Raw genomic sequence first — 52,195 nt, 5'->3', positions numbered from 1 at the left:
GATCCGTCTAAATACGCGGTCAACCAAAAGGCCCCAGTGCCTAACCGGAAACCCCCGGATCATGCCAAACGACACAATCCGCCGCCCGCGTATCCCTTCCAAATCTACAATGTCAAACAGCAGGCTCGTATCAAAACCGCGCAAGGCGATTTGCCGAGCAATTTGCCCGCCTCACCACTTAAGAAGAAGCAGAAATCAGGGCAAGCACTATACTGATTAGGAACCGGGCTTTCAACGCCTTAGGCTGTGGAAAACCGGTTCTTTGGAAACCGCCGCCTGGCCGAGGTTTGGAGCCCCCGGTTTCTGCGTCGGCGAGGGGGTATATAGGGGGTCTCCGCAGGGCTGTAAACACCGAAAGTCACGCAGTGCACAAATTTTTCGGTCTTTTTCGGCTTTACTTTCAAAGTATCCCCAGAGACCGCAATTCAGCCTGCATTTCCGCGGGCAGCCCCTCCCCTCCGGCGCCGCTCTCGTCCAGGTCGGCGGGGGCGTCGGCGGCCTCCAGATAGCGCCAACCCTGGAAGGGCCGATGCCCCCTGGGCACCACCCGAACCAGTTCCGGAGCGAGGTGCAAGCGGGCAAAGCCGCGCCCCTCCGCGTCGACCTCGGGGGTAATGTCGACGATCCCTTGGCGCACCTGGATGAGCCCTTTGATGACCCAATAGAGGGAACCGCCGTCCAGGATCTCGTCCCGGCGCTTGGGCATCATGCGGGTGTCGTGGCGCAGCTTCTCGCCCCGCCTCCGGCGGCGCGCCTGAGACTGCTCCAACTGCTCGACACTCTCCACTCCCACACAGAGTTTGCGCAGATGCAGCGCCATGAGATCTCTCTTCTTCCGCTCTTGCCGATCGGCGATAAGGCCTAGGCTGCCCGCCCGGCCAGCGCAAGGGCCACCTTGGAAGACGGCGGCCGGTCCAGCGCCCGGCAGATGAAAGCCCCGGCCGCGGCCAGGCGCTCCAGATCGATGCCCGTCTCGATGCCCAGCCCGTTCAGCAGGTAGACCACATCCTCGCTGGCCACGTTGCCCGAGGCGCCCTTGGCGTAGGGGCAGCCGCCCAGCCCGGCGACGGCGGTGTCGACCGTCGCCACACCCAGCTCCAGGCAGGCCAGGATGTTGGCCAGAGCCTGACCGTAGGTGTCGTGGAAATGCACGGCCAGCCGTTCCAGGGGCACCGCCGCGGCCACCGCCTCGACCATGGCGCGGGCCTTCAACGGCGTGCCGATGCCGATGGTGTCGCCCAGCGAGACTTCGGCACAGCCCATCGCATCCAGCGCCGCAGCCACCTCCACCACCTGTGCCAGGGGCACCTCGCCCTCGTAGGGACAGCCGAGCACGCAGGAGACATAGCCGCGGACGCGCAGCCCCGCGGCCCTGGCCTCAGCGCAGACCGGCCGGAAGCGTTCCAGGCTCTCGGCGATGGAGCAGTTGATATTGCGCTGGGTGAAGGTTTCGGAAGCCGCACCGAAGACCGCGATCTCTTCCACGCCCGCCGCCAGCGCCCGCTCCAGTCCCTTCAGGTTGGGCACCAGCACCGGATAGCGCACGCCGGGACGGCGCTTCAAGGCGGCCAGCACCTCAGCGGTGTCGGCCATCTGCGGCACCCACCTGGGCGACACGAAGGCACCAGCCTCGACCACCTTGCAGCCGGCCCCGGTGAGCCGCTCGATGAGTTCCACCTTCACCGCCGCCGGCAGGCTGCGCGGCTCGTTCTGCAGGCCGTCGCGCGGCCCCACCTCTACCAGTTCGACAGACTTCGGCAGTGCCATTGTGACCGGCAGCCCCTTCTCTCATTCGCTTCGCTCGCCTGGGCCCTAGGCTAGGACCTGGACCGCTCCGCCTCAAGAGCGGCGCCGCCGCGCGGGCGCCTCAGGCCTTCCCCACCACCGCCAGTTCGACGCCTTCCTCGACCAGATCTCCGGCCGCACAGTTCAGTGCCTCGACCGGGCCATCGTGGGGCGCGGTCAGGGTGTGCTCCATCTTCATGGCTTCCAGACGCAGCAGCGGCGCGCCCTCGCTGACGGTGTCGCCGGCCTGGACCAGCACCGCCGTCACCTTCCCGGGCATGGGGGCCACCACACGGCCGCTGGCCCCGGCCTCCCCGCCCAGCCCCTGTATGTCGTCCTGCAGCGTCAGCACGAAGCTCTGCCCCTCCAGAAGGACCCAGCGCCGCAGGCCGCGGCGCAGCACCCGGGCGACAAAGCTGCCGTCGCCGAGGCGCAGAGCGAGGGCCCCGTCCTCCGTCTCGGCGACCGCCGCCGAGACCTCGCCGCCGGGCAGACCCAGGCGCAACCCCTCCCAGCCGAAGATCACACGCACCGCCAGACTCTGCTCCCCGTAGTGAAACGTGAAGTCGCGGTGAGTTTCGGAATTGAGGCGCCAGCCGTTGGTCAACTGCCAGGGCGAATGAGGATCGCCGGAGTCGGCGGCAGCCGCCTGGGCGACGCGGCGCCGCCAGGTCATCTCGGCCAAAGCCGCGGCCGCCAGCGCGCTCTCCGGCAAGGCGGCGCCGTCCGGCAGCAGAGCCTCGCGCTGCTGATCGATAAAAGCGGTATCGACCACGCCGGCGGCGAAGCGGGTATGGCCGAGGATGGCCTGCAGAAAGCCGGCGTTGGTGACCACTCCGGCGATCTCCGTCCGCGCCAGGGCACGCCGCAGGCGCCGCAGGGCCACCGCGCGCTCCTCGCCCCAGGCAATGACCTTGGCGATCATGGGATCGTAGTGCACCGTCACCTTGTCGCCGGCGCGCACGCCGCTGTCGACGCGGATGCCCTCCTCCCCTTCAGGGAAGGCCAGATGCAGCAACTCGCCGGTCGACGGCAGAAAGCCGCTGGCCGGGTCTTCCGCGTAGAGCCGGGCCTCTATGGCATGTCCGTTCGCTGAAATATCGGCCTGCGTCGCCGGCAGCGGTTCGCCCGCGGCAACGCGCAGCTGCCACTCCACCAGGTCGTAGCCGGTGATCATCTCGGTCACCGGGTGTTCGACTTGGAGGCGGGTGTTCATTTCCATGAAGTAAAAGTCGTCACCGTCGACCAGGAACTCGACGGTACCGGCGCCGCGGTAATCGATGGCCACCGCCGCTCTCAGGGCCGCCTCTCCCATAGCTGCGCGCAGGCCCTCGCTCAGACCCGGCGCCGGCGCTTCCTCGACCACCTTCTGGTGCCGGCGTTGCGAGGAGCAGTCGCGCTCGAAGAGATGCACCGCATTGCCATGGTCGTCACGAAAGACCTGCAATTCGATATGGCGCGGTGACGGCAGGTAGCGTTCCAGCAGCACATGTTCATCGCCGAAGGACGCCATGGCCTCGCGCCGTGCAGCCTGCAGGGCCTCGGCGAATTCGCCGGCCTGCCGCACCACGCGCATGCCCTTGCCGCCGCCGCCGGCGGAAGCTTTGATCATCAAGGGGTAGCCGACCTTGCGGGCCTCGGCGGCCAGCACTTCGGGCTCCTGGGCGCTGCCGTGATATCCGGGCACCAGCGGCACGCCCGCCGCTTCCATCAAGGCTTTGGCCTCGCTCTTGGAGCCCATAGCCCGAATCGCCGCGGCAGGCGGCCCGACAAAGACGATGCCAGCCCCCGCGCAGGCCTCGGCAAAGGCCGCGTTCTCCGAAAGAAAGCCGTAGCCGGGATGAACCGCGGCGGCGCCGGCGGCCCGTGCGGCCTCGAGGATCGCCTCCGCGCGCAGGTAGCTTTCGGCGGCCGGCGCCGGGCCGATACAGAAAGCGGCGTCGGCCTCGGCAACGTGAGCGGCGGCGCTATCGGCCTCGGAATAGACCGCCACGCAGCGCAGTCCGAGGCGCCTTGCCGTGCGGATCACACGGCGGGCGATTTCCCCGCGGTTGGCGATCAGAACCGTATCGAACAAAGACGCCCTCCTACTTCTTCGCTTCACCAGCCGTCGAGGTCTCGTTCACGGCTTCCAGCCGGGCATAGTTGTCGTCGCGGAATTCGTTCATGACGCGGGTAATATCGTCTGTACTGACCCCGACCGCCGACAAGAGAATTCCACCGATCTGCAGGCTGGCCTCTACGGTTTCCGGCACCACCGCCGCGGCCCCGCCACGCTCCAATTCGTGGGCATGACTCATATCGTGCGAGCGCACGAAAATCGGCAGGCCTGGCATGCGCTGATGCAGCGCCGCCACCGCCTTGCTGGCCTCCCGGGCGCGGTCGATGGTGATCACGGCGGCCTTGGCCCGCTCGATCCCCGCGGCTTCGAGAACGTCGACGCGGCTCGCATCGCCATAGTAGAGCGGCAATCCGTCGGCGCGCCCCCGGGCAACCCGGGCATGGTCGAGATCGAGGGCGACATAGGGGACGCCACAGGCCGCCAGCACCCGGGCCACCGTTTGGCCGACCCGCCCGAAGCCGGCAATGATAACATGCTCTTCAATCTCCCCCGCCTCTTCCTGCAGGGCTTCGACGCGATGGGTCGGCTTCGGCGCCGCAAGGCGCGACAGCCGGCCGCCGAACCAATCCATTGCCGGTGTCGCGGCCATGGAAAGTGCGATCAGCGCCAAGAGAAGCTGCCCCACTTCCGCTTCCATCATGCCGATCAACATGGCACCGCCGATCAGCACGAAACCGAACTCACCGCCCTGCGACAACAACGGGCCGACGCGCAGCGCCACGTCGCCGGGCAGGCGGAACAGCAGGCAAAGGCCGGCGATAAGCAGGCTCTTGGCAAGCAGGAGCGCCAGCAGACCGGCCACCAGGACCGGCGCTTCGCGCGCCACCAGAGGCAGATCGATCACCATGCCGATGGCCATGAAGAACAAGCCGAGCAAGAGCCCCTTGAAGGGCCGAATATCGGCCTCGACCTGGTGCCGATACTCCGTCTCCGCGAGCAGCAGCCCCGCGAGGAAGGCCCCCAGCGCCATGGAGATGCCGGCCTGGGACATCAGCCAGCCGGCGCCCAGCACCACCAGCAGGGTGACAGCGACGAAAAGCTCCTGCAGCCGCGCCGCGGCGATGATGCGATAGAGCGGACGCAGGACGCGCCGGCCGATGAGCACCGCCGCGGCCACGACCGCCACCGCCTTGACCGCCGCGATGGCGACCGCCTCCAGGAGCGACGAATCCGGCGCGCCGAGCAGCGGCAGCAGCGCCAGAAGCGGCACGATGGCGAGGTCCTGGAACAGCAGCACCGAGAAAGAAACACGGCCATAGCGCGTGATCATCTCGCCGCGCTCCACCAGCATTTGGATGACGAAAGCCGTCGACGACAGAGCCAGGCCGCTGCCGATAACAAGTGCAACCTCCACCGGTTGCCCCAGGGCCACGGCCACAGCCCCAATCAGCGTCGCCGTCACCACGACCTGCAGAGCGCCCAGACCGAAAACGTAGCGCCGCATCAGCTTCAGCCGCTCTATGGAGAGCTCCAAACCGATTGTGAACAGCAGGAAGATGACGCCTAAGTCGGCGAGCAGCAGGACGCTGTCGGCATCCTGAATCAGGCCGAGCGCATGCGGGCCGACCAACACGCCGGCAGCCAAGTAACCCAATACCGAGCTGGACTTGAACCAGCGGAATAACGGCACGATACAGACCGCCGCGATAAGAAAGACGAGCACCTCTTCCAGGTGAGCAGGTCCGTGCATGCCGCGCCTCCCTAGTGCCGGCCATGCCGGCGCTGATCGCGCCAGTCGCGTTCGCGCGCGTAGCGCAGAACTTCCGAGAAGCCGAAGATGATCAGCCACACGCCGATCACGATCTGCAGCGACGCCACCGCCCGCACCAATTGGCTGGCCGGCACCAGATCGCCATAGCCGACGGTACTGAGAGTGATGATCGAGAAATACATGCTCTCGAGAAAGGTGATTTCGCGCACCACCCCGACGACCATGAAATGTGGGCCGGGAATCACCGAGTCGATGATCCTGTAGAAACACCCGAAGACGACGACTACGAAAGTATAGTAGGTGAAGAACGCGAGCGTCGGCGCCAGCAGGGCCACCGCCTGATCGAAGAATTCCTCGAACAGCAGCCCGGTTTCCAGCAGGAAGGCCGTGACGTCGCGGCTGACCACGGCAACCAGCACGGCGATGAGCCCCATGCTCAACAGCAGGAAGGCGCTGATCGTGGCCGGCTGATAGTCCCGGTGCGGCAGTATAAAGGTCGCCAGGCCGACGGCGAAGACCGGCAGCAGCCAGAGAAAAAGCCGCGGCTCGTAGCGCACGCGGCTGTCGGCTTCGTGCCGCACGAGACGATTGATCTCCTGGCGCCGCAGGGACACGGCGGCGATGTAGGATGCGACCGGCAACACGAAGGATATCCGTATCGCCCAGTCGCTTGCCGTGTCGAAGTTGGTCTCCACAAAGAAGGTGAAGAGGCAGGCGTAGATGGAAAGGAAATTCGCCAGGGCAATCGTGGTAAAATGGCTGCCTGGAAAGAGCCAGTAGAACAAGGTTACGCTAAAAGCCAAGGCCGCCAGCATGACGAAGAAGAAAAGCCCGTAGGTGTCGGTAACTGCAACCGACACCAGGACATAGACCCCCAACGTCAGCATGAGGCCGCGCAGCCAGTAGCGGTCGGGCCTCGCCATGGTGCGTTAGTCTCCCTGCCAGTGGGGCCTGCGCTTCTCCAGAAAGGCGGCGATACCTTCGCGGCCTTCGTCCGAAGCACGCAGGTCGGCGATGCGTTTGGCGGTTTCCTCGATCAGGGTTTCGTCCACCGCCTTTCCGGCGACCGCAAAGACCAGGTCCTTCGCGGCCCGCTGGGCCGCCGGGCCGCCACCCAACAAGGCATCGACGATCTGCCGTCCCTTCGCCTCAAGACCGTTCCGGTCGACGACCTCGTGGACCAAGCCCAGGCGCTCGGCCTGCCAGGCGGAAAAGGTTTCCGCACCGAGAAAATAGCGGCGCGCGGCACTCTCGCCGATCTTCGCCGCGACATAGGGGCTGATGACGGCAGGGATGAGCCCGAGCTTGACCTCTGAAAGACAGAATTTCGCTTCCTCCACCGCAACGGCGATATCGCAGCAGGCGACCAGCCCGATCCCGCCGCCGTAAGCCGCGCCCTGCACCAAGGCGACCGTCGGCTTCGGCAATGCGTTGAGGGTGCGCATCAGACGGGCGAGGCGGCGCGCATCTTCCATGTTCTCGGCCCGCGAGTAGCCGGCCATGGCCTTCATCCAGTTGAGGTCCGCTCCGGCGGAGAAACTACGCCCCTGGGCGGCCAAGACCACCACCCGCACCCGCGGGTCTTGGCCCACACCGTCCAGAGCCGCGGTCAGCTCGGCGATCAACACCTCGTTGAAGGCGTTGTGCACCTCGGCGCGGGTCAAGGTGATGCGGGCGACGCCGCGCTTGTCGATCTCCTGCACGAACAGCGGATAGGTCATACGCTACATCCGGAAAATTCCAAAACGGGTCGGCTCCAGCGGTGCGTTCAGGGCCGCGGAGAGTCCCAGGCCGAGGGTCATGCGCGTGTCCAGAGGATCGATGATACCATCGTCCCACAGCCGCGCCGTCGCATAGTAGGGGTGCCCCTGCGCCTCGTACTGCTCGCGGATCGGCGCCTTGAACCGCTCCTCCTCCGCTTCGGGCCAGTCCTCCCCCTTTGCTGCCAGGCTGTCGCGCCGGATCGTCGCCAGCACGTTCGCCGCCTGCTCTCCCCCCATCACAGAAATGCGCGCATTGGGCCACATCCACAGGAAGCGTGGACTGTAGGCGCGCCCGCACATGCCGTAGTTGCCGGCGCCGAAACTGCCGCCCAGGATCACCGTAAACTTCGGCACGCGGGCGCAGGCCACCGCCGTGACCAGCTTGGCGCCGTCCTTGGCGATGCCGCCGGCCTCGTACTTGCGGCCCACCATGAAGCCGGTGATGTTCTGCAGGAAGACCAGGGGAATGCCGCGCTGGGCGCAAAGTTCGATGAAGTGCGCACCTTTCAACGCGGACTCGGAGAAGAGAATGCCGTTGTTGGCGAGGATGCCGACCGGATAGCCCCAGATCCGCGCGAAACCGCAGACCAGGGTCTGCCCGTAGAGCGCCTTGAATTCGTCCATCTCGCTGCCGTCGACAAGGCGTGCGATCACCTCGCGCACGTCGTAGGGCTTGCGCAGGTCGCGCGGGACGAGACCGTAAAGCTCGGCCGGATCGTAGTGCGGCTCACAGGGTACAGCGGCGTCCAGGCCCGCAGGCTTGCGATGGTTCAGGTTGGCGACGATGCGCCGCGCGATGGCCAGGGCGTGGGTGTCGTTCTCGGCGTAATGGTCGGCGACGCCGGAGATGCGGGTGTGAACCTCTGCCCCGCCCAGATCCTCGGCGCTGACCACCTCGCCCGTCGCCGCCTTCACCAGCGGCGGACCGCCCAGGAAGATGGTGCCCTGCTCCTTGACGATGATGCTCTCGTCGGCCATGGCCGGCACATAGGCGCCGCCGGCGGTGCAAGACCCCATCACCACCGCGATCTGCGGGATGCCCTTGGCCGAGAGGTTGGCCTGGTTGAAGAAGATGCGCCCGAAGTGGTCGCGGTCCGGAAAGACTTCGTCCTGGTTCGGCAAGTTAGCGCCGCCGGAATCCACCAGATAGATGCAAGGCAGGTGGTTCTGCTCGGCGATTTCCTGGGCGCGCAGGTGCTTCTTCACAGTGATGGGATAGTATGTTCCGCCCTTTACCGTCGCATCGTTGACGACGATGACGCATTCCCTTCCGGAGACCCGCCCAATGCCGGTGATCAGGCCGGCCGCCGGCACCTCGCCGCCGTAGAGCCCGTCGGCCGCCAGTTGGGAAAGCTCCAGAAAGGGGGAGCCGCTGTCGAGCAGACTGCGGATTCTCTCGCGCGGCAGCAGCTTGCCCCGCCCCACATGGCGGTCGCGGGCCGCCGGCCCGCCCCCCTCCTTCACCTTGGCGACCTTGGAACGCAGATCGTCGACCAGCGCCTGGTTAACCCGCCGGTTTTCGGCGAATTCCGGATCGCGGGGACTGGCTTTGCTGGAAATCAGCGGCATAAAATCGGCGAATCGGCAGCGGAGAGGACATAGCTAGTTTGGACAGGCAGACGATGGCAGCAAGCAAAATCCACCATGCCGCCGGAACGGCGCCGTTGCGCCTCAAAAGGCGTAGAGTCCCAATTGCTTACCCAAATTTAACCACTGGCACCTAGCTTGAGCCCTCTAGGGCCAATCCCTAGAAAGGAGCGAAGCTATGCCCTATGTGGCCAGAGACGATCAAGGACACATCATCGATGTCCAGGAACGCGAGACCGAAGCGGCCTACGAGCAGGTCGCGCTCGACGATCCCGAACTGGTGTCCTATCTCCACAACGGCCTCGGGGAAGAGGAAATCCAGGCGGAGCTCGAAGCCTCGGATCTCGAGTTCATCCGCGTTATCGAGGACGTCATCACCGTCCTGATCGACAAACGGGTGTTCATGCTGACGGACCTGCCGGCAGCCGCCCAGGAGAAGCTGGCCCGGCGCTATAACCTGCGCAGCAAGCTCTCCGACCTCGGCAGCATCATCGCCGATCACGAGGACATCATGCTGCCCTGAGCAGCGCGTGCTACAGCCGGTCGCCGCAGGGTCCTTGCGAGAAAGCCAATAATTATGTATGAGTAGCCTCTTCGCCCCCGCGCGCCGAGAGAACTGCCGCCATGCAAGTCGCAGCGCCCCCCGCTCTACTCAATCAGGCACCTAAGCCGCGGATTGTCCAGTACCGCAACAAGCGCTACTCGGTGCGGCTGGAGCCGATCTATTGGCAAACGCTGGAAGTCCTGGCCGACCGCAAGCGCATGCGGCTGGGCCACTTCGTGGCCGAACTGGCGGAGAACTACGAAGGGCCGAACTTTTCCTCCTACCTGCGCGTCTTTTGCATGCTGGAAGGCGAGCAGGCCCTGGCGCGCGAGATCCTGGGGCCGACCCACCACGGCCTGCTGGACGTGGTCACCAACTGCCCCAACCCGGGCCTGATCCTGTCGCGCTACCGCACGGTCATCGCCTACAACAATTCCTTCGGCGAATGGCTGGGCCCGGCTGACGTCGCCGTGGTCGGGGCCGAGCTGACGACCCTGGTCCAGGTCCGGACCCGGCGCTCCCTGAGCGATGTCTGGCAGGATCTGGTGGAAGGCCGTGAGAGCAAGGCCGACGCCAAGCTGCTCTACGTTGCCCCCGGACGCGTCAATGCCGCCCAGGCCACCATTCTGGCCCTACGATCCCAGGCCTACCAGGAGTTCTATGCGGTGATGTGGCTGTCTCCCCAGGCCCGGCGCGCCGGCCCCAGCGGCAGCAACTTGCCGCCGCCGCCGCTTCCCGGCTGACCAGCGCAAGTCCGGACCGCAAGGGTCCAGGGACCCGCGGCCGCACGACAGAGAGGGCGTTCAGGCCGCGTTGGGATCGTTGATGATCAGGATGTCGCTTGCGCTGTAGACGGTCAGGCCGCCTTCGAAGCTGTAGAAATGCAGCCCCGTCACGTCCACCCCCGACGCGGTGACGTGCGGGTCGGCGATGCCGAAGCCGGTGATGGTCTCGTGGGTGAGGATATTCACCGAGACGTCCTCGCCCATGAACAGCACCACCTCGCCGGAGGAATCCGGCAGGAGATCGCCAAGCTCCAGAACGACGGAATCGGCGCTCAGGTCGTCGGCCGGCGACGGCGCGCCAGGCTCGACGATGATCAGCGGCAGTTTTTCCATATCGACATGCAGATTCAGGCTCTCCTCGCTCGGCGCGTCCGCGCTGACCGGAGCCTGGGGCAAATCGATAACCGTCTTATCGTCGTTCATGTCGAAACTCGGCCAATCTAAATGGCCACAAAGGTAACACTCTTGGAATCAAGATAGAACGTCGCCCGGAAAAGAACAACTGTTCTGGGACGGAGGCTCTCAAATTATCCGCTTTTTTTCCTAAAACCACGGAAATCGCCACGACAAGGCGTCTTCTCTCCGCCGCAGGCGCTTGCCGCCTCCCTGTCCCGCTCACGCCGAAAGTGATGCGGCCAGAAAGGAAAACGGCGCCCCCCGTCTCCGGGAAGCGCCGCTTTTAACGCTCGGGAACCGCCCTAGCGGCCCCTCAGGTCTCAGTCGGCCAGACCGTCGATCCACGACTTGTGCTCGACGACTGCCTGCTCCGGCGCGCTGACGCCCAGGGTCTCCAGCAGCACGCCGCCGACCCCGAGAATGCGGTAGGAGGCAAGCTGCTCATTGGTCTGAGCCGTGATCAGCTGACCCTCGGAGGTGAAGAGTTCGTTCTCCGCGTCGAGGACGTCCAGCAGGGTCCGCTGTGCGACTTCGAACTGCTGCTCATAAGCGCCCAGGGTTGACCGGTTGAAGTCTCGGGCATCTTCCAGCGCTTCAATACTGTCGCGAGCCGCCTCGAGCTCGAACCAGGACCGGCGCATTTCCTGCTGGGACTCCAGCACGGAGCGATAACGCCGGTTCTTGCTCTCCGTCAGGCGGAACAGCGCTTCCTGACGCGCCGCGCGATCGATGCCGCCGCGGAAGATGTTCCACCGCACCCGCACCATGAGCTGATTATTGAACTCATAGGTGTCGAGCGCCGAGGTCCCGTCGTTGTACTCGGACTGGGCTTCCAGGGTGATCGCCGGATAAAGCGGCACCTCCGCCAGTTCAATCTCGGCCTCCGCCGTACGGACGTCGGCTTCGAAGATCTTGGTGGTCGGATTGTTGCGCACGGCCAACTGCACGGCGCCATCCAGATCAGACGGCAGCGAGCCGGCCGGGAACTCCGGATAGCTCAGGTCGTTGCCCGGGAAGGAACCGACGATGCGGGTGTAGACGGCCTCGGAAACCCGCAGGTCCTGCAAGGTGGTGACCAGGGTGTTCTTGGCACGCGAGAAGCGGGCCTCCGTCTGGTCGACGTCGGCCTGACTGCCGCCGCCGCCCTGCAGGCGTGCGCGCTGCGCATCCAGCACCTGCTGATGATAGGCCACGTTGTCTTCCGCCAGACGAACCAGGTCGCGCTGACGCAGTACTTCCAGGTAGGCGCCGATGGCATCCAGCGCCAGAACTTCGGAATTCTCGAGAACACGGCTGGCAGCCGACTCAACGCGCGCCATTTCACGCTCGACCGTCGCCCCCGCCTCGAAACCGTCGAACAAACGCTGCTGCAGCGTGATCGAGGACTCACGGCGATTGGTGGTCTCCGTGCCGCCGTTGTTGTTGGCGCGAGACGTAGAGTCGTTGAAATTTTCGATACCGATACCGGCCGCCACGTCGATCTGCGGCAAGTAAAGGCCGCGGGCCTGACGCAGTTCCTGGTCAACCGCTTCACGGTTGCTGGCCACGATACCGATGTCCGGGTTGGTGGCGATCGCCTGTTGGACCGCCTCTTGCAGCGTCATCGCATTTGCCGACACCGCCAGTGGAAATACCAAGGCGCCCCCAAGAAGAGCCGCCTTAAAGTTGTTCAAACTCGTCCTGCGAGACCAGCGCATGCTAGCTTCCCCCGACATAAAACCTTGCATCCAATACCTCTCCCCCGTGTCGGACCTGTAGCGTCCCTGATGACCGGACGATAAGGCAAACAAATCTAGAAATATGCGTGACTTGTAACCCGTTTCTAGTTTGGCTGTCAACGCGGCCCCCAAAGGCAAAACAGAGTTAATTTGGGGTAGCGCAAACTGACATGTCACACCGTGATAAATTAGTCACAACTACCCGTGTTTAGAATGCCCATGGGTTGAAATCGACCCATCTCAACTACTTTGGCTACTTCTTTGCGGACCAAAGCCCGCCGGAAACCGAACCAGATCGCGAAACCGTCGCGCACACCGCCTGCCTAGGCTCCTCTGCCGATTCTGTCAACCGGCCTTGAGCGGCGGGCCTAGACGGCCAGGTAGCTCCGACGGGTTCCACTTGGTTAATTCGATACAGACAAATCCGGCCGCCAGTCCGGCGATAGGTCCGGCGATAGGGAAGGAATCCCCTCCCGCCTTGAACTCCACCGCACCGGCGCGGCCATGTTCATTTCGCCTCATGCCCTCCCCGGAAAGATGTGATAAATCACACAGCCATAGGCGCTTACGCCCCCTAGCTTGGCCTGAACCAAGGCGTCCGACGGGAGCTTGTCCGGCGGACATTGCCGAGTGGGGATCGAAGCCCGGACCCCAGCTCCGGCGGGGCCGGAAAGGCCCCCGGAGATGCTGGCCCCGGCGCCGCGCAAGCCCCTTGGAAATCAATAAGGTGACGGAGGGGAAACTGCACCGCGAAAAGAGCTTCCGCATCGTTCTGGAAAGCCCTGGCCCCAAGGTCAAAGTGTGTTATTAACGCTTTTCGAATGATGCATCGCTAGTTTTTCCGGGGCTGATCAGAGTATTTGACGCCTCGTTCTTTTTGCGAATTCGTAACAATTCTCATGAAGTTTTGGACACGGGAACTCTTTGGTCGAAACGGCAAGGCCGCTCCCGTCATGCGGGGGCGCCTTCCAAGGCACGCCGCCGCCCGGTGGTCCTCCCGGACGACCGGCACAACAGACACGTTTGTAAAGGCATAGGATAGTATGGCTGCCCGCGACGATAGCACCGCCTTCAAAGACAAGTCCGCAAAAGGCAAGAGCAAAGCCAAGGACGGCAAGGCGGATACCTGGACCGACCCGGACCTGAAGAGCCCGGGCGCCGCCGCCGAAGAGGCATCCATGTCCGCCAATCTGGCGGAAGCCGAGAACGGGGACGAAGAGACCGGGGACACGATCCCCGATGCGAAGCGCCCCAGCGCCGTTCTTAAGGCCAAGGACCTGATCGCGGCGGCAGAGCCCGAAAAGGGCTGGGACGTGGCCCCCGGCACCGTCGACTTCGAAGACCCGCTGGTGCGCTGCCTGTCGATGCTGGCCGGCCTGATGCAGCGGCCCATTTCCACCGAGGCGCTGAAAGCGGGCCTGCCCCATGCCAACGAACCCTTCACGCCGGAACTGGCCGTGCGCGCGGCCGAGCGCGCCGGGCTGTCGGCCCGCGTCGTGCGCCGCCCCCATCTGAACCGCGTTCTGCCGGTCACCCTGCCCTGCATTCTGCTGCTCAAGGGCGGCAGCTGCTGCGTGCTGCAGAACATCAGCCGGGGCCAGGCCGACGTGCTGCTGCCCGAGGCGGGCGGCACCTCCAAGACCGTCGACGTGCAAAGCTTGCAGGAGCAGCATACCGGCTACGCCATCTTCGCCCGCACCGAGGCGCGCTTCGACGAGCGCGCGCCGGAAACCAAGCTGGCCGAGCCGCGCGCCTGGTTCTGGGGCACACTGTGGCAATTCTGGCCGATCTACAGCCACGTTCTGCTGGCCTCGATCCTGATCAACTGCTTCGCCATCGCCAGCCCGCTGTTCATCATGAACGTCTACGACCGCGTGGTGCCGAACCAGGCGATCGAGACCCTCTGGGTGCTGGCGGTCGGCGTTATCACGGTCTTCGGCTTCGAATTCGTGATGCGCAACCTGCGCACGTACTTCGTCGACGTCGCCGGCAAGAACGCCGACGTCATCATCGCCAGCCGCCTGCTGGAGCAGTTGATGTCGACGCGGCTGGACTCCAAGCCGGCCTCTACCGGCGCCATGGCGAACAATCTGCGCGAATTCGAATCGCTGCGCGAGTTCTTCACCTCCGGCACCCTCGTGGCGCTGGTCGACCTGCCCTTCATCTTCCTTTTCATCGGCGTCATCTATATCGTCGCCGGACCGGTCGCCTTCGTGCCCCTGGCCATGGTGCCGCTGGTCATCCTCGCCGGCCTCTTCCTGCAGTATCCGCTGCGCTCGCTGGTCGAGAAAAGCCAGCGCGAGGCCAGCCAGAAGCACGCCTTGCTGATCGAGACCATCGACGGCCTGGAAACCATCAAGGCGACCGCCGCCGAAGGTAGGGTCCAGAAGTCTTGGGAGCGCTTCGTCGGCATGTCCGCCGCCTCTTCGGGGCGCGCGCGTTTCATCGCCGGCCTGGCCACCACCTTCGCCCAGATCGCCATCCAGATGTCGACGGTGATCGTCATCGTCTACGGCGTCTATCAGATCGCCGAAGGCAATATCACGATGGGCGCGCTGATCGCGGCCACGATCCTCACCGGCCGCGCCCTGGCGCCGCTGGGCGCGGTGGCGGCCATGCTGACCCGCCTGCAGCAGTCGCGCGTCGCCCTCAAGTCGCTCGACAACCTGATGAAGGCCCCGGTCGAGCGGGCCCAGAACAAGCAGTTCCTGCACCGCCCGCGGCTCAGCGGCCAGATTGAATTCAAGCAGGTCACATTCAGCTATCCGGGACAGGAGACCAAGGCGCTGGACGGCCTGTCCTTCAAGATCAATCCCGGCGAGCGGGTCGGAATGCTGGGGCGCATCGGCTCCGGCAAGAGCACCGTGGCCCGCATGATGGTCGGCCTCTACGAGCCGATGGAGGGGGCGGTCCTGGTCGACGGCACCGATATCCGCCAGGTCGATCCCGCCGACCTGCGCCGCAACGTCGGCTATGTGTCCCAGGACAACTATCTCTTCTTCGGTTCGGTGCGCGACAACATCTGCTTCGGCGCGCCCCACGTGGACGACGAAAGCATCCTGCGCGCCGCCGAGGTGGCCGGCGTCAGCGACTTCCTGCGTACCCACCCGCATGGCTTCGACCTGCAGGTCGGCGAACGCGGCATGGGCCTGTCCGGCGGTCAGCGACAGTCGGTGGCGATCGCCCGCTCCCTGCTGCTCGACCCGCCGATTATCCTGCTGGACGAGCCGACCAGCCACATGGATAATTCGTCGGAAGCAGCCTTCAAGCGGCGTCTCGAAGGCACCTTGAAGGGTAAGACGCTGTTCCTGGTGACGCACCGTAGTTCGCTGCTGTCCATGGTCGACCGCTTGCTCATCATCGACAACGGCAAGATCGTGGCCGACGGCCCCAAGGACGACGTGCTGAAGGCGCTCCGCCAAGGCCAAATTCGCGCCAGCAACGGATAGCAGCCCATCCCCGGTGCGGCCGGCATGGCGAACCCAGGTTTGACGAGGATCAGATAGACATGAGTGCACACGGCGTTTTCGATCGCGACGATCTGGACTTCATGCCGGATGTGCATGCCGCGACCCGGCATCGCGGCCGACGCTTCGCCTACATCCTGACCGTCCTCTCGGTCAGCTTCTTCGGCGTCATGGGCGTCTGGGCGCACTATGCCATCCTGGACGAGGTGACCCGCGGCGAGGGCACCATCATCCCCTCCTCCCGCACCCAGGTGATCCAGAACCTGGAAGGCGGCATCTTGGCCGAGATCCTGGTCCATGAGGGCGACATCGTCGAAGCCGGCGACGTCCTGGTGCGCATCGAGAACACCTTGGCCCAGGCCAACCTGGAGGACGCCCGTTCGCAGTACCTCACCTTGCTGGCGACGGAAGCCCGCCTGGTGGCGGAGATCGACGGCAAGGATGAGATCACCTTTCCGTCCGCCGTCGAGAATGAGGCGCCGACCGTAGCGGCCGACCAGCAGCGCCTCTTCAACGCGCGCAAGCGCCAGCTCGACGCCCAGATCTCCGTCCTCAAGTCGCAGGCCCAGCAGCGCAAGCAGGAAGTGGCCGAAATGGCCAGCCGGCGCCGCCAGCTGGAACAGAGCCTGAGCCTGGCCCGCGACGAGCTGGCGATCACCTCGCCGCTGGTGCAGAAGGGTGTCATGCCGCGCATCGAGCTGATCCGCATCGAGCGCCAAGTCGCCGACCTGGAGGGCGAGATCCGCACCATCCAGGCCTCGATCCCGCGCCTGAAGGCAGCCCAGAACGAGGCCGCCCAGCGCATTGAGGAAATGCAGCTGACGGTGCAGACGGAGTCTTCAGACGAGTTGAACAAGACCCGCGCCGAACTGAAATCGATTTCGCAATCGCTCTTCGCCGGCCAGGACCGGGTGACCCGCACCGCGGTCGCCTCCCCGGTGCGCGGCACCGTCAAGGACATGAAGATCAACACCGTCGGCGGCGTCATCCAGCCGGGCCAGGACATCATGGAAATCGTCCCCTTGGACGACAGCCTGATCGTCGAGGCTCGTGTCCGGCCGGCCGACATCGCCTACCTGCGCCCCAACCAGAAGGCGGTCATCAAGGTGTCGGCCTATGACTTCTCCATCTACGGCGGCCTGACCGCGAAGCTGGAGCGCATCTCGGCCGACACCATCAAGGACGAACAGGGCGAGAGCTTCTATCACGTCTACCTGCGCACCGAGGAAAACTCGCTGTACCACCGCGGCGAGACACTGCCGATCATTCCCGGCATGACCGTCACGGCCGAGATTCTGACCGGCGAGAAATCGGTGCTCGACTACCTTCTGAAGCCTATCCTCAAGGCGAAGGATTCGGCCTTGCGGGAGCGCTGATCCCGTCGCGACTCCGGCCGGCTTGAGTTGAAGTCCGAGGGCCCGCCGGCGACATTGCCGGCGGGCCCTTTCCGTTTCCGGCCGTTAACCGCTTGAAGCGGCGGAAGCCCTTGATTTTCTGGCACTTTCGACGACAGCCAAAGCCGCTGCGTAAACCACTTTTGGCAAAACTCCATTAAGGCAAAACGGCGATCCTCTAGGAAGCCCGGCATGAGTTTCAAAAGCCGGGCTTTCGGTCTTGTTTCCTGGAGCCGTCTTGTTGGACCGCCGCGCCTTCCTCCGTTGTTCCGCCGCTTTCGCGGGGGCCACCGCCTGTGGCCTGCTCGTCGATGCCCGGCGCAATGACGCGGCCGCCCAGAGCCTGCAGGACCTGATGAAAACGGCCCCAGCCGCCGGCACGGCGCTGTTCGGCTCCACCGAAGTTTCGGCGGCCAACCTGAAGGCCCTACCTCAGTGGGCGCGCGTCCTGGCGAAGATGAAGTCCGAGCGCAAGCTGTTCCACGCCTGTTTGAACAACCCCGCCGCTTGCACCACGGCGGGCCTCCGGTCATGGCGGGAAGTCGCCACCGAGGCCAAGGGCAAGCCGCAGCTGGAAATGCTGAAGGTGGTCAATCGCTACTTCAATCGCTGGCCCTACAAAATCGACCGCGAGCTCTACGGCGTCAGCGAATTCTGGGCCACGCCCACGGAGTTCATGAAGCGCTCGGGCGACTGCGAGGACTATTCGATCGCCAAGTTCTTCGCGCTGCGCGACCTCGGCATGGCGAATGAAGACCTGAGGGTGGTGATCCTCATGGACCGGATCCGCCGCCTGGGCCACGCGGTCCTGGCGGTTTACGCCCTGGGCGACATCCTGATCCTCGACAGCCTCACGGACCTGATTTTCTCGCACAAGAAGTATAAACACTATGTGCCGCAGTATTCGATGAATGAAACTACCCGCTGGGCGCATTTTTACGGTAAGAATCGCACGGCATCTTTGTAAATGATCGTTAATTCCTTCTGTGGGATAAGTTCGCAATGAGCCATCAAGGTGACCAGACCGTCGACATGCTGGATTTCTCCACGCTGAGCGATGCGCCGGAACAGCGCCAGCGCGGACGCCTGCTCGTCTGGGGTGCCGCCGTGCTGGCCGTGATCGCATTGGCAGCGGTGTTGGTGCCGAGCCTCACCATCGGGACCAAGAAGGCCCAGCTCACCGAGCAGGTCGCCGAGCGCCTGCAGCTCACCGCCAGCGGCCAGGCCGGGGTCATCTCCACTTGGCTGCAGGGCAACCGCCGCCTCGCCGACCCGGTGGTCGAAAGCGAGCTGCTGCGTCTCTTCTCCACCGAGATGGATCTGGCCGGCGGCGACATGTCGCGTATGGTCGCGCCGCAAACCGACGAGAACGGCCTGGGCGTCCCGCTGGTCGAACAGGTTCCTTTTATCGAGCGTATCATTACCGACTTCGCCGCCAACGCCGACTTCCTGGCCGGCTACCTGGTGGGACGCAACGGGGTCGCCTTCGTCACCTCCAGCGGCGCGGTGCCGCTCTCGGTCGATCAGCGCCGGCTGGCGGAGGACAGCTTCGAGCGCTCCCAGACGGTTTACGGTCCGGCGCGCAGTGCGCCCGCCGGCCTGGTCCTCGACATGGCGGTGCCGATCTACGCCGCGCAGGTCAATCCGGGCCAGAGCAAGCCCGTCGCCGTCTTCATCCTGGTGACGCCGCTGGCCAGCGGCCTGGCGGAAATCCTCTCAAAGGATCCTCTCGCCAGCCCCGGAACGGAACGAGTGCTGGTACAGTTCGACGGCGGCCAACTCGGCCGCATCCAGCCCGGCGCGGCAACGCCCATCGCCCCGGTCAGCATCGACGGCTTCGATCTGGCAGCCGGCGAGATTCCCTTCGCCCAGCGGCCCTCCCTGGCCGGGCTGGGCGCGGTCTATTCCGCCGGCACCATGGTCTCCGGCCCGACCTGGTGGGTGCTGGAAGAAATCACGGTCGCCGCGGCCGAACGTCCCTTGGCGACCTACACGACCGCAGCCATCATCGTTTCCGTGCTGGTGGTGCTCGCCGTCGCCGTCGCCTTCGGCGCCTTCTGGTGGCGCCTCGCCAGCGTCCACGACCGTGCCCTGGCGGAGCAGTACCGCAGTCTGGCCGACCGCATCCAGGCCCAGAAGCAGTTGCTGGACAGCATCAACGGCGCGATTCCGGAATTCATCGGCCTGAAGGCGCCGGACGGCACCTACCGCTATGCCAACGCGGCCTTCGCCAAGGCGGTCTCCCGCAGGCCCGACTCCATGGTCGGCCTCGACGACGCCGCGATCTTCGGCCAGGGCACGGCCAAGCGCCTCGCCTTGAGCGATCGGCGCGTGCTCAACAGCAGCGAAAGCGTAACCACCGACGAGGAAGTCTATCTCGACGGCGCGCTGCGCTACCTCCAAATTTCCAAGGTCCCCTTCTTCGCCGCGACCGGCGAGGCCAGCGGCATCGTCTCGGTCACCCGCGACGTGACGGAACTGGTCGAGCAGCAGCGCAAAAAGGAGCACGCCATCCAGCAGATGGTCGCCGCCCTGGTGCGCGCCATCGAGCTGCGCGACCCCTACCTGGCCGGCCATTCCCGCCGGGTAGCGGAGTTCGCCGCCGCGGTCGGCAAGCAGCTCGGCTGCAGCGAGGAAGAACTCGCGACCTTGGAACTGGCCGCCAATCTCTCTCAAATCGGCAAGCTTTCCGTGCGTAAGGAGCTGCTGACCAAGCCGGCGCGCCTCACGCCGGACGAGATCAAGGAGATGGAAGCCCACGTCGGCCATGCCGTCGAGTTCCTGCGCGGCATCGACTTCGAACTGCCCGTGGTCGAGACCATCGCGCAGATGCACGAACGCCTCGACGGCGGCGGATACCCCAAAGGAGTGAAGGGAGAGGAAATCTCCCTCACGGGACGGATACTCGGTGCCTGCGACGTTTTCTGTGCGCGCCTGGAGCCCCGATCCTACCGCGCCGGACTTGCGCCCGATGCCGTCCTGGATATTCTCCAAGAGAACCTGACGCGCTATGATCCCAAGGTGATCGAGGCCCTGAAACAGGTTGTAGCGACGATTCCCGGTGAAAAACTTATTGCCAGCATTGCGACCGGTTGATCCGGTCCTGAACCACGCCAGGGCGCTGCTTCGCCTGGCTTCCGCCCTCAGTCTGTCCGCCCTCCTCCTCGCCGCACCGCCGCCGCCCGTGGCCGCGGCCGTCGAGTTGCGGGTGAAGGCGCCCGAGCGGCGCGTCGCCGTCAACGCGATGGAATACCCTTGGAGCGCCATCGGCCGCGTCAATGCCGGCGGACGCGGTCATTGCACCGGTTTCCTGATCAGCGAGCGCCACGTGCTCACCGCCGCGCATTGCCTCTACGATCCCGTCGTCGGGCGGTGGCGCGGCGCCATCGAGCTGCACTTCATCGCAGGATACCAGCGCGACCGTTTCATCCTGCATTCCAAGGTCGCCAGCTACACCCATGCGGACGACTTCACTTACGTATCGCAGCCGAGCCTGGAGGTGGCGGCGACCGACTGGGCCATCCTGACCCTGGCCGAGCCGCTCGGGCGCAAGGCCGGCTGGCTCGGCCTGCGCGCGATCGACAGCCTGATGATGTCGCGGATCAGCGCCGGCGACGCGTTGCTGCTCCAGGCCGGCTACCGTCGCGACCTGGCGCACGTGATGACCGCCGGCTGGGCCTGCAACATCGCCGGCATCGCAGAGAAAGGCCGCGTGGTGGTGCACGACTGCGACGTCATCCAGGGCGATTCCGGCTCTCCTTTGCTGCTCTACGCGGACGGAACCTTTTACGCGGCCGGACTGCATTCGATAGACCTGATGTCCGGAGACGAGAAGCATCTGGCCGGCGTGCTTTCCCTCAGCGCCTTCCAGCCCCAGCGGGGCCGCCGCGCCGCGGTGCAGGCGCTGGCGGCCACCTCCGCGCGCTGGGCCCCCGGCCGCCTGCCCGGCGAGGCCAGCGAAGCCGCCAGGGTACCGCTTGCGACCATCGACAACCTGCTGGTCAAGCTCGGCTACCTTCAGGTTGGCGACGAGGATGCCTCCGGAGAGGCCCGGGCCGAGGCCCTCAGGCGCTTCAAGGCGGACAACGGCCTGGCCGCTTCGGCCCAACCTTCTCTGGAAACGATGGGGCAGTTGCTGCATGCCACGTCGCCGTAACGCGGCAGCGGACTCCCTTCTCCCTGTCGCCCTGGATTATCCTCAACAGGACTGATATCCAGGACCGGCCGCGTGATCGGGAAAGTGACGGCGGCGCCCGAGGCCGCTGGCGATTGATTAAAAAGATTGATGGAAGGACGCATTTTATGACGGAGATCTTCGCAGACGGGGTCGGCTCCATCGTCGTTACCAACGGCGTGGTGCGCATCGAGCTGATGCAGCTGCGCCGTAAGAACGGCAAGAGCGAGCTTACCGCCCAGCAGGCCGGCACGCTCATGATGCCGACGGGCTCCTTGAAGAACCTGACGCTGCAGCTGGCCAAGGCTCTGGAGCAACTGCAGGAGCGCACGGCCGAGAAGGACCGTCTCGATTCCGAGGCCAAGAAGGGCGACGAACTCGACGAAGCCCTCTCCAACCTCTAAAGCCGCCTCGCCTCCGCCCGCCAGGGGCCGGGGGGCCGCGCAAGGCTACCTCTTTCGCGTGCTTTACCGAAATTTGAGTAAATTCGCCGAATCTGGCAATAAAGCTGTAATCTCCAGCCATCATTTCGCCAAGTAATCGGCCGTCAATCCGGGCCAGGACTCATGAAATATCTATTCGTTCACCAGAATATGCCGGGGCAGTACAAGCACATCTGCCAGCGTCTCGCCGCCGACAAGGACAACACCGTCGTCTTCATCACCAAGCGCGAAGGCATCGAACTGCCGGGTGTGAAGAAGGTGCTCTACAAGCCGCATCGCGAGCCGGCGGAGTCCACCCATCGCTACATCCGGGACGCCGAGCGCGGCATCCTCCATGCCCAGGAAGTGGCCCGCAAGGCCATGGCCCTGAAGGCCCAGGGATTCGTGCCCGATATCGTCATCGGCCACCCCGGCTGGGGCGAGACCCTCTACCTGAAGGACGTCTTCCCCGATACGCCGCTGCTGAACTTCTTCGAGTTCTACTACCACGCCGTCGGCGCCGACGTGGGCTTCGACCCGGAAAGCCAGACCACCCTCGATACGCACTGCCGCATCCGCACCAAGAACATCGTGCAGTTCATGGGCCTGGAGTCCGCAGACGCCGGCATGTCGCCGACCTACTGGCAGTTCCAGCAGTATCCCGAGGAATACCGCTACAAGATTTCCGTGATCCACGACGGCATCGACACCACCGTCTGCGCGCCGGACCCGGACGCCTCCATCGAGATCAAGACGGCAGAGGGCGTGACCAGCGCCCTGAAGCAGGGTGACGAGATCGTCACCTTCGTGGTGCGCAACCTGGAGCCCTACCGCGGCTTCCCGCAGTTCATGCGCGCGGCGGAGATCATTCTCAAGCGCCGCCCCAATGCCAAAATCATCGTCATCGGCGGCGACGACGTCAGCTACGGACGCGCCCTGCCCGAGGGGCAGACTTACCGCAAGCAGATGATGGCTGAGGTCGACCTCGACACCAGCCGCATCTTCTTCCTCGGGCGCGTGCCGTACAGCACCTACCTGAATGTCATCAAGGTTTCGGGCGTGCACGTCTACCTGACCTTCCCCTTCGTCCTCTCCTGGTCGATGCTGGAAGCCATGTCGGCGGGCTGCGCCTTGGTTGCCTCCAGCACGCCGCCGGTCACCGAGGTCATCAAGGATGGGGTCAACGGCCTGCTGTTCGACTTCTTCGATCACACCGCGATCGCCGACCGTGTCGACGAGGTGCTCGACCATAAGGACCGCATGGCGGCGATGCGCAAGAAAGCGCGCCAAACAGTCGAGCAGAACTACGAACTGGAAAGATGCCTGGCCGAACAGTTCAAGCTGATCGAAAACCTGATCGGCGGCAAGCGGCCCGCCGCGGGCGGCAAAGCCGGCGTGCCGAGCTATCGCCTGCCGAAGGGCGCAAACGCCAAGAAGGCGGCGGGCGCCGGAACCGCGAAGAAAGCCGCTTCGAAAAAGGCGTCGTCGAAGAAGACTACCGCGAAGAAGGCCGGAGCGAAGAAGGCCGGCCGCTCCAAGCCCGCCAAGACGCGCGCCAAGGCCAGGTCGTAGCTACAGGCACCCTCACCACGGCATCGGGACAGCTGAGGACTCATGCGCTGGCTTTTCGTGGCACAAGACGGATGGGGGCTGGGCCATGTCTCGCGCCAGCTCGGGTTGGCGCGCGAGCTGCGGCGTCTACGGCCCAACGACGAGCATCTTATCCTCACCTACTCCGAGGCGACCCATCTCATCGCGGCCGAAGGTTTCGCCAGCATCAAAATCCCGGCATCGCAGCCTCACTTGCCCGCCGAGCAGCGCTACCTGGATGAAGAATCCCGACAGTGGCTGGCGGCGGCTCTCGCTCATACGGTGCTGACCAACTTTCGTCCGCAGGCCGTCGTTCTGGACACCTTCCCCATCGGCCTGCACGGCGAACTGGCCATGGCGCTGCGGCTGCCGTGCTACCGGTTTCTCATCGCGAGAGAAGTCAGCCGAACGCTGCCGCATTGGGAATACCAGGAATCCCTGAGCCACTTTCACGCTCTTCTCGCGCCCTATGGCGAAGCGGAGATCGACCTGCCGATCCCGCGCGGCCTCCCGCTTCACTGGGTCGGGCCGGTCCTGGTCCGCACGAAGAACGATCTGCTGCCGCGTGCCGAAGCGCGGCAGCGACTGGGGTTGCCGCAAGACGGGCCCGTCTGCCTCGTTAGTTTCGGCGGTGGAGGCAATCCGCATTACGATCGCCTGGAACAGTGGGTGCTGGCGCTTGCCGCCGGCTTCCCCCATTGGCACTTCGCCTTCACAAGGCCTCCCTTGCTGCGGCAGGCGCAGAGGCCGCCGGGGCCCGGCAACGTCAGCCACTTCGCTTATTTTCCCATGGCCGAGTGCTACGCCGCCTTCGATACCGCGATCTCCTCGACGGGCAGCAGCGCCTATGAGCTGGCTCACATGGGCGTCCCCTCGATCCTGGTTCCGAGCACCAGCCCGCAGCAGATCGAAGACCACCTGCAGAAAGCCCGGCGGATACTTGGACAAAACGGAGGCTTCATCGTGTCCGCCATGGACAGCGAGGCGCTGGCCTCGGCCTTCGCGGCGATGGACACGCCAGCGCGGCTGAGCGCGATGAAGGAGGACCGCGCCAAGCTGAACTTTCAAAACGGCGCCGAGCGCGCAGCCGGGATTCTGGCCGATAGAGTGACCCGGCCCCGCTGAGTTCGATGACGGTCTCAAGAACGGCGCGAGAGGTTCCGGGATAATCCTGCTATTGCTTTGAGAATCATAAGTATAGCCGGCGCCCCAAGCCCCCTATTTTCTTGTTGCGGCGGCGCAGAAGAACTAATTATCAACCAAATCGTGGGATCAAGAAGGCGGGCCGGATCGCTTACACCGGCCCGGTCCGGACGAAGGGATTCGACGTGGCGAAAATTCTGGTTGGGTATGAACGGGGAGACAACCTCGGCCACTACCGCCGCTTGGCGCCGGTCGCCGAGGCCCTGGCCGCCGAGGGGCATCAGGTCACCTTCTTCCTGCGCAATCCCTACGACTGCCGCTCGCAGTTGACCGCGAACCCCCTGCCCTTCATCCAGAGCCCCGACCTGGTACCGCCGAACCCGGCCGAGCGCGGCCCGAAGAAGATGGGGTCCTACAGCGACATCATGGTCTACTGCGGTTTCGGCAAGATCGAGACCCTGTTCCCCGCGACCCTCGCCTGGCGGACCATCTTCGACCAGGTGCGCCCGGACCTCATCGTCTGCGACCATAGTCCGGTCATCTGCTTTGCCGCCTACGGCCGCATTCCGGTGATCCAGGTCGGCTCGGGCTTCACCATCCCACCGGCCCAGGCGGCGGCCTTCCCCGGCTTCCAGCCCGGCAAGACGGCCACGGTCGCGCCGGAGGAGATCGTCGCGGTGATGAACGAAGTGCAGCGCCGCCTCGGCGGCCCCAGGGTGCCGAGCGTCACCGCGCCGCTGCGCACCACCGGGCGTCTCGTCTGCACCCTGAAGGGCCTCGACCCCTACAAGGACCAGCGGGAGGATCCGGTGGTGGGACCGACCGAGGGCCTGCAGCCGCCCTTGCCCCTGCCCGACAAACCGGCGGTCTTCGCCTATCTGGGCATCGAACATCGCATCACGCCGAAGATGCTGGCGCTGCTGAAGGCGTCGGAGCTGCCGGTGGAGGCCTACGTCCGCGGCATGACCGAGGCGACGGCCAGCAAGTACATCCGCCCCGGCCTCACCTTCTATAAGTCGCCGCAGCCCATCGACCAGGTTCTGTCGCGCGCGACCCTGGCGATCCATCACGGCGGCAGCGGCATGAGCCTCGCCTGCTGCAGCGCCGGGCGCCCGCAGCTCGCGCTGCCGATCCACGAAGAGACCCTTCTGAACAGCCAGGCTCTCGCCCGCGTCGGCGTCGGCCGCATGATGTCGGCAAAGGAATTGGAGAGCGCCGGCGCCGAGACCCTCAGCGAGTTCGAAGCCAGTCCCCAGCGGCGCGAACGGGCCGCCATCATCGCCCGGGAAATCGTCGACGCCGGCCCCTTCCGGCCCATGGACCACATCCTGCAAGCCTGCCGGGCCTCGCTCGGCAACGCCTGATCGAACCCGTCGGAAGAGGAAGCGAAGACCATGGCGCATGTGCTCGTCGGCTATGAATTGGGGGCGGGTCACGGCCATATGCACCGCCTGCTGCCGGTGGTGCGGGCCCTGGAGGCGCGCGGCCATAGAGTCACCTTCTTCCTGCGCAACATAAAGGAAAACGCCGTCCTGCTGGCGCGCGAGCGGCGGGCCATCCTGGCGGTGCCGGATCTGGTCGAGCGCATCCCCGGCGCCCCCACCCCGGCGCCGATCGCCACCTATTCCGACATCATGGCTCATTCCGGATTCTTTCGGCGGCAGACCCTTCATGCCGGCCTCCTGGCGTGGCGCACGCTGCTGGACCAGGCCAAGCCCGATCTGGTGGTCGCCGACCACAGCCCGGCCCTGCTGCTCGCCTGTTTCAAGCAGGTCCCCGTCGTGCAGGTGGCCGACGGGTTCACCCTGCCGCCGGCGGAGGCCGATGAGTTCCCGACCTACCGCCAGGGCCGCAAGGCGATGATCCCTCCGGCGCATGTGCTGCGCGTCATGCGGGACGTGCAGAAGCACCACCGCCGCCCACAGCCCCAAACGGTGACCGAGCCCTTCCGCACCGCCGGGCGCCTGGTCTGCACCCTGCCGGAACTGGACCCCTATGCGCCGCTGCGCCGCGATCCGGTGATCGGACCGGTCGAGGGCTTGCAGGCGCCCCAGCCGCTGCCCGCCTCCTCGGTAAATGGGGGGAGGCCGCACTTCTTCGCCTACCTCAGCCTCGAGCACGAGAAGACCCGGCCTTTCCTGAAAGGCCTGAAGGCCTGCGGCTTGAGCGGTGAGATCTTCGCGCGCGGCATGAACGACAAGGTCGCCAAGTCCCTGGCGCGGCCCGGCCTGGTCGTGCACCGCGAACCGCAGCCGATGCAGGAGGTGATCGCCCGCTCCAGCCTGATCATCCATCACGGCGGCAACGGCACCTGCTGCGCGGCCTTAAGCGGCGGGCGGCCTCAGGTCCTGCTGCCGACACATATGGAGGCCCGCCTCAGCGCCGATGCATTGGTCCGATTGAAGCTCGGGCGGCTGCTGCTCTCCGGCGACCTGGAAGGCGACAAGCTGCCCGAGATTCTGGAGCAGACCGCCGCCGACGCCGCCATGGCCGAGCGCGCCGTGGCGCGCGCCCGCGAGATCGAGACCCGCGGGACACAGAAGACCGTAGAGACGATCCTCGACACCTGCCTGCGCGTGCTCGAAGACCGCCAAGAAAAATAAATAATCTCAACAGTTTAACAGAAGCACAGCAAAAGAGCGGCGGCTCCGGGGCCGCCGCTCTACGCTTTCGGCAGGACAAGGGCCGGGCTACATCCCGGTCAGATTGCCGCCGTCGATCATGGCCTGGAGGATCTGATCCTGCGTCGCGCCCAGGCTGGTCAGGTCCTGCCCTTCGATCACGACGTAGTGGTCCGTGAAGCCGCTGGCATCGCCGTTGAGGTCGACGCCGATGGTCGAGTTCACGCCGTCCCAGGTGACCTCCAGATAGTCGTCCAGGGTCGCGCCGTCGTCGGCGCCGACGCCCAGCAGCAGGTCGCCGAAGTCGAGGATGTCGCCGTCACCCATGGTGAAGTCGGTGACGTTGTCGATTTCGCCGAAGTTGCCGTTGGAGAAGGCGAAGGTATCGGCGGCCATGCCGCCGGTCAGCGTGTCTCCGCCGGCGCCCCCGTTCAGAGTGTCGCTGTGGCTGCCACCGAAGAGGAAGTCCTCGCCGCCCCCGCCGAAGAGGAAGTCCTGATCCAGGCCGCCGCTCAGGAAGTCGTCGCCCAGGCCGCCCAGCAGGGTATCGTTGCCCAACTCGCCGTCCAGGTAGTCGTTGCCGTCCTCACCCAACATGAGGTCGTCGCCGCTGCCGCCGATCAGGGTGTCGTCGTCGGCGCCACCGCCCAGGGTGTCGTCGCCGCCGTTGCCGAAGATGGTGTCGTTGCCCGCACCGCCCATCAGCGTGTCCTCGCCGCCGTGGCTCTCGCCGCCGCCGGTGTTGGCGTCGCCATAGATCAGGTCGTTGCCGTCGCCGCCGTCGATGCTGTCGAAGCCGCCGAGCTCGGTGACTTCGGCCAGGCCGACGCCGACCACCAGGGCGTCGCCGGAGATCACGTCGTCGCCCGCGCCACCCAGGATCGTGTCGCTGCCGCCTGTCCCGACGCCGGCGGTGCCGTTCACCGCCAGGGCGTCGCCGGCAATGGTGTCGGCCCCGTCGCCGCCCTCGATGCTGTCGCCCGCCGGCGGCTGTGCAAAAAACCCAAGGGTGTTCATGACGGCCGAACCGCCGGCGCTGGCCAGCACGTCGCCGGAGATCAGGTCGTTGCCCTCCAGGCCATGGATGGTGTCCTGACCCACAGAGGGCAGGCCCGCCAGCAGGTGGTTCTCCACCGTAGCGCTTCCCAGAGCCACCAGGGCGTCGCCTGCGATGACATCGCCATCCTCGCCGCCGATGAGCTGGTCGCAACCTGCCCTGGCGTTGTCGCCGCTGCCTTCGTTGACCACCAGAGCCGTCGTGCCGTCGTCGCCAAGGGCCAGCAGGTCGCCGGCCATGGCGTCGGCACCGGCGCCGCCGGCCACGATGTCGCAGCCGGCCTCGCCGTTGTCGGCCTGGTTAAGGACCGTCGCCTGGACGCTGCCGGTGCTGCTCTGGGCGATGAGGTCGCCGGCCAGCAGGTCGACCCCGCCGCCGCCGCCCACGGAATCGCCGCCGCCCAGGGCGCCGTCCTCGGCGTAGTTCTCCACCTCCGCGTAAACCGCCCCATCGGAGAGCGCCACCGCTTCGCCGGCCACGATGTCGGACTCCGCCCCGCCGAAGAGGTAGTCGACGCCCGCTTGCGTCCCGACGCCGCTGGCGCCGGTCTCGACGGAGACGAGAACCGACGTCTGGCCGAAGGCCACGGCCTCGCCGCCCATGACGTCGCTGCCTTCCTCGCCGCTGATGCTGTCGTTGCCGACGATCCCGGCCAGGGCCTCCAGGATGACGTCGGCCATGCCTTCGCCGCCGTCGGAAACCACCAGGGCCTCGCCGGCCAGGGAGTCGTCCCCCGTGCCGCCGACCAGGGTGTCGTTGCCGACCGCGCCGCCGAAGTGGGCGCGGTTCAGCACGCCGGCGAAAGCGTCGTCGTTGCTGCTATGGGCCAGCGCCTCGCCCGCGGCGCGGTCATGGCCGTCGCCGCCTTCCAGGCTGTCGTTGCCGTTGGGGTCGAAGCCCCCGGCGGCATCGTCGTTGCGCGCCAGGCCCTGCGCCAGGCCGTCGACGGTATAGGCCACGGCCTCGCCGGCCATGACGTCGTCGCCCAGGCCGCCGTAGAGCGAGTCGTCGCCGCCCAGGTTGGTCAGCGCCGACACGCCCGCCGGTCCGTCGAGCATGTTGTTGAGGCCGTCGCCGGCCAGTACGTCGTCCAGGTTCGGTTCGATATTGACCTGATCGTCGCCGTGGATGAGGTCGCCGCCGCTGCCGCCGTCGATGGAGTCGGCGCCGGAGCCGCCCAACAGGATATCGTTGCCGGCCCCGCCGTAGAGGGCGTCGTCCCCCTCCTCACCGGCCAGCAGGTCGTTGTGATCGCTGAAGCCGTCCTCGGGAGTCTCACCCGGCTGCTCGTCGTTGAGGGCCGCCTGCGCCGCCACGTCGGCCTGGCTGCCGCCGTAGAGGGAGTCGTTGCCGCCCCCGCCGAAGAGAAAGTCCGGCCCGCCGAAGCCTTCCAGCAGGTCGTCGCCGTTCCCGGCCGCCACCACCGTCTGCCCGGCCAGGGGGTCGGCGTTGTGCTGCTGCGGGTCCAGGTCGTCGAACTGGGCATCGCCGGGATTGGGATCCTCCGGGCCGGGCGCCACGAAGCCGGGCACGTCGTTCAGCGCGCCCTCGGTGGCGAAGCCGTTGGTGGTCCAGTCGGCCGCCCCATCACTATCCGATTTGCCGTCGGCGGCGCCGCCGAAGACGCGCGAGAAGATGGTCTGCGCCGTCGAGGTCTGGCCGTTGAAGGTCTCGAACAGCAGGCTGTACTGCGCCGGCCCCGCCGGGCCCGGGACCCAGCTCGCATCGGTCAGCACGGCCAGGTCCGCCTGCTCCAGGTTGGCGGCGAAGGTGTCGAGGCCTTCTCCGCCCGCCACCAGGTTCACCGCCAGGGGTTCGCTGCAGTCGCCGCCCAGGTCCCAATAGGTCTCGGCGGCCAGGAAGACGGCCTCCACCACCACGCCGGCGGCGTTGAAGACCTGAACGAAGACGTCGCCGGTGGGGGCCATGAGGTCCGCGAACTGATGGACCGTCAGGAAGCCGCCGGCCGGTATGGTCAGGCCGTCCGGCACCGCCAGGGTCACCAGGGCGCCGCCGGGATTGAGGAACTCCAGGATCATGCCCTGGGTGGTGAACGCCTCCGCACGGTCGTTGAACAACTCCACGAAGTTCATCACGCCGTCGACGATCTGAATGCCGTCGGCCAGTTCGATGGTGACGCTGGTCACGACGCCGAGGCCGATCTCGTTGATCACCAGGGCCCCGGCCTCCTCTTCCGCCGCCGCGCCTTCGCGCAGCAGGCCGGTCTCGTCCTCCAGCTCGATGAGGCCGAAGCGCAGCTCCGTCGGGTCGATGACGCCCTGGGCGGTCAGCAGCTCAAGCACCTGGCCCAGGTCGTCGCTGTAGGCCGTGGCGCCGCCGCTCTGCGCGGGCGCTTCGGCGGCGGTCTCCAGCGGCGCCTCGGCCTCGCCGGCCAGCAGCTCCGCCTGCCGCATCAGCAGCTCTCCCGGCACCTCGGCATCGCCGATCTGGAAGACCGGCGCCGTCCCCGTCCCGGCCAGCTCGGCCAGGTTCTGGAAGACGATCTGGCTGCTGCCCTCGCCGCCGGCGTCGAACACCAGCTTCAGGTCGCCGCCCTCGCTCCGCAGCGTCACGCCGCCGGGGGCGGCGGCCAGCCGGTAGGTGGCGCCGGCCTGGGGCGCGATGACCAGGGTCTCACCGGCCGCCGGCGGGGTCACCACCCGCGCCTCGTCCGCCTGGATTGCTGGGGCCGCCGGGGCCGCCTGGGTCTGGGCGTCGTCTTGAGACGCGTTCTCGAAAGCCGCGGCGCCCTCCACCTGGGCCTTGGCGTCGGAAAGCTGCTGCGCCGGGGCAGTGCCAAAGGAAACAGACATCAACCGTACTCCCTAACGATGGTGCCCAAGGGGCCGAAGGGGGCCGCGGCGGAGGGACGGGCGCACCCGCCCCCTGCCCGTCCGCCCCTTTCCGGAGCGGCGGGGCCACAGCCCTTGATCTGCTCATCTGTCGGAAGAAAGGCCGAAGGGGTTCAAAAAAAGAGGAAAGAAGGTTGGTGGGGATTAACCATAGCGCCGGCACAACGGCCCGCGCGCGGCCGCGAGGCCGGGCTGGGGGTTCCCCTGCGCCAGAACTCATGGTTCGAGACGGCGCTGCCGCGCCTCCTCACCATGAGGCGAAAGTTGAGCCCTCATCCTGAGGAGGGCCGAAGGCCCGTCTCGAAGGATGGGCCGCCAGCTCCACGCCGTTCACCGGACGCGCAAAGAAAAAGGGCCCGGCGGTTTTCCGCCGGGCCCCGAGGGTCTTGACCCCGTAAAAGCGCTGCTCTTAGAGAGCGTCCAGGTTCCCCTGAGTAATCAGAGCATTGATGATGTCTTCATCCGAGACACCCAGACCGGAGACATCCGTGCCCTGCAGGGTGATCGTCGAGACATTACCGCCGCCGGCGCTGCCGTTGTCATCGATCGTAATGATCGTGGTGCCCGGCGTGGTCGTGGTGTCGAAGCTGAGGTAATCATCCAACGTCGAACCAAGCTCGTCACCCGGCGCATTTCCACCATTGGCGAGCAGATCTCGCAGATCGAGAAGATCTGTCTGACCCGGGAAGAGGTCGAAGTCGGTAATGACGTCAGCCTCACCGTTCGCCATCGTATCGAAGTAGAAGGTGTCGTCACCCAGGCCGCCGCTCAGGCTGTCGTCACCCGAGCCACCCTTTAGGGTGTCGTCGCCGTCACCGCCGATGATGGTGTCAGCACCACCCTGGCCATCCAGCACGTTGCTGATGTTGTTACCGGTGATGATGTTGCCACCGGCGTTACCGGTGCCCGTCACGGCCGTGCCGCCGGTCAGGGTCAGGTTCTCAACATCTGTACCCAAGGTGAAGGAGACGGAGCTATGGACCGTGTCCGTACCCTCACCCGGAGCCTCGACCACTACATCAGCGAAGCTGTCGACGATGTAGGTGTCGTTGCCGTCACCGCCTTCCATGGTGTCGCCGGCGCCGGTGTTGGAGCCGCCGTCCAGGGTATCGTTGCCGATACCGCCGATCAGCGAGTCGTTGCCGTCACCGCCCAGCAGGCTGTCGTCCCCTTCGTGGCCATTCAGGGTGTCGTTGCCGGCCAGACCCGAGAGGATGTTGGCACCGGAGTTCCCCAGGATGACGTTGTCGAGGCCGTTGCCCGTACCGTCTTTGTCACCCGCTCCGATCAGGTCCAGGTTCTCGACGTTGGCGCCCAGGACGTAGGTGATCAGGGAGTTCACGGTGTCGGTACCCTCAGCCGCGGCCTCGATCACCACATCGCCGATCTCGTCGACAAAGTAGGTATCGTCGCCGAGGCCGCCCTCCATGGTGTCGGCCCCCGCCAAACCGTCCAAGACGTTGTTGTTGGCGTTGCCCACGATCCGGTTGTCGAGAGCGTTGCCCGTCCCGTAGACGGCGCCGCCGGTCAGGATCAGGTTCTCGACGTCACCGCCGACCACGTCGCCGGCCGGATCGACCCGCAGATCGTAGTCGATGGAGGATTCGACGGTGTCGTCGCCGGAACCGCCGGTCTCGTCCACCTGATCGCCGGCCTCGTTCACGACGTAGTAGTCGTTGTCGTTGCCGCCGTTCATGTAGTCCGCACCGTTGCCGCCGTCGAGGTAGTCGTTACCGTCGCCGCCGTAGAGGGTGTCGTTGTCGTCGCCGCCGTAGAGGCCGTCATCCGCGCCCTGGCCTTCGAGGGTATCCTCGCCGCCGAAGCCGTAGATGTCGTTCTCACCGGCATTGCCGACCAGGTGGTTGTTCAGCGAGTTGCCGAGGATGTTCCCCGGGCCGGCCCCGAGCAGGATGACGTTCTCCACGTCGTAGAACTGCAGGCTGCCCAGGTCGACGCTGAGGTCGGCATAGATGGTGTCGATGCCGTCGCCGCCGTAGACCACGTCGCCGGTCTCGGTGACGTAGAAGGCATCGTCGCCGGCACCGCCGTACATGGTGTCGTTGCCTTCGCCACCGTAGAGGACGTCGTTGCCGCCGCCACCGTACATGGTGTCGCTGCCGCCCTCGCCGTAGAGGAAGTCGTCGTCGCCGTTGACGCCATAGACGTTACCGTAGGTATCGCCATACATCACGTCGCCGTCTTCGCCACCGTAGAGGGTGTCCTTGCTGCCCTCGCCGCCGACCAGCGTGTCGATGCCGGCGCCACCGAACAGCAGGTCCGAACCCGAACCGCCGTCGATGTAGTCGTCACCGCCGCCGCCGTAGACCAGGTCATCGTCGTCGCCGGCGTAGATCACGTCGTCGCCGCCTTCGCTCTCACCCGGATCGTTGGTGTCGCCGAAGATGGTGTCGTTGCCGCTGCCGCCCAGGATGGTGTCGTTGCCGACATCCTCGTCGTCATCGACCTGCGTGTCCGCACCGCAGAGGCCCAGGGCGTCGCCCGCGATGAGGTCGTCACCGGCCCCACCGTCGATCGAGTCGTCGCCGGCCCCGTTGATGACGGCCAGACCGCCCGCACCGACCGCCAGGGCGTCACCGGCGATGATGTCGTCGCCGGCGCCGGCCTGGATCGTGTCGTTGCTGACACTGGAGCCGAAGGGCGCCGAGTCGCCATCGCTGGTCAAGGCCGCCGTCCCGCCGTTGAGCGCCAGGGCGTCACCGGAGATCAGGTCGTCACCGGCACCCGAAACGATCAAGTCGCTGCCGACGATGGCCAGAGCCGCGGCGTTGAGGTTGCCGGAGTTGTTGTTGACCGAGGCCAGGCCGTCGCGGCCGGTCGTGAGGGCGTCACCGGCGATGACATGACCGCCGTCACCGGCAGTGATCGTGTCGTTGCCGGCCTTGTGATCGCCGTTCTCGTTGCCGCCCAGCAGCAGCGCGGTGTTGGTGGCGTAGGCATCGCCGTAGTCCCCGGTCGCCAGCGCATCGCCGGCGATGTAGGAGCCCGGCGCACCGGCACAGAGACCTTCGCTGCCCTCACCGAGGATGTTGAGGTTCTGCGGATTGTCGCCGACCTGGATGAGGTCGTTGCCCGCGGAAGCCCCGGCGCCGGACGCCAGGTTGATGGCCTCCGAGACACCGTAGTCGCCCAGGGTGACGGCGTCGCCGCCGACCCAGTGGGTGCCCTCGGCCGCGAAGATGACATCGTCGCCGGCGGAGGCTTCGCCGCCCTTGACGTTGTTCACCGCCGTGTTCCGGGCCTCGGCATTGGTCTCGTCGGCCACCGTCAGGGCGTCGCCGGCGATGGTGTCGTTACCCCAACCACCCTCGGTCTGCCCTTCGTTGCCGCCGTAGATCAGGTCGTTGCCGGCCTGGGCCGAGCTGTTGGCGCTGTTCGCCGTGGCCGTATTGTTGGCCGTGGCGTTGCCGCCGTTCAGGTGAGACGTCATGGCGTCGCCGGAGATCAGATCCCCGTAGTGGCCCGCCGCGATGGTGTCGTTGCCGGCGCGAGCCAAGCCGGAGTCGGTCGCCGACGCCGTATTGGTCGAAGTCGCCGTGCCGTTGGAGCCGATGGCCAGGGCATCGCCCGCCACCGTATCCGCACCTTCGCCGGTCGTGATGTCGTCACCACCGGCATGGGCAGCGCCGTTGCCGGAAGCCGTCGCCGAGTTGACGATGACCGCATCGCTCCCGGAACCCGCGGCAAGGGCGCCGCCGGAGACCTTGTCGGCATAGAACCCGGTCTCGATCACATCGCTGCCGGCGGAGGCTGTGCTGAACTCGCTCGCCGTCGCCGTGTTCTCCACGTCGGCCGTGCTGCCGGCGCTCCGCGTCAGCGACTCACCAGCCACCGTGCTGTAGGAAGCCGTCACAAGGTCGATCTCGTCGTCACCGGCGATGGCGTCGGTCGACACCCCGGTGGCGATTGCCGTGTTGTTGGTCTCGGCCGTCGAGTTAAGGGCCGCGACCATGGCATCGCCGGCAACCCAGTCGCTCGCCGTGCCCTGCAGCTCGATCTCGTCGCTGCCGGCACTCGCCACGCCATCGTAACCGTAGGAGTGGGCGGTGTTGTTGGCCTGGGCGAGCGTTTCCTCGCCGCCGGTGTAGACATCGCCGGAGACGTAGTTCCAGGCACTCTGCGCGCTCGTGGCGTAGATGCCGTCGTTGCCGGCTTCCGACAGCCCCTCGGCACCGTCGACCGTGGCGTCGTTGGTCGCCGTGGCATCGCCGCCGTAGTAGTGCGACGCGGCCGCATCGCCGACCAGGATGTTGATCCCCTCGCCGCCGTAGATCAGGTCGTTGCCCGCACCGGAGTGGAAGAAGGCCCCATTGGCCTCGTTCTCGAAGCCCACCACGTTGGTCGAGGAGATGTTCATCGCCTCCGCGGTGCCGCCCTTGCCGGTGGCCAGGGCGTCGCCGGCAACGGTGTCGTTGCCGCCGCCGGCATCGATGGAGTCGTTGCCCGCAATCGAGACGATATTGAGCTGGCCATCGGCGTCGAGCAGGCTGCCCGTGGTCGTTGCCGTGTTGGTGGCGCTCGCCATGCCGTAGTCGCTGGCGGCCAAGGCGCCACCGGAGATGGTGTCGTTGCCGTTACCGGCTTCGATAGCGTCGCTGCCAGCGGCTGCGAAGGCATCCGGAATGCCCATCGGCGTGATGCCGGAGGCCTGGCCGCTGGCCGTTGCCGTGTTGCTCACGGTCGCGTTGCCGCCGTCCCGGTTAGACGTCATCGCATCGCCGGCGATCAGGTTGTCGCCGCCACCCGCATCGATGGCATCGTTGCCGGCCGAGGAGACCGCGAACTCCGGACCGGAGTCCTCGCCGCCTTCGATGGTCGCGTTGGTGGTCGCCGAATTGGTGGTCGTCGCCTCGCCAAACTCGCCAGACACCAGAGCGTCGCCGGAGATGGTGTCGTTGCCGCCACCGCCGTTGATCAGTCCATCCGAGATGTAGGAGATGCCGGCAAGCGCCAACATCGCGTCGGAATAGCTGACCCCGAGACCCATCGCCACCTCGGCCAGCGCGTAGCCGCGGCCGGTGGTGTTGGGCCCAAGAAGCCCGGCGAAGGGCGAGCCGATGCCGTCATCGCCGGCAGAGGAGATCGCTCCGCCTTCGCCACCATCCGCCGAGTAGTACGAGGTCGTCGCGGTGTTGTCCGCCGTGGCCGTCGGGATCGAGCCGTAGTCGCCGGTCGCCAGCGCGTCGCCGGCCACCAGGTTGTTGCCTGCACCCGCGTCGATGATGTCGTCGCCGGCCATGGCCAGGTCGAGACCCAGCCCGCCATCGACGGTGACACCGGCGTCATTGTCGGTGTCGGCCGTGGCGCCGTTACCGGTGGCCAGGGAGCCGCCGGAGATGACGTCGCCGCCGTCGCCGGTCACGATCAGGTCGCTGCCGGCAATCGCCGCGTTGACGTAGGTGTTGCCGCCGTCGGTCACCGTGGCGTCGTTGTTGGCGTAGGCGGTATGGTCGTGGCCGCCGCTCAGCGCGTCGCCGGAGACCAGTTCCCCTTCCTCACCGGCGTCACCGCCGCTGAGGATCAGGTCGTTGCCCGCCAGAGCCACGGAAGCGTAGGAGTCGCTCTCGCCGCCGACAACCGAGGCCAGGTTGTTGGCCGTGGCGTCGGAAGCCTCGGAGCCTGCGTCGCCAACGATGATGTCGTCGCCCCCACCGGCCAGGATGACGTCGTTACCGGCCAGGGCGATGCCCACGCCGTACTCGCCATTCGTGACCGAGGCCTCGTTGTCCGCCTGCGCCTCGCCGGCCAGTTGGCCCAGCGCCAAGGCGTCACCGGAGATGACGTCGCCATCATCGAAGGAGTTGGCGTAGATGATGTCGTTGCCGGCCATCGCCAGGGACGGCTGGATCTCGTTCAGCACGTCCGCGACGAACTCACCGAACTCGCCACCGATCAGGCCCAGGACGTTGGCATCGCCGGAAGCGGTGCCCATGACAGCCGCGGTGTTCTCGGCCAGGGCCGAACCGTAGCGGCCGAGGGACAAGGCATCGCCGGCCAGGGCGTCGCCGCCGTCATCCGACAGGATCACGTCGTTGCCCGCCAGGGCCGCACCGAAGGCGCCGCCGTTCTCGTTGCCGACCTTGGCATCGCTGTCGGCATGGGCCTTGCCGTTGGCACCCGTGGCCACGGCGTCGCCGCCGACCGCGTCGCGGCCTTCACCGGCATCGATGATGTCGTTGCCGGCCAGGGCCACGGCCGCACCTTCGTCGCCGTTGGCGTCGACGGTGGCGTCGTTGTCGGCCTTTGCGGTGCCGTAGTCGCCCATGGTCAGGGCATCGCCCGCGGCGAGGTCGTCGCCGTAGCCGAGCGTGATGTCGTCGTTGCCGGCCATGGCAATGCCGACGCCCGCGTCGCCCTGCGTCGCCGCGGCCGAGTTGTTGGCCGTGGCGTTGCCCTCGGTGCCGTAGCCGCCACCCGGGCCGGCCGCCGCGTCGCCGGAGACGATGTCGTCGCCGTAGTCGCCGGGCTCATCGCCCTTGTCGGCCACCAGCAGGTCGTTGCCGGCCTTGGCAAGGCCGAAGCCGAGATCGCCTGCCGCCGCAGTGGCGGTGTTGTTGGCCTCGGCGTCGCCGCCCAGGTTGGTGTCGAAGACCAGGGAGTCGCCGGCAATGGCGTCGTCGCCGGTACCGGTGCGGACCTCGTCGTTGCCGGCATTGGCTTGCCCGCCGTAGTCGGAAACGTCGGCATCGTTGGTCATGGTGGCGTTGCCGTAGAGGCTCCCCACGCCGCCGGACACCACGTTGTTGCCGTTGCCGGCCCAGATGATGTCGTTGCCGGCATGGGCCGTGCCCGACGCACCGCTGGTGGCCGCCGAGTTGGTCGCCGAGGCGTTGCCCTGGGCGCCGCCCTCACCGGCAATCACGTCGTTGCCGTCGCCGGTGGTGATGTCGTCGTCACCCGAATGGGCATGACCTTCACCGGCCGTGGCCTGGTTCAGGATGCTGATCGTTCCGCCCGCACCCGTCGCAGCGGCGTCACCGGCCACCACGTTGTCGCCTTCGCCGGCGTCGATGACATCGCCGCCCGCCGAAGCGGTGGAGCTGGCCGAGGAGGTGTTGGTGGCGTTGGCGACACCGTTGTCACCCGTCGCCAGAGCATCACCCGCCATGGTGTCGTCGCCATCGCCGGCCGACAGATCGTCGCTGCCCGCCGAGGCCGTGCCGCCGTTGGTCGCCGTCGCATCGTTGGTCGCGTCGGCAATGCCGTAGTCGCCGGTCGTCAGGGCGTCACCGGCCACCGTGTTGGCGCCGCCGGCGGCATCGACATCGTCGTCGCCGGCAGAGGCCTCAGCCCCCGCCTGATCGGCGGACGCGGTGTTCGTGGCACCCGCCGTCACCGCCATGGCCGCGGCCGCGGCGACACCCGCCGCCAGCGCGCCGCCGGAGATGGTGTCGTCGCCGTCGCCGGCGTCGATGTCGTCGCTGCCCGCCGAAGCCGCGTTGCCGCTATTCTCGGCCGTGGCGTCGTTGGTCACCGTGGCGTCGCCGCCGTCGGTGGCGACACTGGCCGCATCGCCGGCCAGCAGGTCGCCGATGGCGTCCCCGTCGGCATCGATGAGGTCGTCGCCGGCCGACGCGAAGTTGCCCGTCCCGATGGTCGCGCTGGCGTCGTTGTCGGCTTTCGCCTGGCCGGCCGTGCCCGTCGCCATGGCGTCGCCCGCCACCGCATCGGAGCCATTGCCGGAGCTGATGGTGTCGTTACCGGACTTGGCGGTGCTGCCGTCTTCGGCCTTCGCATCGTTGGTCGCGGACGCCAGGGCGCCTTCGCCGGCCGCCAGAGCGCCGCCGGAGATGACATCGTCGCCGCTGCCGGAAACAATCGAGTCGCTGCCGGCACTCGCCGTGCCGCCATTGTCCGCGACGCTCTTGTTCGTCACCGACGCATTGCCGCCGAGAACGTCCGTGCTCGCCGCGTCGCCGGCCAGGATGTCGCCGACGCTGCCGCCGGTGGCATCGATGGTGTCGTTGCCCGCGGAGGCCTGAGTGGCTCCGCCACCGGTCACCGAGGCATCGTTGATCACCGTCGCCGTGCCGGCTTCGCCGGTCGCCAGGGCGTCGCCCGCGGCGATCTCCTCGCCGCCGGTGCCCAGATTGATGCTGTCGCTACCGGCCTTGGCGAAGCCCAGAGAGGCCGCGGCCTTGTTGAACACATCGGCCACCGCCGCCATGCCGGCCGCAAGGGCGCCGCCGGAGACGGTATCGTTGTTGGCACCGCCGATGATGGTGTCGCTGCCCGCAGAGGCGCCGGCAAGCGAGGTCGAGGTCGCCACGTTGTCGACGTCGGCCAGGGCGTTCTGGCCTTCGGCCAGGGCTTCGCCGGCAACCCGGTCGTTGCCGCCGCCAGCCAGGAGGCTGTCGTCACCGGCCGAACCGCCGGTGTTCGCGGTGTTCGCCGCCGTCGCCGAAATGGTCCCGCTGTCGGCCATCGCCATGGCGTCGCCCGCCACGTCGTCGCCGCCGCCGCCGGCCTCGTCACCGGAGGAGATGGTATCGCCGCCGGCGCGGCCGCCGGTATCGGCATTGTTGGTGGTCAATGCGATAGCGCCGGACGTGCCGTCGGCCAAGGAACCGCCCGACAGGACGTCGTTGCCGAGCATGGTCGTGATCTGGTCGTTACCGGCCAAGCCACCGTTGTCGGCGTCGTTGGTCACCGTGGCATTGGCCACGCCGCCGGAAATCTCCGCCGCATCGCCGGCGCCCGTGTTTGCGTCGATGCCCCCGTTGACGATGTCATCGCCGGCTTTCGCGCCGACGCCGACGGCGGTGTTGTTCGCCGTAGCCGTCGAACCGCCCACCGTCTCGATGGTCAGCGCGTCGCCGCCGAACACATTGGCACCGTCGCCGAGCTGGAGGTTGTCGACACCGGCGGTGCCGAGGGTCGACATGTTGTTGGCCGTGGCCGAGGTGTTGTCACCCTTGGCCATGGCGTCACCGGCCACGGAGTCGGCGCCGCCGCCCATCCAGATAAAGTCGTTGCCGGCCATGGCGCCGTTCGCGCTGGTCGTGTTGTTGGCCGTGGCCGTCGCCGTGCCGCCGGCCCCGGTTGCGATCGCCTGGGCGTCGCCCGCCACCGTGTTGGCGGCGGAACCGGAGAAATCCCAGATCAGGTCGTTGCCGGCGCTCGACAATCCGCCGGACACCACCGTGTTGGTCTGGGTTGCCGTGGCATCCGTACGGCCGATGGCCTGGGCACCGCCGGAGATCGTATCTCCGTCGATGCCACCCCAGATGGTGTCGTTGCCGGAGCTGCCGGAGCCCGTGGTGGTGTTGCTGCCGGTCGCCGTCGCCACACCGTTGGAGATGGCCTGGGCGTCGCCCGCCACCTTGTTGAGGCCTCCCCCGACGAGAATGGAGTCGTTGCCGGCCTTGCCGCCGCCGACCGCTTGGTTGGTCTGAGACGCGGAGGCCGTGCCGGCACCCGAAGTGACGATCGCCTGGGCGCCGCCGGACACGGAGTCCGAACCGCCGCCGGTCACGATGGAGTCGTTGCCGGCCTCCGCATTGATGCTCGTGGCCGCATTGTGACCGGTGGCCGTCGCCGTGCCGGCGGATATCGCCTGGGCATCGCCGGCAACGCGGTTCAAGCCCGAACCGGCATCGATCGAGTCGTTGCCGGCGCTGGCCGAGCTCGCGCCCGCCGCAGCGTTGGTCTGCGTCGCCGTGGCGGTGCCACCGGAAATGGCCTGCGCGCCGCCGGAGATGCTGTCCCAACCGTCGCCGGAGGTGATGGTGTCGTCACCGCTCTTGCCGCCGTTGCCGGCCGTGTTGCTGCCGGTCGCCGTGGCCGTGGTATCGCCAATGCCCTGGGCCTCGCCCGCCGCGCGGTCGCCGTTCGCATGGAAGCCGCCGGTCACGATGGAGTCGTTGCCCATCGAACCGCCGTTGACCGTGTCGTTCCCATTGGTGGCGGTCGCAATGGCGACATTGCCGAGCGCCTGGGCGTCACCGGCCACCACATCGTCGCCGCTGGCACCACCGTCGGCGGTGATGTCGTCGTTGCCCGCCGAGGCACCGCTGCCGGCCAGGTTGGTGTTGGTCGCCGTCGCCGTGTCGTTGGCGCGGGCCTGGGCACCGCCGGAGATGATGTCGTCGGCGTCGCCCGCGGTGATGGTGTCGTCACCGGCCTTGGAGCCGCTGTTGCCGGCGACGTTCTGCGCCGTGGCCGTGGCCGAGCCCGCGGAGCTCAACGCCTGGGCATCGCCCGCAACGACGTTCTCGCCTTCGCCGGCCGCAATGGAGTCGTTGCCGGCCGAGCCGCCGCCGCCTGCGGTATTCTTCTGCAGGGCGTCCGCCTGATCCTGGGCCCGCGCCTGCGATCCGCCGGAGATGGTGTCGGCTTCGGCACCGCCGATGATCGAGTCGTCGCCCGCGACGCCGCCGCTGTAAGCCAGGTTGTTGCCATAGGCGTCGGCGGTCGCCGCCGCGCCCACGCCGACAGCCATGGCGTCACCCGCCAAGTAGTTCTCGCCGTCGCCCGCGGTGATGGTGTCGCTGCCGGCCTTGCCCGTGCCGTATTCGCCAGCGGTGTTGTACGCCTCCGCATCCGCCAGGGCAGACTCCGAGCGTGCCATCGCATCGCCCGCGACTTCGTCGTCGCCGTAGTCACCGGAGACGCCTTCGTCGGCGCTGATCCAGTCGTTGCCGGCCGAGCCGCCCAGGGTCGCCTCATTGACCTGCTCGGCGAAGGCCTGACCATAGGCGGACGCCAGCGCGCCGCCGGAGATGGTGTCGTTGCCATCTTCCGTGGTGATCACGTCGTCGCCCGACCGGCCGATTGCGGCAAAGTTGTCGCCATAAGCCTCGGCGGAGCCGCCGAACATCTCGCTCAGCGCCATGGACTCGCCGGCGATCAGGTCGCCGTTCTCGGAGAACCCGCCGCCGTAGATGGTGTCGTTGCCGGCCGAGCCCCCGTAGATACCGAGGGGCCCTTCACCGTTGAAGACAGACGAACTGGCCTCGCCGCCTTCGTCGCTGATCGCCATGGCATCGCCGGCCAGCACGTCGTCGCCGCCCGCATCGCCGTCGGCATAGATCCGGTCGTCGCCGGCCGACCCGTCAGGCCGGGCCTTGTTCTCGGTCATCGCGTTGGCGTGATGGCCATGCGCCAGGGAGCCGCCGGAGATGGTGTCGTCGCCGGAAGCGTGCGCCGGATTGCCGGTGCCGCCATAGATCAGGTCGCCGCCGGCATTGCCGCCGGCGCTCAAGGCCGTGTTGTAGGTATGGGCATTGGCCGTCGCGTGGTCGCCCGTCGCGAATTCAGCCGAATCGCCGGCACCGATGTCGTTGTCCTGGCCGGCATAGATCTTGTCCGCACCCGCCGTGCCGCTGCCGCTGTGCACCGTATTGCGGGTTGTCGCCGTTTCTTCCAGAACCAGGTCGCCGGTCTTGATCGCCAGGGAATCACCGGCGAAGTGATCGTCGCCGGCGCCGCTGTGGATGCTGTCATTACCGGCCGAGCCGCCGTTATGGGCATGGTTCTCCGTATCGGCGGTCGCGGTTTCGCCGTAGGCGGTCGATCCGCCACCGACGGAATCCGCTCCGCTGCGGGTGTAGATCAGGTCGTTGCCGGCCTGCCCACTGGAACTGTAAGAACGGTTGAAGGTCTCGGCGTGAGCGGAGCCATTCTTCGCCACCTCGACGGAATCGCCGCCGACCAGATCCTTGCCCTGCCCCGAGTCAATAGAGTCGCTGCCCGCAGAGCTGCCGTTGTATTCGGTGTTGTTGGTCGTGGCCGTACCGCCAAGCAGCTTCTTTACCGGGTCGTCGCCGGTCTTGATCGACAAGGCATCGCCCGCGACGACATCGTGGCCGAACCCGGTTTCGATTTCGTCGTTACCGGCCGAAGCGCCGTACCAAGCCGTGTTGGTGGCCGTCGCATCGGCATCGTCGCCCTTCGCGGCGGCATCGCCGCCCACGGAATCGTTGCCCGCCCGGCCGTATTCGCCGAGGAAGCCGTCATCGGCATAGATCGAGTCGTTGCCGGCCGACGCGCCATAACCTTCGGCGCCGTTGACGGCCTCGGCTCTGGCGTAGCCATTCGCACCTGTCGCAGAAGCCGCCGCGTCGCCGCCGATCAGGTCGTCGCCATTGACGGAGCCATAGAAGGCGTCGGTGCTGTCGCCGTAGATGAGGTCGTTGCCGGCCGAGGCTGAATGATAACCTTCGCCGCCGTCCGCGAACGCATAGTTGCCGGAGCGAGCATACGCCTCGCCGGAGACACCATTCGCCGAAGCAGCGGCGTCGCCACCGATGGTATCGTTGCCGCCGATGCCGATGCCCTCGCCACCGTTGAGGAGGTTGTCGCCGATGATCGTATCGTTACCGGCAGAGGCGTCGAGGTTATAAGCGTAACCGCCGGCCCAACCGTAATTGCCGCTAACGGCAGAAGCGTAGCCGTCGAAACCGCCGGCCACGGCAGCGGCGTCGCCGCCGATCATATCGGCGCCACGCGGCAGCTCGCCCACAAGCCCTTCAGCACCTTCCGGCACCTGGGTTCCCGCGCCTTCGACGCTCTTGTCGCCGACGATGAAGTCGTTGCCGGCTTCGGCATCATATCCTACGGGCCCGTAACCATGGGCGCCGCCGTAGTTGCCCGAGTTGGCGTAGGCACCGCCTTCGGCGCCATCGGCCACCGCTGTCGCGTCGCCGCCGATGATGTCGTTCTCGCCGGAAATGAAGCCCAGCAGGCCGCCGCCGCTGACGTTGGTATCGCCGATGATGGTGTCGTTGCCGGCTTTTGCCTCTTCATTGAAGGGATAGCCTTCGCAGCCCTCGTAGCCGCCTTGACCATGCTCCTCGGCGTAGTTCCGGGACGTCGCACGGGCATAGCCTTCATAGCCATCGCCAATGACGGAGAGGGCCTCGCCCGCGATCACGTCTTCACCCGTGCCGCCCTCGATGTAGTCGCCGCCCACCGGCGCATCGGAATCGCCATAGACCGCGGCGTTCTCCGCGTAGCTGGTGGCGTGGCCACGGCCTTCGAGGCTGTTGTCAAAGATCGCCGCGGCGTCGCCGCCGATCGAATCGTTACCTTCCTCGCCGTAGATGATGTCGTTGGCGAAGCCCGTGTCGTCACGGTAAAGGCCGTCTTCCGGGCGCTCGTAGCTGTCATCGGAATAGGCCGCGGCAAGCACGCCTTCGCCGCCTTCGGCAACGGCCAGCGCATCACCGCCGACCTTGTCGTCGCCGTTGCCGGCCATGATGGTGTCGTTGCCGCCCAGAACGGCGATCGCCGCCGCGTCGCCGTAGTACGGCACGTAAGTCGGCACCTCGCCGCTGAGGATGTTGTACGCGTCGCGGTAATCGACGTTGTTCAGCGCGTCGCCGGCAATCGCATCGTCGCCAGCGTGATTGGGATCGCCGCCGGGCAGGCCGCCGATTTCGTCGGAGCCGTCGCCATAGATCTGATCGTCGCCCGTGCCGCCGTCCATGGAATCGTCGCCCTGGCCGCCGATCATGTAGTCGCCGCCGGAGCCGCCGTACATTCCGTCATCTCCGGCGTCGCCGAAGAGGAAATCGTTGTGGTCGTTGAAGAAAGGCTGCTGCGACAGAGACGCCGCGCCGCCTTCGGCGCCGTCGCTGAAAATCTGCTCGGCCTGGTCCAGCACCTTCTGCTGCTGCTGCTGATAGAGAGCCTGCGAACCGCCGTAGAGCGAATCGTCGCCGGCGGCGCCCAGCAGGAAGTCGGGCCCGCCGCGGCCCTCGACCAGGTCGCCGCCCGCTTCAGCCTGCAGGAAGTTCTGCCCGGCCAGCGGATCCGGGTTGATCTGGCCCGGGTTCAGATCGTCGTTCAGCGGATCCCAGGGGTTCACATCGACGAAGGAAAGCACCTGAGAGAACGACACCGCACCGCCGTCCAGATTGGACGAGCCCAACGCAAGGGCGATCTCGAATGCGTCGACCAGCTTGACGCCATTCGGGTCGACCGCGCCGGTCGCCGGGTCGGTCGAGAAAAACTTATAGATCGAGTCGCTGTTTTCCTCGGCAAGGTAGAAATTGCCGTCGGCATCGAACCAGAAGCCGCCTTCCAGATCGACGGAGCCGCCCGTGGTGCTCGACAGCTCCGCGCTGCTGAGGAAGACGCTCACGGTGCCGGCCGGCGTGACCCGGAAAATCGTATCGGTACCATCATCAGCCAGGATCAAGTCGCCATTGGGCGCCAGGACCATGTAAACGTCGAGATCGGTCCACGCGGGAGTTGCGTCTGACGATGTCGCCAGCGTGGTCGGCGTGCCCGTCGCGATATCGATGGCGACGATGCCGTCGTCACCGGAAAATTCCGAAGCCAGGTATAGAGTGGTGCCGTCGGCGCTCACCACCAGACTTGCCATATCGCCAATGTTGCCCAGCTCCGCCAAGGCGTTGAACTGGGCTTCGGTGGTCAGCACCGAGACAGTGCCCGTGCTGGGATCGATTTCAAGAATCGAGTTGCTGGTCTCTTCGATCACATAGAGCAGGCCATTGGGAGCCAGCACCAAAGCTTCCGGCCGGGCCGAACCTTCGCCAGTGACAGCGGTGATGTCGCTTTCCTCAGCAACGAACTCGACAGGACCGTTCAGCGTCTTCATCAGCACCGCATCGGAATCGCCGTCGGTAAAGTACACCGTGCCATCCGGCCCAACCGCGATCCCCATATTGCTGAAGTCGACGCTGGTGCCCGTCAGAGCAGAGATCTCAGCCGCAGTGACCAGCACCGAAACTTCGCCATCAGTGCTGACGATGAAGATTCCCTCGTGTTCATTCATCACGAGACCGCCGTCGATGGCGATCACGGTATTGTTCAGCGCACCGTCGGTCGGGGTGTTGTTCGTGGTCCAGTCGTTCTGGCTGTCGGTGTCGGTGGTGTTGACGCGCGAGAAGATGTGATGGTTGCCGGTGAACTGACCGTTGAAAGTGTCGAAGTTCAGGTTCAGCAGCGGCGAGCCGAAGTCGTCCGGCGCGCCCGCGAAGTCCGGGTTGGTCAGGCCGGCGAGTTCGGCCTCGGTCAGGTTCGCCGCGAAGGTATCGACGGACTGGTCGCCGTCCACGTCTTCACCCGGGCGATAGACGATGTTGACCGCGATGGGATCGGTAGTGTCGTCGCCCAGATTCCAGAACGTCTCGTCGGCCAGGGTACCGCCGCCGGTGACGTTGCCGGCGGAATCGAATACGCGGAAAACGATGTCCTCGGTGCCCGGCGTACCGTCGTCCTGCGCGTCGGAGAGCTGATAGAAAACGATGAAGCCATTGGCCGGAATGTCGATGCCGTCCGGCACCGCGAAGGTCACGACCGTGCCGTCGGGATTGAGGATCTCAACGACCAGATCCGTGGTCGTCGTAACGGCGCCCGAATTGTTCAGCAGCTCGACGAAATTGTATTCGTCGAGTTCTTCTTCTTCCTCTCCGCACTCGTCGTAGCGCTCCTTGACCAGCAAGAGCTGCTGCTGCTCGTCGTCATCGATGAGGTCCGGTGCCTCGCCCGGCAGGCCAGGAATCTTCATCGCGACGCGCACGCCGATCTCGTTGATCAGCAGCGGCGGCGGCGGGAAGTCCGGCGCCAGGAGGATGGGATCGGGCTCGAGGTTGATGAGGCCGAACTGAAGCTCGACCGGCGGGATCACACCCTGCGCCGACAACAGATCGAGAATGTCGCCCAGATTATCGTCGTAGGTGGACCCGCCACCGCCGGTCGCGCCCGGACCGGCCGCCACGTCCGTCAGGTCCGGCTGCTCACCCGCAAGCGCCAGAGCCTGATTCAGAAGGACGGTGGAGTCGATGTCGACGCCGGCGACCTGGAAAGTCGGTGCCTCACCCGCATCGACCACATTCACCAAGTCGTTGAAGACGATCTGGCTGTCCGGGGTGCCGTCTCCGTTGTCGTCGAAGGCGAGAATGAAGTTGTCGCCCTGCACCTGGACCTGCGCCTCGCCCGGGGCGAAGTTCAGCACATAGGTCTGCCCGGCGGCAGCCTGGATCTCAACGGTCTGGCCCGGAGCCGGTCGGCTCACGACAATGGCTTCGCCGGCCTGACCAACCATGGCGGCGCTGCTCTGGGTACCAGTTTCAGAAATCGTCGCCTCGGCGGACTCGGTCACGTTGTCGTCCTGACTCTCGTAACCGCGGGTGAGATCGTCCGTCATTTTCTTCCTCCGTTATGACCAGGCTGGGTGCCTAAGCGCGCAATACGCTAGGGCGGCACCCTGGTCCCGCTTAATCCAATTGGGCGCAGTTTGTGCAAAGCCTGTGGTAATAGCAAGGAAACTTCCGTTAAAACCTATTGTATTATGTATGAGTTTCCTGAAACATTCGGGCGAAAATCACAAAAAGGGTTAAGATTTATACCCCCAAAGGTTAAAGTTACCCTCTTTAGTTGAAAATTATTCGGTAAAAATCTACGTGTATTTCGTTCATGCTCCTTAATGAATACGGTTAATTAAGGATTAATCGGCACGGTTAACCGTCGGCCCCCAAACCAAAGACGCGATTGGGGTGCCAAGGCCGAACGCCTTCACGTCCAATCTCGCTGCGCCAGTCTTGCCGCCCGGTTTCGCTGTCCCGGGGCGCGGCCGCCGGGCTCACGGCGCCGGCTCCCAGGCCACTTGGCAGGGCACCGAGCGCAGCGGGCGGCCCACTGGATTCGCATGAGAAAAGGGCCCCCCTCAGAGAGGGGGGCCCTTCTGCAGTTACCTCCCGGCCGCCGGGGCCGCCGGGCTGAGATCAGCCTCAGACCACCAGGTTACCGCTGTTGAGCAGCGCGTTGATGACGTCCTCGTCCGTGCCCAACGCCCCGCCGTTGGTCAGATCCACGTTCTCCAGGACGATCCGGAAGTCGTTGAAGCCGGCGGAACCGTCGGTCTCGATATCGATGATGGTGTCACCGCCGGAAGTGCTGAAGGTCAGGTAGTTGTCCAGTTCGGCCCCGTCCGGATTGGCGGAGACACCGCTCAGCAAGCTGGAGAGATCGATGACATCCCCGTCGCCTGTATTGAAGTCGGTGACCGTGTCGACCTCGAAACCACCGCCGTAGACGAAGGCGAAGGTGTCGGCATCGGCACCGCCGGTCAACACGTCGTCGCCGGCACCGCCGTTCAGCAGATCGTCTCCGGCGCCGCCGTCCAGGGTATCGTCCAGATCGCCGCCCAGCAGGACGTCGTCACCGGCCAGCCCCAGGAGTTCCAGATGGTCGAGCGTCGATTCCGCCACCCCGGTGATGGTCAGGGAAGACGCGGAGCCGTCCACCACATAGGTGCCGTTGAGGACCGTGCCATCGCTGAGGGTGATGGTGACCGGGATGTCCTCTTCTCCGAAGTCGATGCCATGGTCGAGGTCTGCGTTCGCATCGTCGGTATCGATCCCGAAGGTCAGGGTATTGCCGCTGGCGAAGTTCCCCGCGGGAATGGTGATGGTCAGCGTCGAGTCCCCATCCGTCACCGCAGAGCTCGTCCCACCAACGGTATTGCTCGGCCCGGTGGTGAAGTCCTTGTCGCCCGGATCGAAATCACCCGCATTCCCCAGGTCGATGACGATCTGAGTGATCGAAAGCCCCGGCACTGCCGTCGACAGGGTGAAGCTGAACTGGTCATTGCCCGTGCTGAAGGTCGAGCCCTCGGCAACCGCGCCGGTGACGGTGACGTTGTCCGCCGGAGCGACCGACTTGCCGATGATCAGATCGCGGCCGGTCGTGCCCTCCAACGTGTTGTCGTTGCTGTCGTCGACCAGGGTCACCGTGCCCGGTGCGCTCACCGTCATGTTGCCGTTCTCGACCACGTAGGTGAATCCGCCGTTCACGGTCACGTCCGGCGCGCTGTAGCTGGCCGAGCCGGCCACGCTGTTGAGGCTCACCGGACCGCCGATGCCGTCGTCGCCGAAGTGGGCGATGTAGCTCTCGTCCACGTCGAAGGGTGTCGACTGGTTGGTCACCAGCGTGAAGTTGTCGGCATTCGGCGGGATCGGCGCGCCGTCGACCAGGACTTCCAGCTCCTCGAAGTTACGCACCTCGAGGCCGAGGACCGCAAAGCTGCCCAAGGCACCGCTGCCGCTGATCGAGGAAGGATCGCTGTTGGCCGCGATGAAAGCCGCCAGATCCTGCACCGCCTGAGCGATGGTGGCGTTGCCCGCCTCCGCCGCCGTCAGGTTCAGCACCAGCTTGTCGATGCCGCGGCCGCCGTCGTAGTGGTTGCCGTTCGGCCCCGTCTCCTCGGAGAGCGTGTGGATCACCACATCCTCACCGTCGCCGCCATAGACGACGTCGTCGCCTTCCTGGCCGGCAATCGTGTCGTCGCCGGCCTGACCCATGATGCTGTCGTTGCCGGCTCCGCCCTCGATCCAATCGGACAGGCCGATGGTGTCGAGCGGCAGACGCAGGGCCGGCCCCTCGATGTCGTTGAAGACCATCTGGGCATAGGCCGCATCGGTACCCATGAAGCCCGGATCCACCACCAGGGTATCACCGAAGATCATGTCGCCGCCGCTGCCGCCCAGGATCACATCCTCGCCAAAGTTCTCGTCGGTCAGGGAGATGCCGGAGAAGATCTGTTGGATCTTGCTGACATCGTCGACGATGGTCGCGAAGTCGGCACCGCTGGTCGGCCCAGTGGAGTTGGTCTCCACCCGATCCAATTCGTCCGGCACGAAATCCGAACCGCCCGGCGCACCGAAGCCGAAGGCTTCGATAGAGAGGTTGGAGATCCCGCCGTTGTAGAGATCGTTCTGCAGGCCGGCCGAGGGGTTGTAACCGGAGTTGTCGCCGCCGTCACTGAGGAAGAAGATGAAGTTTTCCGAGCCGACGTGACGCTCGACGCCACCGCCGATATCGTCGGTCAACCAGTCAGCGGCGATCTGCAGCGGGCTCTCGTACTCGGTGGCGCCGTTGGCCGTCAGGGCGTTGATCTCCGCCGCCAGGTTCGGGTCGTCCGCCCGGGCGAACTCGAGGCTGGTTGAATCCACTCCCGAGCTGCTGAAGGGAACGACCTTGATGTTCACGACCCCGGCAAAACCGGCATCGATGATCTGCTGGTTCAGGGTCAGGAAGGCTTCCTTGGCCAGATCCAGACGGGTCGGCGGGGTGAAGCCCGGATCGCCGGGCTCGTTGCCGGCGAAGTCCCAGGACATGGAGCCGGAAACGTCCATGACGTAGACCACGTTGAAGGTCGGGACCTCGCCCTCGATGATGTTGTCGCCGACCAGCAGGTCGCCGGAAGTATCGGCCACCGCCACATCGCCGCTCAGCCGCTCCTCGCCGCCGATCAGCACATCGTCGCCGGCACCGCCGATCAGGACGTCTTCGCCATCCACGTCGACCAGCAGATCCGCTCCCTTCTCGCCTTCCAGGCGGTCATCGCCCTGGTCGCCGAAGAGGAAGTCGTTGTGGTCGCCGCCCTGCAGGGTGTTGGCGTCGTTGTCGCCGAAGAGGAAGTCCTGGCCGCGCCCGCCAACCAGAAGGTCGTCGGACGTCTCGTCGATATCGGCATCGGCCTCACCGCCTTCGCTGACGTCGATGACCGTCTGGCCCGCGTCCTCGCCGTTGGTGCCCGCACCCTGCGCGGGGTTCAGATCGTCTGAGTCGTCCTGCGGGTTCAGATCGTCAACACCCGGCGCCGGCAGGTCGTCATTGTTGTAGGCCAACTCAGTCGGCTGGTTGTTAGTCGTCCAGTCGAGCTCCTGATTGGTGTCGATCGGATAGGCATCGCCCGGATGATCGCCGCCCGAATCCTCACTCGCAAAGACGCGGGAGAAGATCCGTGTGACCTCGTCGTCGGTCGAAGGCGTGTCGTCGATCGCGATGTCCGAGCGGCCGATCGCGGCCAGCAAGCTGTCCTGATCGCCGATCAGGCCCGAGAAGGTCTCGTTGCCAAGCATGGAAGCCATCAGCAACTGGGCGTTCGTAGAACCGCTGCCGGCGCCGGTCCAGCCGGAGGCTCCGCCGGTAAACAGCGTCTTGTCGACGCCGTTGGCAACCAGCAGGTCCACAGAGCCATTGTTCTGCGTCAAGTTGACGCCGATCTGCTCGGAGGTGTCGTCGCCGACGCCCCAGACCGAGCCCGGCGTCGTATAGGCGCTCGGGGTGGTATAGGTGCCGGTCTGCTGGACGCTGCCGTTCGGCGTCGCCGTCGCCCAGGTGCCGTCCTCGTAGATGGTGAGGAAGCCCTTGGCCGGAATGCCGATGCTGCCGCCCGAGGCAGTATTGAGGTTGATGGTGATGACGGTGACCCCGTCATTGCCGATGATCTCGATGTCGAGCGACTTGACCTCGGAGGTGCCGATGGCGTTGTCGGTGACGTTGCGGATCTCGATGTAGTTCTGCTCCGTGTTCACCGGGTTGACGTTGCCGCCGCTCTTTTCGATCGACGTGCCGACGCCCAGGCCGACCTCGTTGATTACGATCTGGCCCAGAAGCGTTACTTCCGCTTCGGCCTCGACGTCGAAAATGAAGGTTTCCGTCACCTCGTTATCGCTGTCGTCGCACTCGACGTCGGCCGGGCCCGCTGAACCGCCGCCCAGTTCCGTCGCCGCCTCGGTGGTCGTCACGTCGATTTTCACCGAGACCGTACCCTCGTAGTCATCACGCGGATCGACCTGCAGCGATTCCACCAGGGTGTCGAGCTCAGCCTGGGTCCCCGTGAAGGTCCACTCCAGGCTGCCGGCGCTGTGCGAAACCGAGCCGCCGAAGCCACCGTCGAAGAGCAGGTTGGCGTCGGTATCGTTGGCGATCGCCGGACTGCCGCTCAACGTCACCTTTACCTCGGTTACCTTCTCGGAGCCGTCGGCGTCGAAACCACCACCGTTGTACAAGTCACCCAACGGGTTGGCCACGTTGCCGCCCTGAGCATCGAAGGTCAGATCGAGATCGACCACCGCGCCGTTCGTGGAGGTGCCATAACCACCCGTGGTGACGCCGACACCACCATCTGCCACCGCGTCCACGTCGATGTCGATGGCCACCGGGCTGCTCGGCGCCGACACCAGGACACCGTCCTTCGCCGTCGCCGAGACCGAGAGGTCACTCACCAGCGTGCCCAGGACGTCCACGTCGCTGTTCGCCGGCGGCGTCAGGGTCACCGTGAAGACCA

25 protein-coding genes are annotated in these 52,195 nt (G+C 66.1%); 13 read left to right on the top strand and 12 right to left on the bottom strand.

Going from position 1 to position 52,195, the window contains the following annotated elements:
- Positions 1-216, top strand: a 216-nt coding sequence (locus tag AAFN88_RS21850; RefSeq protein WP_347522912.1) for a hypothetical protein, incomplete at its 5' end; no start/stop codon positions are given.
- A 184-nt stretch (positions 217-400) separates the two neighbouring features.
- Here the strand turns inward: AAFN88_RS21850 and AAFN88_RS21845 are convergent.
- The 7 genes from AAFN88_RS21845 to AAFN88_RS21815 all read right to left on the bottom strand — a co-directional run bounded on the left by AAFN88_RS21845 (position 401) and on the right by AAFN88_RS21815 (position 8,950).
- Positions 401-820: a DUF1489 domain-containing protein gene (locus AAFN88_RS21845; RefSeq protein WP_347522911.1), complete on the bottom strand. Its 420-nt coding sequence runs from the start codon at positions 818-820 to the stop codon at positions 401-403.
- Positions 821-861: 41 nt separating this feature from the next.
- Positions 862-1,767, bottom strand: coding sequence for a hydroxymethylglutaryl-CoA lyase (locus tag AAFN88_RS21840; protein WP_347522909.1), 906 nt, complete (start codon positions 1,765-1,767; stop codon positions 862-864).
- A 100-nt stretch (positions 1,768-1,867) separates the two neighbouring features.
- Complete coding sequence (locus AAFN88_RS21835; protein WP_347522908.1) at positions 1,868-3,862, bottom strand: acetyl-CoA carboxylase biotin carboxylase subunit; 1,995 nt, start codon at positions 3,860-3,862, stop codon at positions 1,868-1,870.
- A gap of 10 nt (positions 3,863-3,872) precedes the next feature.
- A complete protein-coding gene (locus tag AAFN88_RS21830) occupies positions 3,873-5,597 on the bottom strand; it encodes a monovalent cation:proton antiporter-2 (CPA2) family protein (protein ID WP_347522906.1) in 1,725 nt (574 codons plus the stop codon).
- Positions 5,598-5,608: 11 nt separating this feature from the next.
- A complete protein-coding gene (locus AAFN88_RS21825; RefSeq protein WP_347522905.1) occupies positions 5,609-6,541 on the bottom strand; it encodes an ion channel in 933 nt (310 codons plus the stop codon).
- Between the two features lie 6 nt (positions 6,542-6,547).
- Complete coding sequence (locus AAFN88_RS21820) at positions 6,548-7,339, bottom strand: enoyl-CoA hydratase/isomerase family protein (RefSeq protein ID WP_347522904.1); 792 nt, start codon at positions 7,337-7,339, stop codon at positions 6,548-6,550.
- Between the two features lie 3 nt (positions 7,340-7,342).
- A complete protein-coding gene (locus AAFN88_RS21815; RefSeq protein WP_347522903.1) occupies positions 7,343-8,950 on the bottom strand; it encodes a carboxyl transferase domain-containing protein in 1,608 nt (535 codons plus the stop codon).
- Positions 8,951-9,146: 196 nt separating this feature from the next.
- Here AAFN88_RS21815 and AAFN88_RS21810 point away from each other — a divergent pair, with 196 nt between their 5' ends.
- Positions 9,147-9,491: a hypothetical protein gene (locus tag AAFN88_RS21810; RefSeq protein WP_347522901.1), complete on the top strand. Its 345-nt coding sequence runs from the start codon at positions 9,147-9,149 to the stop codon at positions 9,489-9,491.
- Positions 9,492-9,592: 101 nt separating this feature from the next.
- Positions 9,593-10,255: a ribbon-helix-helix domain-containing protein gene (locus AAFN88_RS21805; protein ID WP_347522900.1), complete on the top strand. Its 663-nt coding sequence runs from the start codon at positions 9,593-9,595 to the stop codon at positions 10,253-10,255.
- Between the two features lie 60 nt (positions 10,256-10,315).
- On the opposite strand, the gene AAFN88_RS21800 is transcribed toward AAFN88_RS21805, so the two are convergent.
- Positions 10,316-10,720, bottom strand: a complete 405-nt coding sequence (locus AAFN88_RS21800; protein WP_347522899.1) for a hypothetical protein — start codon at positions 10,718-10,720, stop codon at positions 10,316-10,318.
- A 293-nt stretch (positions 10,721-11,013) separates the two neighbouring features.
- The gene (locus tag AAFN88_RS21795; protein WP_347522898.1) at positions 11,014-12,297 is read right to left on the bottom strand and encodes a TolC family outer membrane protein; all 1,284 of its coding nucleotides are present in this window, start codon (positions 12,295-12,297) and stop codon (positions 11,014-11,016) included.
- Between the two features lie 1,157 nt (positions 12,298-13,454).
- On the opposite strand from AAFN88_RS21795, the gene AAFN88_RS21790 reads away from it, so the two are divergent.
- The 10 genes from AAFN88_RS21790 to AAFN88_RS21745 all read left to right on the top strand — a co-directional run bounded on the left by AAFN88_RS21790 (position 13,455) and on the right by AAFN88_RS21745 (position 27,204).
- Positions 13,455-15,860 carry a type I secretion system permease/ATPase gene (locus AAFN88_RS21790; protein ID WP_347522897.1) on the top strand — a complete coding sequence of 802 codons (2,406 nt, stop codon included), beginning with the start codon at positions 13,455-13,457 and terminating at the stop codon, positions 15,858-15,860.
- A 59-nt stretch (positions 15,861-15,919) separates the two neighbouring features.
- Positions 15,920-17,254: an HlyD family type I secretion periplasmic adaptor subunit gene (locus AAFN88_RS21785; RefSeq protein ID WP_347522895.1), complete on the top strand. Its 1,335-nt coding sequence runs from the start codon at positions 15,920-15,922 to the stop codon at positions 17,252-17,254.
- Between the two features lie 256 nt (positions 17,255-17,510).
- Entirely contained in the window at positions 17,511-18,239 is a 729-nt protein-coding gene (locus tag AAFN88_RS21780) for a transglutaminase-like cysteine peptidase (protein WP_347522893.1), read from the top strand.
- Between the two features lie 35 nt (positions 18,240-18,274).
- The gene (locus AAFN88_RS21775; RefSeq protein WP_347522892.1) at positions 18,275-20,368 is read left to right on the top strand and encodes an HD domain-containing phosphohydrolase; all 2,094 of its coding nucleotides are present in this window, start codon (positions 18,275-18,277) and stop codon (positions 20,366-20,368) included.
- Entirely contained in the window at positions 20,346-21,428 is a 1,083-nt protein-coding gene (locus AAFN88_RS21770) for a trypsin-like serine protease (protein WP_347522891.1), read from the top strand. The genes AAFN88_RS21775 and AAFN88_RS21770 overlap by 23 nt, the downstream gene beginning before the upstream one ends.
- A 146-nt stretch (positions 21,429-21,574) precedes the next feature.
- The gene (locus AAFN88_RS21765; protein ID WP_347522889.1) at positions 21,575-21,850 is read left to right on the top strand and encodes a hypothetical protein; all 276 of its coding nucleotides are present in this window, start codon (positions 21,575-21,577) and stop codon (positions 21,848-21,850) included.
- A gap of 162 nt (positions 21,851-22,012) precedes the next feature.
- Entirely contained in the window at positions 22,013-23,440 is a 1,428-nt protein-coding gene (locus tag AAFN88_RS21760; protein ID WP_347522887.1) for a glycosyltransferase family 4 protein, read from the top strand.
- Between the two features lie 42 nt (positions 23,441-23,482).
- Complete coding sequence (locus tag AAFN88_RS21755) at positions 23,483-24,583, top strand: glycosyltransferase (protein WP_347522886.1); 1,101 nt, start codon at positions 23,483-23,485, stop codon at positions 24,581-24,583.
- 203 nt (positions 24,584-24,786) lie between these two features.
- Entirely contained in the window at positions 24,787-25,965 is a 1,179-nt protein-coding gene (locus AAFN88_RS21750) for a nucleotide disphospho-sugar-binding domain-containing protein (RefSeq protein ID WP_347522884.1), read from the top strand.
- Between the two features lie 30 nt (positions 25,966-25,995).
- On the top strand, positions 25,996-27,204 hold the full coding sequence (locus AAFN88_RS21745; RefSeq protein ID WP_347522883.1) for a nucleotide disphospho-sugar-binding domain-containing protein: 1,209 nt from the start codon (positions 25,996-25,998) through the stop codon (positions 27,202-27,204).
- An 87-nt stretch (positions 27,205-27,291) separates the two neighbouring features.
- On the opposite strand, the gene AAFN88_RS21740 is transcribed toward AAFN88_RS21745, so the two are convergent.
- The 3 genes from AAFN88_RS21740 to AAFN88_RS21730 all read right to left on the bottom strand — a co-directional run.
- On the bottom strand, positions 27,292-31,092 hold the full coding sequence (locus AAFN88_RS21740; RefSeq protein WP_347522882.1) for a type I secretion C-terminal target domain-containing protein: 3,801 nt from the start codon (positions 31,090-31,092) through the stop codon (positions 27,292-27,294).
- Positions 31,093-31,540: 448 nt separating this feature from the next.
- Positions 31,541-47,266, bottom strand: coding sequence for a type I secretion C-terminal target domain-containing protein (locus AAFN88_RS21735; RefSeq protein ID WP_347522880.1), 15,726 nt, complete (start codon positions 47,264-47,266; stop codon positions 31,541-31,543).
- Between the two features lie 583 nt (positions 47,267-47,849).
- A partial coding sequence (locus tag AAFN88_RS21730) for a type I secretion C-terminal target domain-containing protein (protein WP_347522878.1) occupies positions 47,850-52,195 on the bottom strand: 4,346 nt, incomplete at its 5' end.

This window comes from Pelagibius sp. CAU 1746, assembly GCF_039839785.1.
GTDB lineage: Bacteria > Pseudomonadota > Alphaproteobacteria > Kiloniellales > Kiloniellaceae > Pelagibius.
This window is presented reverse-complemented; position numbering and strand designations above follow the sequence as displayed.

What these genes read in the sequence shown, in the direction of transcription:
- AAFN88_RS21815 (WP_347522903.1), bottom strand. Translation starts at nt 8,950, where the DNA reads ATGCCGCTGATTTCCAGCAAAGCCAGTCCCCGCGATCCGGAATTCGCC.
- AAFN88_RS21830 (WP_347522906.1), bottom strand. Translation starts at nt 5,597, where the DNA reads ATGCACGGACCTGCTCACCTGGAAGAGGTGCTCGTCTTTCTTATCGCG.
- AAFN88_RS21785 (WP_347522895.1), top strand. Translation starts at nt 15,920, where the DNA reads ATGAGTGCACACGGCGTTTTCGATCGCGACGATCTGGACTTCATGCCG.
- AAFN88_RS21800 (WP_347522899.1), bottom strand. Translation starts at nt 10,720, where the DNA reads ATGAACGACGATAAGACGGTTATCGATTTGCCCCAGGCTCCGGTCAGC.
- AAFN88_RS21760 (WP_347522887.1), top strand. Translation starts at nt 22,013, where the DNA reads ATGAAATATCTATTCGTTCACCAGAATATGCCGGGGCAGTACAAGCAC.
- AAFN88_RS21745 (WP_347522883.1), top strand. Translation starts at nt 25,996, where the DNA reads ATGGCGCATGTGCTCGTCGGCTATGAATTGGGGGCGGGTCACGGCCAT.
- AAFN88_RS21740 (WP_347522882.1), bottom strand. Translation starts at nt 31,092, where the DNA reads ATGTCTGTTTCCTTTGGCACTGCCCCGGCGCAGCAGCTTTCCGACGCC.
- AAFN88_RS21775 (WP_347522892.1), top strand. Translation starts at nt 18,275, where the DNA reads ATGAGCCATCAAGGTGACCAGACCGTCGACATGCTGGATTTCTCCACG.
- AAFN88_RS21810 (WP_347522901.1), top strand. Translation starts at nt 9,147, where the DNA reads ATGCCCTATGTGGCCAGAGACGATCAAGGACACATCATCGATGTCCAG.
- AAFN88_RS21805 (WP_347522900.1), top strand. Translation starts at nt 9,593, where the DNA reads ATGCAAGTCGCAGCGCCCCCCGCTCTACTCAATCAGGCACCTAAGCCG.
- AAFN88_RS21790 (WP_347522897.1), top strand. Translation starts at nt 13,455, where the DNA reads ATGGCTGCCCGCGACGATAGCACCGCCTTCAAAGACAAGTCCGCAAAA.
- AAFN88_RS21765 (WP_347522889.1), top strand. Translation starts at nt 21,575, where the DNA reads ATGACGGAGATCTTCGCAGACGGGGTCGGCTCCATCGTCGTTACCAAC.
- AAFN88_RS21820 (WP_347522904.1), bottom strand. Translation starts at nt 7,339, where the DNA reads ATGACCTATCCGCTGTTCGTGCAGGAGATCGACAAGCGCGGCGTCGCC.
- AAFN88_RS21825 (WP_347522905.1), bottom strand. Translation starts at nt 6,541, where the DNA reads ATGGCGAGGCCCGACCGCTACTGGCTGCGCGGCCTCATGCTGACGTTG.
- AAFN88_RS21735 (WP_347522880.1), bottom strand. Translation starts at nt 47,266, where the DNA reads ATGACGGACGATCTCACCCGCGGTTACGAGAGTCAGGACGACAACGTG.
- AAFN88_RS21845 (WP_347522911.1), bottom strand. Translation starts at nt 820, where the DNA reads ATGGCGCTGCATCTGCGCAAACTCTGTGTGGGAGTGGAGAGTGTCGAG.
- AAFN88_RS21840 (WP_347522909.1), bottom strand. Translation starts at nt 1,767, where the DNA reads ATGGCACTGCCGAAGTCTGTCGAACTGGTAGAGGTGGGGCCGCGCGAC.
- AAFN88_RS21755 (WP_347522886.1), top strand. Translation starts at nt 23,483, where the DNA reads ATGCGCTGGCTTTTCGTGGCACAAGACGGATGGGGGCTGGGCCATGTC.
- AAFN88_RS21795 (WP_347522898.1), bottom strand. Translation starts at nt 12,297, where the DNA reads ATGACGCTGCAAGAGGCGGTCCAACAGGCGATCGCCACCAACCCGGAC.